Annotated in this window: 34 protein-coding genes and 2 pseudogenes (1 of these 36 running past the window's edge); 31 read left to right on the top strand and 5 right to left on the bottom strand. The window is 33.6% G+C overall.

The annotated features are described in order from the left end of the window. The 23 genes from J2S72_RS07870 to J2S72_RS07760 form a co-directional block, all read left to right on the top strand. Positions 1 to 981, top strand: partial view of a Na/Pi cotransporter family protein gene (locus tag J2S72_RS07870; RefSeq protein ID WP_307495292.1) — the 3' portion only. It extends 624 nt beyond the left edge of the window; 981 of the gene's 1,605 nt are visible here — the last part of the coding sequence; its start codon lies beyond the left edge, outside the window; it ends in the stop codon at positions 979 to 981. Between the two features lie 18 nt (positions 982 to 999). Next, positions 1,000 to 2,304: a histidine--tRNA ligase gene (gene hisS / locus J2S72_RS07865; protein WP_023056131.1), complete on the top strand. Its 1,305-nt coding sequence runs from the start codon at positions 1,000 to 1,002 to the stop codon at positions 2,302 to 2,304. A gap of 1,718 nt (positions 2,305 to 4,022) precedes the next feature. Continuing rightward, a complete protein-coding gene (locus J2S72_RS07860; protein ID WP_307495291.1) occupies positions 4,023 to 4,874 on the top strand; it encodes a mechanosensitive ion channel family protein in 852 nt (283 codons plus the stop codon). Positions 4,875 to 4,966: 92 nt separating this feature from the next. Continuing rightward, the gene (locus tag J2S72_RS07855; protein WP_023055262.1) at positions 4,967 to 5,857 is read left to right on the top strand and encodes a YitT family protein; all 891 of its coding nucleotides are present in this window, start codon (positions 4,967 to 4,969) and stop codon (positions 5,855 to 5,857) included. A gap of 351 nt (positions 5,858 to 6,208) precedes the next feature. Continuing rightward, complete coding sequence (locus tag J2S72_RS07850) at positions 6,209 to 20,587, top strand: SpaA isopeptide-forming pilin-related protein (protein ID WP_307495290.1); 14,379 nt, start codon at positions 6,209 to 6,211, stop codon at positions 20,585 to 20,587. A 264-nt stretch (positions 20,588 to 20,851) separates the two neighbouring features. Next, on the top strand, positions 20,852 to 23,284 hold the full coding sequence (locus J2S72_RS07845; RefSeq protein WP_023055265.1) for a pilin N-terminal domain-containing protein: 2,433 nt from the start codon (positions 20,852 to 20,854) through the stop codon (positions 23,282 to 23,284). Positions 23,285 to 23,350: 66 nt separating this feature from the next. Next, a complete protein-coding gene (locus J2S72_RS07840; RefSeq protein WP_307495289.1) occupies positions 23,351 to 24,556 on the top strand; it encodes an MSCRAMM family protein in 1,206 nt (401 codons plus the stop codon). Positions 24,557 to 24,612: 56 nt separating this feature from the next. Beyond that, positions 24,613 to 25,509, top strand: coding sequence for a class C sortase (locus tag J2S72_RS07835; protein ID WP_307495288.1), 897 nt, complete (start codon positions 24,613 to 24,615; stop codon positions 25,507 to 25,509). Then, the gene (locus J2S72_RS07830; protein ID WP_023055263.1) at positions 25,493 to 26,311 is read left to right on the top strand and encodes a class C sortase; all 819 of its coding nucleotides are present in this window, start codon (positions 25,493 to 25,495) and stop codon (positions 26,309 to 26,311) included. The genes J2S72_RS07835 and J2S72_RS07830 overlap by 17 nt, the downstream gene beginning before the upstream one ends. Further along, positions 26,304 to 27,140 (top strand): class C sortase, encoded by an 837-nt coding sequence (locus tag J2S72_RS07825; protein WP_023055259.1) that lies wholly within the window; start codon positions 26,304 to 26,306, stop codon positions 27,138 to 27,140. The genes J2S72_RS07830 and J2S72_RS07825 overlap by 8 nt, the downstream gene beginning before the upstream one ends. Positions 27,141 to 28,139: 999 nt before the next feature. After that, a complete protein-coding gene (locus J2S72_RS07820) occupies positions 28,140 to 29,336 on the top strand; it encodes a carboxylate--amine ligase (protein ID WP_023055273.1) in 1,197 nt (398 codons plus the stop codon). An 817-nt stretch (positions 29,337 to 30,153) separates the two neighbouring features. Continuing rightward, a complete protein-coding gene (gene rbr, locus J2S72_RS07815; protein ID WP_023055254.1) occupies positions 30,154 to 30,747 on the top strand; it encodes a rubrerythrin in 594 nt (197 codons plus the stop codon). Between the two features lie 175 nt (positions 30,748 to 30,922). Then, a complete protein-coding gene (locus J2S72_RS07810) occupies positions 30,923 to 31,174 on the top strand; it encodes a hypothetical protein (protein WP_023055269.1) in 252 nt (83 codons plus the stop codon). A 125-nt stretch (positions 31,175 to 31,299) separates the two neighbouring features. Next, positions 31,300 to 32,970, top strand: coding sequence for a formate--tetrahydrofolate ligase (locus J2S72_RS07805; protein ID WP_307495287.1), 1,671 nt, complete (start codon positions 31,300 to 31,302; stop codon positions 32,968 to 32,970). Continuing rightward, positions 32,957 to 33,544: a cyclodeaminase/cyclohydrolase family protein gene (locus J2S72_RS07800; protein WP_307495286.1), complete on the top strand. Its 588-nt coding sequence runs from the start codon at positions 32,957 to 32,959 to the stop codon at positions 33,542 to 33,544. The genes J2S72_RS07805 and J2S72_RS07800 overlap by 14 nt, the downstream gene beginning before the upstream one ends. A 290-nt stretch (positions 33,545 to 33,834) precedes the next feature. After that, positions 33,835 to 34,875 (top strand): M20/M25/M40 family metallo-hydrolase, encoded by a 1,041-nt coding sequence (locus J2S72_RS07795; RefSeq protein ID WP_023055272.1) that lies wholly within the window; start codon positions 33,835 to 33,837, stop codon positions 34,873 to 34,875. Positions 34,876 to 34,887: 12 nt separating this feature from the next. Next, positions 34,888 to 36,477, top strand: coding sequence for an ABC transporter substrate-binding protein (locus J2S72_RS07790; protein ID WP_023055260.1), 1,590 nt, complete (start codon positions 34,888 to 34,890; stop codon positions 36,475 to 36,477). Positions 36,478 to 36,492: 15 nt separating this feature from the next. After that, a complete protein-coding gene (locus J2S72_RS07785) occupies positions 36,493 to 37,419 on the top strand; it encodes an ABC transporter permease (protein WP_023055266.1) in 927 nt (308 codons plus the stop codon). Between the two features lie 12 nt (positions 37,420 to 37,431). Further along, a complete protein-coding gene (locus J2S72_RS07780) occupies positions 37,432 to 38,310 on the top strand; it encodes an ABC transporter permease (protein ID WP_023055264.1) in 879 nt (292 codons plus the stop codon). A gap of 26 nt (positions 38,311 to 38,336) precedes the next feature. Next, complete coding sequence (locus J2S72_RS07775; protein ID WP_023055267.1) at positions 38,337 to 39,326, top strand: ABC transporter ATP-binding protein; 990 nt, start codon at positions 38,337 to 38,339, stop codon at positions 39,324 to 39,326. A 4-nt stretch (positions 39,327 to 39,330) separates the two neighbouring features. Next, positions 39,331 to 40,272 carry an ABC transporter ATP-binding protein gene (locus J2S72_RS07770; RefSeq protein ID WP_023055261.1) on the top strand — a complete coding sequence of 314 codons (942 nt, stop codon included), beginning with the start codon at positions 39,331 to 39,333 and terminating at the stop codon, positions 40,270 to 40,272. 70 nt (positions 40,273 to 40,342) lie between these two features. Further along, a complete protein-coding gene (locus J2S72_RS07765) occupies positions 40,343 to 41,539 on the top strand; it encodes a M20 metallopeptidase family protein (RefSeq protein WP_023055258.1) in 1,197 nt (398 codons plus the stop codon). Between the two features lie 1,034 nt (positions 41,540 to 42,573). Beyond that, a complete protein-coding gene (locus J2S72_RS07760; protein ID WP_023055161.1) occupies positions 42,574 to 43,131 on the top strand; it encodes a DUF3793 family protein in 558 nt (185 codons plus the stop codon). A 68-nt stretch (positions 43,132 to 43,199) separates the two neighbouring features. Here J2S72_RS07760 and J2S72_RS07755 read toward each other — a convergent pair whose 3' ends face one another. Then, complete coding sequence (locus J2S72_RS07755; RefSeq protein ID WP_023055168.1) at positions 43,200 to 44,090, bottom strand: fructose bisphosphate aldolase; 891 nt, start codon at positions 44,088 to 44,090, stop codon at positions 43,200 to 43,202. 143 nt (positions 44,091 to 44,233) lie between these two features. On the opposite strand from J2S72_RS07755, the gene J2S72_RS07750 reads away from it, so the two are divergent. The 3 genes from J2S72_RS07750 (at position 44,234) to J2S72_RS07740 (ending at position 49,199) form a co-directional block, all read left to right on the top strand. Continuing rightward, positions 44,234 to 44,431 carry a DUF1858 domain-containing protein gene (locus J2S72_RS07750; protein WP_023055174.1) on the top strand — a complete coding sequence of 66 codons (198 nt, stop codon included), beginning with the start codon at positions 44,234 to 44,236 and terminating at the stop codon, positions 44,429 to 44,431. A 540-nt stretch (positions 44,432 to 44,971) separates the two neighbouring features. Next, complete coding sequence (gene murJ / locus J2S72_RS07745) at positions 44,972 to 46,552, top strand: murein biosynthesis integral membrane protein MurJ (protein WP_307495285.1); 1,581 nt, start codon at positions 44,972 to 44,974, stop codon at positions 46,550 to 46,552. Between the two features lie 196 nt (positions 46,553 to 46,748). Continuing rightward, positions 46,749 to 49,199, top strand: a complete 2,451-nt coding sequence (locus J2S72_RS07740; RefSeq protein ID WP_307495284.1) for an S-layer homology domain-containing protein — start codon at positions 46,749 to 46,751, stop codon at positions 49,197 to 49,199. Positions 49,200 to 49,296: 97 nt separating this feature from the next. On the opposite strand, the pseudogene J2S72_RS07735 reads toward J2S72_RS07740, so the two are convergent. Next, positions 49,297 to 49,539, bottom strand: a pseudogene (locus J2S72_RS07735) (transposase); the annotation flags it as partial. Continuing rightward, a complete protein-coding gene (locus tag J2S72_RS07730) occupies positions 49,515 to 49,739 on the bottom strand; it encodes a helix-turn-helix domain-containing protein (protein ID WP_238318872.1) in 225 nt (74 codons plus the stop codon). The pseudogene J2S72_RS07735 and the gene J2S72_RS07730, both read right to left, overlap by 25 nt. Before the next feature lie 289 nt (positions 49,740 to 50,028). On the opposite strand from J2S72_RS07730, the gene ahpC reads away from it, so the two are divergent. Then, positions 50,029 to 50,598 carry an alkyl hydroperoxide reductase subunit C gene (gene ahpC, locus J2S72_RS07725; RefSeq protein WP_023055172.1) on the top strand — a complete coding sequence of 190 codons (570 nt, stop codon included), beginning with the start codon at positions 50,029 to 50,031 and terminating at the stop codon, positions 50,596 to 50,598. Further along, positions 50,598 to 52,115 (top strand): alkyl hydroperoxide reductase subunit F, encoded by a 1,518-nt coding sequence (gene ahpF / locus J2S72_RS07720; RefSeq protein ID WP_307495282.1) that lies wholly within the window; start codon positions 50,598 to 50,600, stop codon positions 52,113 to 52,115. Before ahpC ends, ahpF begins: the two co-directional genes overlap by 1 nt. Before the next feature lie 271 nt (positions 52,116 to 52,386). On the opposite strand, the pseudogene J2S72_RS07715 reads toward ahpF, so the two are convergent. Beyond that, positions 52,387 to 52,912 (bottom strand): annotated as a pseudogene (locus J2S72_RS07715) (IS30 family transposase); the annotation flags it as partial. A 239-nt stretch (positions 52,913 to 53,151) separates the two neighbouring features. Here J2S72_RS07715 and J2S72_RS07710 point away from each other — a divergent pair. Next, positions 53,152 to 54,021: a tRNA 2-thiocytidine biosynthesis TtcA family protein gene (locus J2S72_RS07710; RefSeq protein ID WP_023055173.1), complete on the top strand. Its 870-nt coding sequence runs from the start codon at positions 53,152 to 53,154 to the stop codon at positions 54,019 to 54,021. Positions 54,022 to 54,070: 49 nt separating this feature from the next. Further along, the gene (locus J2S72_RS07705) at positions 54,071 to 55,279 is read left to right on the top strand and encodes an FprA family A-type flavoprotein (RefSeq protein WP_023055167.1); all 1,209 of its coding nucleotides are present in this window, start codon (positions 54,071 to 54,073) and stop codon (positions 55,277 to 55,279) included. Positions 55,280 to 55,362: 83 nt separating this feature from the next. Here J2S72_RS07705 and J2S72_RS07700 read toward each other — a convergent pair whose 3' ends face one another. Next, a complete protein-coding gene (locus tag J2S72_RS07700; RefSeq protein WP_023055166.1) occupies positions 55,363 to 56,175 on the bottom strand; it encodes a polysaccharide deacetylase family protein in 813 nt (270 codons plus the stop codon). A 96-nt stretch (positions 56,176 to 56,271) separates the two neighbouring features. On the opposite strand from J2S72_RS07700, the gene rlmD reads away from it, so the two are divergent. After that, positions 56,272 to 57,671: 23S rRNA (uracil(1939)-C(5))-methyltransferase RlmD (rlmD, locus tag J2S72_RS07695; RefSeq protein WP_307495281.1), on the top strand; the 1,400-nt coding region annotated here is incomplete at its 3' end.

The raw sequence follows: 57,671 nt of genomic DNA, 5'->3' as shown, positions 1-57,671 counted from the left end.
GGATCCATGTATATTATTTGCGGCTTTAACATAGGAACATGTATAACAAGTGTCCTTTCCTCCATAGGAACATCAAAAAATGCTCAAAGAACAGCAGCAGTCCACGTGCTATTTAACCTTATAGGAACAATTATATTTGTTATCATTGCACAATTTATCCCAATAGATAAATTTATAGAAAGTATATCAAGAGCATTACCAGCAGCCCAAATAGCCAACATGCACACTTTTTTTAACATAATGGCAACAGTAATACTTATTCCCTTTTCAAAATACCTTGCTAAACTTTCAACCTTTATAATCAGAGGAAAAGATAAGGAACAAGAAGAAATGAGTCTTCAATATATAAATCCTAAAAAAACTATGAGAGAAGCAGCAACAGAACTTACAGACATCCGTGCAGAAGCCCATAGAATGATAGACATAGCCATTGCAAACTTTAAAATAAGCATGGACTTAATAAGTAAATTTGAAGAAGAAAAATACGAAACCGTATTTCACAATGAAAAAATTTTGAATTTTCTAAACTCCAACATAACAAGATATATTATTGGCTGCCTATCCATGGAAATGGACGAAAACATGGCAGCAAACTATACAGGCTATATGAGAATAGTAAGAGACGTTGAAAGAATAGGAGATCACGCAAAAAGTATAGCAGAAGGAGCAAAATTAAAAGAAGACAAAAAATTAATCTACACAGAAGAATCCATAAAAGAATTAAACGCAGTGCAAACCTCAATAAGCACAATGTTTAATACAGTTATAACGGAACTTCCATCTCAAGAGAAAAAAGATAGACTTAAATTTTTCTCAAACAGGATAGAAGCCTATGTAGATGATTATAGAAATGAACACATGGATAGAATGAGACTTGGCGTATGTGATCCTGAAAGCGGCCTTGTATTTGAAAAAACTTTAAGTGCCCTGGAAAGAATACAAGCCTATATCTACAACGTAGGAAAATTAATAATCAATTAAAAAAGAAAGGTGAAATTAATGGATAAAGTAAAACCCTCAACCCTTCCGGGCTTTATGGAACTCTTACCGGAGGAACAAATATTATTTAATAAAATGATGGACATAATCAGAAAGCATTACGAAGAAAATGGCTTTCTTCCCATAGACACACCAGTCCTTGAAAAAACCGAAGTCCTCTTAGCAAAAGGAGGAGGAGAAACGGAAAAACAAATTTACAGATTCACAAAAGGGGACACAGACATGAGTATGCGTTTTGACCTAACAGTACCCCTTGCAAGATATACAGTAGAACACTTTTCCGACCTAAACTTTCCCTTTAAAAGATATCAAATATCCAAAGTATATAGGGGCGAAAGAGCCCAAAGAGGAAGATTTAGAGAATTTTACCAATGCGACATAGACGCCATAGGAAATGGAAAACTTTCCCTTGTAAATGACGCCCAAATGCCTGTCATAATCTGTGGAATATTTAAAGACTTAAAACTTGGAAACTTTAAAGTTCACATAAACAACAGAAAAATATTAAAAGGATTTTTTGAAAACTTAGGAGCAAAAAAAGAAGAAGAAATATTAAGAACCATAGACAAACTTGACAAAATAGGCATGGGGAAAATGGTTGAAGAATTAAAAGATCAGGGCTTAAAAGAAGAAGAAATAGAAAAAATATTGGAATTTTTACAAATCCAAGGCAAAAACTCAGAAAAAATCTCAGCATTAAAAAGCTTAAAAATAGAAAACGAAAAATTTAAAGAAGGCATAGAAGAACTAAGTCAAGTTTTGGAATATATAGAAGCCTTTGGAGTATCAGAAGAAAACATAGAAGTAGACTTAAAAATAGCAAGAGGACTGGACTACTACACAGGGACAGTTTACGAAACATTCTTAACCGGCCATGAAGACGTAGGCAGCGTATGTTCAGGAGGAAGATACGATAACCTGGCAGAATACTATACAGACTTAAAACTTCCTGGAGTAGGAATATCCATAGGACTTTCAAGACTCTTCTTTAAACTCATGGAAAAAAACCTAATACAAGCAGAAAATAAATCCCTGGTAGACCTAATAGTAATCCCCATGGAAGGCTTTTTAACAGAAGGAATAAGACTTGTAAAAACCTTAAAAGAAAAGGGCATAAAGGCAATAATTTATTCAGAAGAAGGAAAAATAGGTAAAAAATTTAAATATGCAGACAAATTAAACATACCCTATTCCCTAGCATTGGGAGAAAATGAAATAAAAACAGGACTTTATCCCTTGAAAAACATGAAAACATCAGACCAAGAAGAACTTTCCATAGAAGAGATTTGTCAAAAATTAAAATAAAAAATAAAACAAAAATCCATTGAAATATGAAAAAATCAATGGATTTTTTATTTTGTTTAATTCGAATGATGGCGATCGGACCAATAGCAGATATTTGCAACCAAATCAAAGATTTGGGCAAATAGTTGCATGAGACCTACCACGATTTTTTGCAAAAATCGGGTTAGGTCTTCAAAATTGGTCCCTACATTGGTTTTAATTTTCAATTATTCAACATGGGATTTTGTGAGCTGTAGGGACCGGTTTACCGGTCCGTGTGTATCGTGTGGGAGAACAAAATCAATATTTGATTTAACATTTATTTTAAATTTTTGTTTTCTCGTCTTTTATTTTATTTAATTCGCCTGACGGTGCCGGACCAATAAATTGGTCCCTACATTCATATGCAGAGTTCTACTCTTTTGAAATCTTTACGCAAAAAATTACGCTACATTCCCATGTGGGCCCTTGTGGGCTGTAGGGACCGGTTTACCGGTCCGTGTGTATCGTGTGGGAAAACAAAATCAATATTTGATTTAACATTTATTTTAAATTTTTTCAATTTACCTTTTATTTAAATTTTTGTTTTCTCGTCTTTTATTTTGTTTAATTCGCCTAACGGCGCCGGACCAATAAATTGGTCCCTACATTGGTTGTAATTTTAAAAGATCTATTATTTTATATTTACCTTTTTTCATTGCTTATTTTATTTAATTCGCCTAACGGCGATCGGACCAATAAATTGGTCCCTACATTCTCTTGCGGAGTTCTATTCTTTTGAAATCTTTACGCAAAAAATTACCCTACATTCCCATGTGGGCCCTTGTGGGCTGTAGGGACCGGTTTACCGGTCCGTGTGTGTCGTGTGGGAGAAAAAAATAAATATTTGATTTAACATTTATTTTTAAAATTTTTTATGCCCTACGTGAAGCATTTTCTTTTATGTTTTTTCAATTTACTTTTTATTTAAATTTTTGTTTTCTAGTCTTTTATTTTGTTTAATTCGCCTAACGGCGCCGGACCAATAAATTGGTCCCTACATTGGTTTTAATTTTAAAAGATCTATTATTTTATATTTACCTTTTTTCATTTTTTATTTTATTTAATTCGCCTTACGGCGCCGGACCAATAAATTGGTCCCTACATTGGTTTTAATTTTAAAAGATCTATTATTTTATATTTACCTTTTTTCATTGCTTATTTTATTTAATTCGCCTGATGGCGATCGGACCAATAAATTGGTCCCTACATTCATATGCAGAGTTCTACTCTTTTGAAATCTTTACGCAAAAAATTACCCTACATTCCCATGTGGACCCTTGTGAGCTCTAGGGACCGGTTTACCGGTCCGCCTGTGTCGTGTGGGAGAAAAAAATAAATATTTGATTTAACATTTATTTTAAATTTTTTATGCCCTACGTGAAGCATTTTCTTTTATGTTTTTTCAATTGAAATTTTATTTATATTTTTGTTTTTTCATTTTTTATTTTATTTAATTCGCCTTACGGCGCCGGACCAATAGCAGATATTTGCAACCAAATCAAAGATTTGGGCAAATAGTTGCATGAGACCTACCACGATTTTTTGCAAAAATCGGGTTAGGTCTTCAAAATTGGTCCCTACATTGGTTTTAAATATTAAATAAATTGGTTCCTACATTCCTTGTAAATAACTCTTGTAATTGTAAAAAAACCTAAACTGTTATAAACTAAACCTATAATAAAAAGGAAATTATAAAAATGGGAAACATTATCAAAGAAACACAAGAAAATAAACTTATTTTCATGGTGCTTTCAATAATTTTAACTTTAATAATAGGTTTTTTACTTACAAAAATTGTAGATTATTTATTTAGAAAATTAAAAAAGACCAACAAAATAGGTTTCAAATTTTTAAACACCCTTATAAAGGGCCTTATAGTTGTCTTTATGGTCTTTAAAATAGGGTCAAACTTTAAGGGCTTTAAGGAATTATCCGGCAGCATACTTATGAGTTCATCTCTTATAATTGCAGTCTTGGCCTTTGCCTTTCAAAAATCTTTGGAAGATTTAATAGCAGGCTTTATGATTTCTCTATTTAGACCCTTTGAAGTTGGCGACAGGATAACTTTAATAAACAGCGACATAACAGGCTATGTTGAAGATATAACTTTAAGACATACAATAATTCGCACCTTTACCAATTCAAGGCTTATAATACCAAATGCAGTTATGAATAGGGAAACTCTTGAAAATTCCAATATGATTGAATTAAAAAGTGGTGGCTTTTTAGATGTTATGATTACTTTTGAAAGTGATATAGAAAAAGCCAAGGCTATAATTGTAAATCTGGTTCAAAGCCATGCCAACGTTATAGATCCAAAGAGTCCCTTGGGAAATGACAAAAAGTCCGATTTTGTAAAAGTTTATATAAATAAGCTTACTCTTGATGGGATTAATTTAAGGACTACCATTTGGACCAAGGATGTGGATACAAATTTTGACACTCTATCGGAATTGAGAGAAGAGATAGTAAAGGAATTTAGGAAAAACAAAATTGAAATAGCTTGCAATGCCCATAAAATCAAGGGCAATGTTTCCGTAAAAAATTAAAATATTTTCTTGACGAAAATTTAAATATTGGTAAAATAATAAAACGTGAGTTTTCATGAAATGAAAAATTTATAGATAACATGGGAGGATATATGGATAAGGGATTAAAAACCCTGGAACAAAAAATTTTCAAGCAAACTTTTATTTCTAAATTTTTTGCGGTTTTAATAGGTTGTCTTTTTGTAACAATATCATTTGTATTGGTTTTAAGGCCCAATCACATGATTTCAGGGGGAGTAAACGGAATAAGTGTACTTATAGAATCCGTAACGGGAATAAGACTTTCCCTTTTAGTTCTTGTTTTGAATTTGCCCCTTTTAATAATAGGTTTAATAATGCTTAGCAAAGAATTTATATTTTTTACAATTCTTTCTACACTTTTTACAACCTTTTATGTATATGTGCTTACAGGCATTTTTCCCCACGACTTTGCCATTACAAAAGATCCATTTTTAGCTTGCGTAATTGGAGGAATCTTATCAGGAGTGGGAAATGGAATCACCTTTAGATATGGAACATCTACAGGCGGCTTTGACATTATAGGAGCCATTGCAAAAAAATACTACAATATAAACATAGGAACAGGCCTTCTTGCCTTAAATGGAGCGGTCATAGGAGCATCAGCTTATATATTTTCCATAGACAGAGCCTTATATACCCTTGTAGCCTATATTATAGCCTACAGCCTTGTAGATAAAATTCACTTAGGAGTTGGAAAACAAAAGCAAATTTTAATAATTTCTTCAAAATACGAAGAAATAACAGACATGATCCAACATAAAATTTCAAGAGGAGTAACCTTAATAGATGCAGAAGGAGCCTATAAACACAAAAAATTAAAATTAATCTATTGTATAGCAACACCCCTACAACTGGTAAAAATTAAAAACTTTATAAAAGCTATAGATCCCCATGCCTTTGTAACAGTTTGTGAAACTGTGGAGATACAGGGAAGCGGATTTAAAAAAATAGAAATTCAATAAGATGTATAGATAATAATAAATTTTACAAAAAAAATAAAAAGACAACCAAGATTAATTTTCTTGGTTGTTTTTTGTAAATAAATTTATAAAAAAAGTCAATAAAAATATTTTTTATAAATTTATTTTTAAATTTTAAAATAAAAAGAAAAGCCTATAAACCTTTAAAGATTCAGGGTTTTTAAATAATTAAATTATTAAAGAAATCTTTACTTAAATAATCACTAAATTAGTATTGATAAAAAAATAAATAAGGAATATAATATTTCTAAATAAAATTATTAAATATGAAACTATTAAATTAAACTATTTTAAATATGAAACAAAATATATTATAAATTAGGAGATAAGGAAATGAAACAAGTATCGAAGAGAGTTATAAGCTTTTTGTTGGCAGCATTAATTATCATGGATGTATTTGCCCCCTTAAATGTAAGTGCAAATAATTATGAAATGAATAAAAGACCGGTGTCTAAAGACCTTATAATCGATGAAGAGGGGCAATCTGCGCCTAAAACTCCTGGGAAAAATGATCTTCTAATTTATCAAGAAAATGAAGAAAATCAACAAAATCAAGGAATCGAAGAAAATAAAAACACTAAAGAAAATCAAAGAGGGCCGTCAGCTCCAATTGAAGAAAAAAAGACAATAATTCCTAAAGAAAAGCCTGACCCTGTAAAAAAGGACTACATAGCGTGGAGATTGGTAGATCCAGGCAAAACTATCTACCAAAAAGGCGAAAAACTCGATCTCTCCAATTTATTAGTAGAAGTTACAAACTCAAACGGACAAACTTTCCACTTGGGTTATACAGAACTTATCAAAGACAAAATTATAAGTGTAAAAGAAAATATAAAATCAAAATCTTATCTGGAACCGGGCTCAGGCACACTGACCCTTTCTGCACCTTATCTAAATGATATAAATATCAATATCCAAGTTTTGGATAACAAATCAAATGAATTAAAAGAAAACCCCCAAAATCTTTTAATTGAAGGACAATCTCCTGAAGATAAAAAAGAAGAAATAGAGGATCTTTTAAATAATAACAATGAAACTTCCAAAGAATCGGAAAATTTTTCACAAAATCAAGAAAATAAAATAGAAGAAAATTCTCAAGAACTTACAGCAAAGGAAAAAGCACCAGAGTTAATAGAAAAATTAACGAAAGGGCAAAATGGGGATATAAAATCAAACCTTTTTGATCCAATTCTTGGGAATGAACAAGAAGGCATAGATCCCTTTGGCTTAAATTTGCTTAATCCTCTTAAAGGTTTTGGGAATGAATTTGGACATGAAGATGAGCTTACAATAGAAGAACTTGAAGCAGGACTTACAAAAGTTCAACTTCCTGGAATAAATCAGAAACCAGTAAGCTCAGCCTTATTTAGATCTGCCTTTAGGTCAGCAGGACCATTAGAAGGTTCAAATGAAGGACTTGAAATGTCTGAAGAGTTTTCAAGACAAGCAGTTGGGTCAGAACAATCAGGCTTAAAATTAGAAGGCAAAAAGTTTCATATAATAACACGTTTTGAAACATCAAATAAAGCGGGAGCTATCCAACCGGGACAATTTTTTAAAATTCATTTAGATGACAAGTTAAAAGTAAATGAAGGAACTGTAATAAAGCCTATCATTCATAACAATGAAACTATAGCAACACCTCAATACAATCCACAAGATAATACTATAATTTACACGATAACAAAAGAAATTAACGACAATATCCAAGTACCTTTAGATATACCTGTAGATTACAATCCGACTAAAATTACTTTAGATTCTGACGGAACATTTACAGTAACAAATAAGGTATCAGGCCTCGGAGTAAAAGCACCTAAAGACCTAATCCCTACTAAGGTAAATAAGTATGGTATTGTAACTAATCAAATTATTGAACCTGGTAGAAAAGATGTAGAAAAAATTATAGACCCGGGAACAATAGAAGACTATAAGGTGGATATAGATGGTTGGGCAAGGCCTGTAATCGAAAAAGGAGAATTAGCAGGATATAATTGGACAATTAAAGTTCTATCAAATCAAGATTTGCAAGGCCTTGGTTATAAGGCAAACTTTACAACAGTTAAGGGATCTGGTCTTGGAGAAATTGAGGATAAAAGCAATCTTGGTCTAACAGACCAACTTTCTGATGCCTTTGGAATAGTTGACTCAAAACATCATGAAGTAGCAGCGGGCATAAAAGAAATAACATATAATTTCTACACACCTGTCACAAATAAACAGGCAGCCTACATGATGGATTTTTCTGCAATACTTACAAATAAAAGAGATAAGGCTGGCAAGGTTAAAGTCGGAGCAAAAAGATTTGTAGCAGAAGATGCATATAATCAAAACGCAATTGGACAAGCAACTCCAAATAGAGTAGGTATGAACAACAGAACTACAATTCTTGGAGAATTTGCAAAGGCAGATAAAGCTAAATGGACTGTAACAGATGCAGTATCAACAGGGGATGACGGCAAACTACCACTAGCAAATAGAGAGTTTAGCCAAAATCAAACCATTAATAATTCACAAATGGCAGTTTACGGCTTAGATACAAATGGAAAAATGGTTGTAAAGCAAGGTGTAACGGATCTTAATGGAAACATTCCAGCTGAAGGAACAAACCCTGAAGCACAACAAGATCCCGGTACAATTGCTGTTTATGAATACGACACAGATTTACAAAACCCAAATACGAAAGAGGACTACAATTTAAATGGAGTTTCTATATCCAAGTATAGGGACCTATATGTAACTCAAATTTGGAACCTGCCTGTAGACCAAGCACACCGTAAAATGCCTGCACAAACTATAAAGGCAGTTGCAACTAATGACCCTAATACAACTTTAGGTTCAGTAGACCTTGCAGAAGAAGAACTAAGCAAAGATAAAACTGAGAGATTAGTCACTATTCCAAACGTAAAATATTGGGACATTGATGAAAACGGCAATGCAACTAATATAGACCATAAAATAGAACAAACTCTGCCTACAGGAACTGTTAATATTAATGGAACAAATTATAAATATGTAGAAAATGCCAACTACTATAGACCTGATTATAATGATCAACTAATAAGAAACACTTTAATAACAGCGAAAGAACAAAATCCTGTTACCTTTAAAATTAAAAAAGTCGACAGCAAGACCGGAAAGGGACTAGCAGGTGCAAGATTTAAGTTATGGAAGGCAGATATTGAAGTAACTACAGATGCAAATGGCGAGGCAGTATTTACAAATATAGTGCCAGATGACTATCAACTTATCGAAACAAAAGCACCAGATGGCTATAAATTAGATCAAGCAAACAAGTATGTCAAAATAAGTAATGACGGCAAGATCAGCCTAAGTGGAAGTAATGCTAGCCTTAACTTAGGTTTGGGTAAAACTGAAACAATAGCAGATCCTAATTATCCTGACTACATGAATGCTATGCACTATGGCAAGCTCGATAAAAATGGAAACTTAGAATTTTACATTTACCTAAAGGCCCTTGACCAACAACGCGGTGGTGACACTGACAGAAATACAAGATTAAACATAGACATTCCAGGCGTAACTATTAATGATGTAGCTGTCTTTGATGTTAATGGCAGACAAAGACCATATGTAAGAAATGCAATGGAAAATCAAACTGTAGATGGACAGATACCAAGTCTTGGAAGAAGTGTACTAAACGCAAAACACGATAATATAATCGTAGGTAAAAACTTAACAGCAGCAGATCCTTATACTGGAAAAACAACCGGTTATCAAATTACCTTCCCAAAAGAAAGATTTAAAGATTATTGGGGATTTTTAGTAAGGGTTAAAGCTAAAGTAGGAAGTAATACAGACACAAAAACTGTATCCTATGATTGGCTTACAGAAAAGGACACTGCAACCAATGCGAAAATTAGACAAAATGAAACTCTTAGCTCTAACACTGACCAAAAAGACCTACCAACTATTACCGTAACTAACGAAGAATTCAAAAAGAGCCCAATTGAGGTAACAAAATTTGGCGACGAAGTTACAGAGGTTATGGTAGACGGAAAGAAAACTAAAAAGAGAAATGTACTTGGTGGAGCAGAATTTACCTTAAAAGATAAAGATGGAAACCCAATCGCAACTAAGATTACTGATGATGCTGGTAAGGCTAACTTTGGAGAATATCCAACAGGAACCTATATATTGGAAGAAACTCAAGCCCCTGAAGGCTATGAAAAATCCAAGGTTTACTTTGAAGTAACAGTCAATGAAAAGGGAGAAGTTTCATACAATCCTAAGTATACAACAGGAACTGGAGACCCAATAGCTGGGGAAGATTACGACATTCAAAAAACACTAGACGAGCAAAGCAAGACTAAGGCTACAATTAACAATGTAAGCCAAAGATTTGAAATTGACGAAGACAAGGCAAGCAGCTGGGGTACACAAAAGGGAGTATGGGAAGCCTATAGGTTTGAATCCCTAATGTACCATGCAGACATAACTATTGCCGATGCAAAGCCGGGTCAAATATTTGAAATTCAATTTGACAAGAACCTTGACTTTACACAATATTCAAGTGATTTTCCAAAGATTAAAAACAAAGATGGAATAGATATAGCAGATCCCTACTTTGATTACAAGACAAATCTTTTGACCTATGTATTTAATAGCAATGCACCTAATGCAGATGTTATAGCAAGTCTTGAAATAAAGGGTATAATACCCTCCAAGTTCTATGCCAAAAACTCAGGAGATTATTATTTTACAATTGAAGTTGGTCCCGGAATGGATATTAATACGGGAAATCCCAAAATAGATAATCAAAAAATCACAGCTTACTATGATACCTATGATAGACAAACTCGACCGACACAAGCATATTATTTTAGAGATATCTATAAGCAAGGCGATGATTGGTATATAACAGCCATAGCATACTTTAACCCTGAAGCTAACTATTCAGGCGACGGCAGAACATTGACATTTAACTGGATGTCAACGAGATACAATCCAAGCTATTCTATAGCCTTCCAAGAAGGTATAGGTGTTAAACCGGCCTTCGACTTGATGGATGTCAAGGTATATCGTACTGAGCCAAGAATCAGATATGACAATGGAGCCATTATAAATGATAACATGCCACTTTCCTTCGGTGTAAGACCGGAACAAGACCCGAACAATTATTATTTGGTAAACCATACACCAATAGGTCCAACAGAAATAGATCCTGCAACGGGTAAGAAAAAAATGACAATAAACTCCAGCAATGGTGTGTCATTGACCTATGATCCAAATCAAATAAAAACCACAGGAGGCATCTACGAAAGCAGTCCTCTATCTATAACAATGCCGAGAATCGGAAGATACAGTGAAGGATACTTAGTTGAACAAACTTTTAAAGTTACAGATTTAAATAATTTTATCAACCTATCCAGAGCTTTCTATATGGATAACGGAAGACCAAACTATCAAAGGTCAGCCTTTATAAACAGTGCTAACTTTAACAAAGCAATATCTGACCAAGTAGGACCGGAAATACCAAGCTTATATAGAGAAGATGTCGGCTTAATAAATAAAAAATATATACCTGGTCAATTCAAGATCCTTAAGACTAATGAATTAACAGGCGAAAAGCTAAAGGGTGCATCCTTTGAACTCACAGAAGCAGCAAATACTAATAAGAAAATTATTAGAACTTCTGATACTAATGGCGAAGTTTTATTTAATAACCTTGCCCCAGGCAGATATACCCTTAAGGAAACTACTGCACCGGACAAGTATGTTGCTTCAAATACAGTATGGCAAATCACTGTCTTTAATGATGGAAGTGTAAAAATTGTAGAGACATCTGTTTCAGGTTCAGGTCAAATGCATGAAGGCACTAAAGATATAATTATTACATTGCCAGTAACAAATAGACCTGTAGGCACCAACTTCCAAGTATTTAAAAAAGACGGAGACGGAAAGCCCTTAGGTGGCGCTAAGTTTAAAATTACAAAACAAGTTAAGCCGGGCGAAACAGGATATACTGATGAGAAAACTTCTGACGAAAAAGGTGTTGTAAACTTTGATCCTAATCTTACAGAAGGAACCTATATAATTGAAGAAACTTTAGCACCTGACGGATACAAAAAGTTAGATAAAAAATGGGTTCTTGTAATTGACAAGAAGGGCAATAAAAAAGTTTATAACTATAGAGAACAATCCGGTCAAACAAACACCCTAAATTCAATATTAGAAAAGGATGGAGTTAATTGGGTAGACGTTGCAGGTAGATCTCTTGATGGATGGAACTTATATGACAACAGAAGGACAGGCTGGACAGGCAACTATCCTACACCATTTAAGATGGGTACAAGAATTGTAGCTATCAATAGGACAGAAAAGTATGTAATCCAAAGATATGTACTAAACCCTGAAGGGGCAGATATTAAGGCAACAAGTGCTACAATTCACAGAGAAAAACCAGAATATCCAAACATGGATTGGTTTAATGGAAATGCTCAAGCTAATATAGATTACCAAGTATTTGAATTAGATAAACCTGTAACAGGACAAATCTCTGACATAAGACTTGCAGAATATAATCCTACAAACATTACAAATAGTGTTACGGTTTCAAAAGATGAGTCTCACTATGGCGAAACAAGGATGAAACTAAACCTACCAGCAATGACAAAACCAGTAGTTATTGACATCAAAGTACCTTACACTAGCGAAAACGGTGGAGTAGGTACAGGTATGGACTGGACTGAAAATGGAACAATCTACTGGAAGTCCGACTTCTATGAAAGAGCTGACATTATAAAAGAATCAGGACCTGTAAAAGAACAATCAACAGGTATCCAAGGTTCTTATATATCAGACAATTCCCTTGAAGTAACTAACGATTCTAAGACTTATGACTTTAAAATCAAAAAATATAAAGAAGGGGAACCTGGAACATTAATAGAAGGAGCAATCTTCAAGCTAACTGGTCCCGATGACAGTGGAGAAGCAAGGACCATGACTACCGGATCAGACGGTATGATTTCTTTCGACAAACTAAAACCAGGAACATATAAGCTGACAGAAGAAAAGCCGGCACCTGGTTATAAAAAAGTTGATACAAATTGGATAGTAACAGTTGGAAAAGACGGCAAGACCTTTATAAAAGAAGATAATACTCAAAATGAACCAGGACAGGGTCAACCTGTTCAGGCAAGAGCATCCTTTACAATAGGAAGAGATGGCGATTATGTTTTAAATGAAAGCAATCTTCAACTGTCAGAAATTCTAAAATTTCCTGTGGGAGAAGAAAAATTAAAAGCAGAGTCCGGTTTTAATGAATTATCTTTTAAAGAAAAAGTAGATGCCATATATGGGACAAGCCTTTTTGAAAGAATGTTCCCAAATGGAGTAGTCCTTAGAGAAACAACATCATTAATGGCAAAAAGTGCATCAAGTAATGACGGACTTGAAATAGGAGAAGAAATAGTTCCAGGAGCACAAAGAACAGAAAGCGATTGGGAAGTAGTAGACCATGAGAACAGGTCAAGAAATAGAGCTGGAAAGCTAAGTGCTTCCTACAGTGAAACTAAGATCACTGCAATCAATAAGGTTGACAAAAGGTTTAGACAAGTTTTCTTAATAAAAGACGCTGAATTTTTATATAGAGCGAATGTTCAATTCTATAGAGAACCAGAGAGATACAAATATAACTTAAGGTATAATGACGGGACAATTCTTAGAATTTATAAGGTTGCAAACGGCTCTACTCTTGATAATCCTATTAACAAGAATGATGTAACATCTACTAATAGTCCTGCTAACATAAATGGTTCCAAAAAAATTGAATCAGGACCGGATAAAGGTAAGGATAAACCTGGTAGAATAAGCGCATATTTAGAAAGAACAAAAGATGGATATATTGGACCTTACTATATTGAAATAGAAACATCCTATGACCCAAGTAAGGGAGTAGGAATTGGCTTAGACTATATATATGGTTCTTACAGTGGAGATAGAGATTGGATTAAAGACTCCTACGTCAATGAAAATGACATCAACTACAAGCACCTAATCACAATTAATCCATCAACAGGTGGAAGTGTAACTTCATCAGTTTCTTATGAAGAAAAGGGAAAACAAGTTAACCTAAATATAACACCTGACCCAGGATACCAATGGACAGGCACTACAGTTACCGACAAAGCCGGAAATGTAATTTCCCGAGATCAATTTAGTTTTTTAATGCCGGACAAGGATGTAATAGTAACATCTACATTTGAGCAAACAACACAGGATGTCACAATCTACTTTGACCCAGGCGTAGGTGGCTCAGGAACAATGCCAAGCCAAACAGTGCCAAAAGGTAATTATAAATTGCCGGACTGCACATTCACTCCTCCACAAGGAAAAGAATTTAAGGCTTGGTCATTAGCAGGCGTTGAACACAAACCTGGTGACACAATTAATGTTATTGCAAACATAACACTAACAGCTCTTTGGAAAGATAAAACAGTTGCTCCATCAACAGTTACAATAACATTTGATGGAAATGGTGGACAATGGCACATGGATCCTAAGACTGTGGATAGGGGCTCATTATATGAACTACCGGGATGTTCATTTATAGCACCAGACAAAACAAAAGAATTTGATGCATGGTCAATAAATGGAGTTAGGAAAAATCCGGGAGATAAAATAACAGTTAATGACAATATTATAGTTAAGGCTCTTTGGAAAAATAAAGCTGCTCCACAACCAACAGAATACACAATCACATCCTTTACAGGTACAGGTGGATCCGTAACTGCCGACAAACAAAAAGCAGCTGAAAATGGACAAGTAACATTAACTGTCAACACAAATGCCGGATATACCTTAGAGAGAATTTGGCTTGAAGATAGTGGTGGAACTGAAATACAAGAAGTAAATATTTCAAGTAAGTCCTTTACAATGCCGGCAAAAGATGTAGTAATAAAGGCTACTTTCAAAGAAATTCCTAAAACCCAATTTGATATTACTGTAGAACAAACATCAGGTGGTAATGTTACTATCGATGGCAACAAGACCAAGGCAGTTGAGGGAGAAGAAATTATTGTAAAGGTTACTCCTCAACAAGGCTATGAAGTTGGTCAGGTAACTCTAAATAAGCAACCAATACTTCTACAAAACGGCCAGTATAAATTCAAGATGCCTGCCTATAATGTCAAAATAAGGGCAACCTTTAACCCAATTAGCTACCAAACTTATGCCATAAATATAGATGGAGATAGTACCAAGGGCTCCATAAGTGTAGATGACCCTGCAAATAGAACAGCAAGAGCTGGACAAACGGTTAAATTCACAGTTAAAGCTAACCCAGGCTACAAGGTTAAAACAGTTGAAATTACAAAACCTGGCAGCAGAGATCCATTAAATACCCTAGTATTTAATGGCAAGACTGGTACATTTATCATGCCTGCACAAGCGGTCTATATAAAAGTAACTTATGAAGATTACACACCGCCGGCAGGAACTTATTTAGTAACCATAGGTACTGGAATTAGCGGCGGAACATTTGAAGTTGATCCAAGCGAAGCTAAGGCCGGAGAAAAGATAAGACTTACAGTCCTACCTAAACAAGGCTACAAGGTTAATAGCTACAAGGTAACAACAGCACAAGGTGGAGTTAATGTACCTATAGAATCTGATGACCAAGGCCTATACTTTACAATGCCTAAAGCCGATGTTTCAGTTAACGGAATATTTGACTGGGTTGGAACTAATACAGGGGCATACGATGTTAAACTTTCACCAACAGAACATGGAAGTCTCAGTGCAAACTTCTCAAAGGCAAATGCTGGAGATGAAATTTATATAACTGCTAAGCCGGACAAGGATTATGCCATAGATTCCTTGACAGTAACAAAAGATGACGGGACGACAGTAGAATTAAAGGGCAATAAATTTACAATGCCAGCATCTGCAGTAACTGTTACAGCAAAGTTTAAAGAAGTAGGAGAAGAAATACCTCAAAATGGTTTTGCAGGAATACCTAATAAGCAAATAGGTATTGAACCAAAGATACTAAAGAAAAACCACAAGAACCAACCTCTAGCAGGTGGAGTCTTCACTATTAGAAAAGCTAAAGACAAGACATATAAAACTTTTGATGAAAACTTCGGTACTATTACAGCCCTTTCTAATGAAAAAGGTGAAGTAATATTTAAGGAAAATGGCAAAAACCTAGTTCTACCTAAGGGCTACTACCTACTTGAAGAAATACAAGCACCTTTAGGTTATAAGAAGCCACAAGCACCTTGGCAGATAGAAGTTTATGAAGAAAATGGTCAACTAAAGGCCAGGTACAATGGACCAGATGATACACCTTCTAACTTCATAAAGACTGCCAGCGCAGAAGATAAATCACAAGTCACAACTGTGGAGGGTATTAAATATAAGTCAAGGATGATATATATCAACCCTCAATCAAAGACTTATATCCAAAGAATTTTCATAGATACCAGAAAGGCAAATTCAGATATAGTCAACCTTCAAATAAATCCTGTTGATAAGAGGGAGGAAGTTGACACTGCGGGAGAATTGCCTAGGACAATAACACAAGGTGTTAAGACAGCCTATAGGTCAACTTATAAGATTGCCAATCCAAAGGCAACTTATACAGAGGATGATATAAATGATATCTTGAAACTCTATGACCTATCAAAGCCAGATGTCTCTATGATCAACACTGCAAGGTGGAGACCCTTTGACTGGGGCTTTGATGAAGACCAACTTAACCTTAAAAAGAGCGTCTACTATATAGATGTAGAAGGCTTCTATGATGACAAAATCATCGATGAAAAGAATGGCGAAATTAAAATAAACTTCGACTTCTACAAGGGAGAAAGAAAATTCCAACAAGCAAATAAAGATGGCAACGGTGGAATTAAATGGGAAGATGTATTCCACGGTTCCTACCAACAAGGTAATAAAAACCTTGGATTATCAGGAAAAAATCCAGGCGACAAATATGATAGATCTCTAGGTAAGGAAGGCGGTCGTATAGAACCGGCACTTACTGATGAGAATAAAATCGCTAGAGCCACAACAAATATCAGCATAAAAAATCTTTATTCATCAGATGCAATAAAGCACATCCCTCAAGAGGGTATGACGATTTTAAACGATGAAGAAACTTACAATGTTACCTTCTCAAAACACGGACAAGACGACCCTAAGGAAGGAATAAACAGTGAAGCCGTAACTAAGAGAAGACTTGAAGGTGCAGTATTTAAACTTGAAAAAGCAAGAGGTACAAGCTGGGACGATGTAGACAAGTCCTATGTTGCATCAGCCTTCAACGGTTACTTTGGATTTAGAGGACTGGGTACAGGTCGTTACAGACTAATAGAAGTTAAAGCCCCAGAAGGCTACGCTCCTATTAAAGAGCCACTTCTATACTTTACAATAGAAACTGTAAGTATAACTTCCGGTCAATTGGCAAATCCAAAGACTGGTAGAAATGTGGATATAAATGCTGTCGACTTTATATTTCCTAAAGTTGAAAATGGTCAAGTAACCTTAGAAGATAAGGCCTATAAATTTAAGGAACTTGACATGGTTGTTCCTGAAACCGGAAAAACTATTAAGATTTCAGAAGCCTCTAACATTGACATGACATCTACAGAGGTAGTAAATCCAGTTACTAATGAAAAAGTAAAGTTAAAGGACCTTAGTATAGGTTTCGACAAGAACGCTACTACAGGTAAATATGAATCCATTTACAAGTTAAGTGAAATTCAAATTGTACCTAAGGCAAATGGTTATATATCCCTTGAATATGACAAGGCAAACGGAGTTTACCAATATGTTCCGGAAAAATCTACTAATGAAAAAGACGGAAAGCTAATTGACTTCGTAACATCAGCTACAGCCAAGAACATGGGTAAGATTGTTAATACAAAACCCGGCAAGGGTCAAGTAAAGATCAAAAAAATAGACCAAGCTGGTAATCCAATAGTAGCAACAAAGCTAAAACCAGGTGCTGTATTTAAGGTAACCAACGAAGCGAATACAGTTACTAAAACAGGAACTGTAAATGCAGAAGGTATTGCAGAAATTGATAATTTGCCAATAGGTCACTATACCCTAGAAGAAGTAACATCACCGAACGGTTACATCAATACTAACCAAGTATGGCACTTCACAGTAGGTGGTAAAGATCTTGACCCTTATGAAGGAGACATCCAAGCAACAGGAACAGATATATCAAGTAAGATCAGAGTTGAATCATCAGAATTAAAAGTTCTAAGACCTGATCCGAAAGATGCTGAAAAGTATAAAAATGAAGGGAACTCAGTTATAAGACCTCACACAGGTCAAAGTTTAGAGTTTAGCAACAAGTTTAAACTTGCTGAAAATGCAAAGATCAATCCTGGCGACTATTTCGACTTAAAATTAAGCGACAATATTTCCCTTAACGGTATCTTTGTAGACAGTACAGAGAGTCTGGACCTATTTGCTGACGGCGTAGGAACAATTGCCAAGGCAACATATGATAAAGACAAAAAGACTATAAGATATGTCTTTACAGACTATGCCAAGACTTACACCATGGTTGAATTTACCAACAAGTTGATAGCCTTTATAGACCTATATAAGGTAAAGACATCTCAAAATAATATAAAGGTCGGCTTAGGTACAGGAACTGATACAAGTAAATACAAGAACATTAAGTTAGTTTATGACCTTGCAATTGAAAGTCGAACCCTATATGGAAATAACTTAAACATGACTTCAAAGATAGTAAGTTATGATCCTAACACAGGGGACTTTGTCCACTACTACTATATAAATAGGAATAAGACATCTAATACAGGATGTGACTTCTACTACTATCCAAATCAAGATGTAAAAGACCTTGAAATTAGATATATAAAACTAAAGAACAATGCAGATGTATCAACAGATATGCCTGAGTCCTTTGGTCTAGACGAAACAAGTAACAACTTAGAAATTTCAAGAGTTATGAGATCAAGAACTCTCTTGAGAGTTAATGAAAGAGAAGACTTGAACTTTACAGGCGGTATAGGAAAAGGCGATTCTTATATTATCAAGGTTACTGGTAGAGTAGCAGGAGAAGATAAGACAGCCTACGGAGGAGCCGGTGAGCTTAAGGCAGTTTACTCAGATGGAGGAACTGTAAAAGTAAGCAGGTGGGATAAGGTCTACAGCTTTAAAAACGAAGCTGTAACAAAGGCAGATTTCACAATCTCAGCAGTAAACCCAGACAATATGATTAAGCTTAAGAAGAAAAACCAAGACGACCTTGCCTTAGCAGGTGCACAATTTAAGCTTGAAAAGAAAGACCTAAGTAACAAATGGAATGCTACCGGTGATTTAAGAAACTCTGACGCAACAGGTTTAGTCACATTTAAAAACTTAGACCCTGGAGAATACAGAATTGTAGAAACACTGGCACCTAAGGGATATGAAGCGATAGAAGGACCTCTAGTAGAGTTTAGAGTTGATAAAGACGGCAGAATCTACAGAAAAGTTCCTGTAAGAAATGACAAGGGTGAAATCGTAAAAGAAAACGACGTTATAAAAACTGTAGAAGTAGAAGAACCAGGTATTGTGCCAATAGAAATCGTCAACAAGAAGGGTAACTTAATTAAGTTCAAGAAAGTTGACGGAGTAGACAAAACAGGTCTAGAAGGTGCAGAATTTGAAGTTTACTACAAGGATAAGGACAAGGACAATGAAGGCAAGACAGTCGAATACTCTAACAAAAACATTAAACTTTATGAAAAGAAGAATGCCAACGGCGATGTAGTAGAACGACGAGTTCTAAAAGCTGGTGAAGTACCACCTAAGGGCTTTACTGAAGTACAAGTCTTTACATCTGGTAAAGATGGTGAATTAAGCTTCTATGTATATGACAATGGATTCTATGCCCTAAAAGAAATTAAAGCACCTAAGGGTTATACAAAGATCCCAGGCTTTATTAAAGAATTCAAGTTAGAAAAAGGCGAAATCAAAGTCTTTGACAAGGACTATGTAAAACCGAAGGAATCTAACTTGGTAAAAGGCCTTCAAAGCATGTTGACAAGTGAAACTATAAACGTGGATAAGACAAACAACACTTTCGCACAAAGACTTGTTATAAATCCAAACCACACCAGTTTGACTTTTGACGAATATGATACTCATTTAAGACTTTATGTAGATGACTGGAATTTAGAAGATAGTTATAAGCATATTAAGGTGGCTGTACTTGACAAAGGTAAGACTATTGATAGTTTAAAAGAAACAGATTTTAAGAGTCTTGCACCAAGCAACTATAACTTAAGCACGGATAATAATCCGTTGAGATATCAACTAAAAGCTATGCACAGATCTGATCAAGATTATACAAGACCAAATCCAAAGGGCAGTAACTTGATAACAGATAAGGCCTTAGTTGTAGATATAGTTGGAAAACTAAATAATACTTCTGCGACAACAGCAGATTTAAAGGTAGATGTTTATAATAATGCCGCCGGAAAAATGATTGACCAAGTTACTTGCAAGCTTGACCTTGCAGAAAAACCGCCTACAAAAGGCGACTATGTAACACCAACTACAGATACAACAAAATCAAGTCTAATGGAAATTGAAAACAGGAAGGCGGAATATCCATCCACTGGCGGCATGGGAACTATTGCCTTCACCTTAGGCGGAGTCGTTCTTATGAGTATTGCGGGAATTTTGTACTACAGAAAGAGGAGGATGACTTATGAATAAGTTTGAAAAAGAGCCTCCTCTAAAGGGACAAAAAAAAGAAACCTATTTAAAACAGTTTACTCTCCTTGGGAAAAACATAAAAAGAACAATAATAAAGGGGGGATGCTGATGGCTTACAGGTTCCTCCTATATAAGGGAGTAATATATGTGAAGATAGAATGATTATTTTAATTAGCCATAATTAAAATAAGCGCTCATAAGAGCGTAGAGGTAAAAAAGCTTAATAAAAAAAATATAAATTTTTATTTAAGAATGGAGGATAATATGAAAAAAACAAAAAAACTATTGTCACTATTATTGGCATTAGTAATGATGGTAGGAGTCTTCGCTCCACTAACAGTATTGGCAGACGGCCAACCAACAGCTCACAGCACAAAAGTTAAAATTCATAAAATACTTATGAATGAACAAAATTTTAACGCAAAAAGAGTTACTGTTACAACTACAGATAGTCAAACTAACAAAAGTACATCTGTGTCAAAAGTCATAATATTTAAAGATGGAAAATATTATGATGTTAAAGATCAGTCAACAGCAATAGCTGAAACTGATGACTTTGTAAAAGCCTTTACCGGCACAACGGACTTAGGAAATAATAAAACGGGAAAGGCAGAAGATGTATTTCCAGGATATAAAGGTCTTGACGGAACTGAATTTAGAGGTCAAGAACTTGATATAGTAAAATACTTTGGCAGCGATTCAAAACCAATAGACGGTGTAGCTTTCAGAATTTATGAAGAGTATAAGGGTGCACCTACAAGTGGAGCTCCGGCAGGATATACAAAGGGTTCTGAATTAAAACAAACTGCTAAATTAGCTGAAAATGACCTTGACAATGACACTTATTACAAATTAATTCAAGTTGGCGGCAAAGATTATGTAACAACAGCAAATGGAGGAATAGCAGAAGCTACACTTCCGGACGGAACTTACAGAATAGTAGAAGATAAAACTAATTCGACTTACAAGGGTGAAAAAGGTGAAACTCTTTCAGGAATGAAGGCAGTACCATTTACTTTAACTCTTCCAGTAGCTAAACCAGACGGAACAGGAAACTACAGTGAAACAGAACCACTTAACTTATATCCAAAGAACACTGAAAATCCAGTTAAATTTGATAAGAACTTTGCTATAAAAAATGGATTAGAAGCAATTACTGACCCTAAAGCTAAAAAAGATGTTGGAGCTGTATTTGATAACTACAATGTAGAAAAAGCAAATGCTAAAGGTCAAATAGGAAAAGAAATCAAATACGAAGCAAAGGCATATCTTCCAAAAGGTTCTGTATTTAAAGACTTAGATTTAGCAGACTCTATGGACAAAGGTTTAAAATATGACGATGTTAAAGGTGTTACCGTTACAGTAAGTCCGGCATTAGCGAATGCTCTAGTAGCTGGAACTGATTATACTGTTAAAAAGGTAGCTAATGGATTTACACTTCACTTTGAACAAGCCGGTTTGGATAAATTAAATAAGGCAGGAGAAAAATCTGATTTAGATATTACTTTCACATATTCTGCAACAGTTACAGCAGATGCTGTTAATGACAGACCAATGGACAACCATGCAACATTCACTTACAATCATAAACCACCAAAGCCAACAAGTGATAAAGTAACACCATCTAATAAAGAAATTCCAGTAACTAAGACATGGGCTGACGGAAAAGTTCCAACTGGCGTTAGGGTAAAATATGTTCTATTAGATGCTGAAGGAAATCCTGTTGCAGATGTAACATTTACTGAAGCTCAAAAAGTTGATTATACTGAATTAGGAAATGGAATCACATTTGAAGTTACAGGAGATTTTTCAGGTAAATTTAAGTTTGCAAAAGATGAAGATGCAACTAAACAATATATGATAAAAGAAATTGTTTATGGCTATGAAGGATTTACTGGCGGCTATGAACCAACTTATACAGTTTCAGGTAGTACAGTTACAGTAAAGAATACTAAGGTACCTGAATCTATCACTCCAACTCCACCACAAGTAACAGTTGGCGGAAAGAAATTTGTTAAGACTGACAAAGATGGCAACAGATTAGCTGGTGCTGAATTTATAATTCAAAATAAAAATGAAACTGATACAGTTAATTATGGTAAATATTTAAAGATCACTCCAACTAATAGTCAAGCTTATGTTGATGCAGAAAAAGCATATAGCGATGCTATAGATGCTGTTAATAAAGCCTTAGCAAAGGGTGAAATCTCTGCTACAAACAAGGTAACTATCGGTCAAAAAGAATTTACTACAAAAGATACAGCAATGGCTGAAATTAAATCTTTACAAGAAGCTAGAGATAAAGAATTTGTTAAAGCTAATTTAGCTTATGAATGGGTTGATAAAGGTCAAGCAACTAAATTCTATACTAATGGACAAGGACAATTCCAAGTAACAGGTCTTGCATATGGCAATTACAGAGCAGTGGAAACAAAAGCTCCTGCAGGTGGATATGCTTTACCAACAGGCGAAAATGATTTTATATTTACAGTAAATGATAAATCATTAACTACAGAAGATGTTCAAATTAAGTATGACGCTGAAAAATCAACAGCTAATGATGCTAAACAATTAGTTAACAACAAAGTTACTATCCCACAAACAGGTGGTATGGGTACTGTTATCTTCACTGTTGTCGGAGTTGCTTTAATGGCTGGTGCTGTTATAGCTATGAAAAAGAATAGAGAAGAAGCTTAAGTTTAATTAAATTTTAGAAAAGGGGGCTTTCCCCTTTTCCATACATATTATTAAAAAGAGGTAGATATGAAGAAAAGATTTAAAAATTTAATAATTTTATACATGGTGGTCACTATGATCTTCCTACCTCTTAAAGTTTTAGGAGCATCATCAGTTACCATCAACATAAAAACTAAAGACGATTTGACTGAAGAAGATTTAAGGGGAAGAACCTTGGGGGTTTGGAAAATAAATCCAAACTTTATAGATACCCACATGGACAAGACTAAGATGACCTCTATTTTAGATACTTTTACTGAAGAAGATTTGGATAAGCAGTTGGAGGATCCTTCTTATAAGTGGATTTTATATCCCAAGGCTGAAGATGATTATAAGGTTAAGCTTTTAAATCTTAAAGAGGGTTTTTATTATGTAAGGGAGCTTAACAATAAGGACAGACTTTCTTTTATTGAATCGGCAGTTTTTTCTCCTGAAGAAGCAGACCTTATAAATTTAAAGTGGGGAAGAAGGCCGCCAATGCCGCCGCCACCTCCACCGCCACCACCACCAAAGGAAACACCTCCGGGAAGAGTTGAGCTTATAAAGGTTGACGGAGAGGGAAATCTTTTAAAGGGGGCAAAGTTTACTCTTCACGATTCTTCTGGAGAAATTGTAAAGACTAAAAATAACAGGTATGATCCTGAGGGCAAGGAGGAAATTTTTGAAACTGATAAGGATGGCAAGATTGTTGTAGATAATCTTAGTCCGGGACTTTATTTCTTCAAAGAGGTGTCCGCTCCCTTTGGCTACAAGATACTTGTTGAAGATTCTTATTTTAAAATTTTTAAGGATGAGTCTTGCAGGATCCGAGTAGAGAATGAGAAAAAAAGAGGATCTTATAACTTTTTTAAAACAGATGAGACTAAAGTCAAACCTTTAAGCGGGGCAGAGTTTGCAATTACCCAAATTGTTGATGGAAAGCACCTAAGGCTTAAGGATAAAAATGGAAAAGATTTAATTTTAAAATCAGGAGAGAATGGAAAGTTTTCAGTTTCAAATCTCGATTATGGAACTTATTATATTTGGGAAATAAAAGCTCCTAAAGATTATACTTTGCTTGAGGGCAGTTTGAAGTTTGAAATTGATGATGATTCTTTTGAAAAAGTTCTTATAATTGAAAACAGCAAAAGACCGCCTATACCTAAGACAGGGGATATTACACTTATTGTTCTAGTGGTTGCCGGTGCTATTATGGTAGGTTTGGGCAAGTATTTAATTAGAGAAAAAAATTAATATAGGGGGCTGAAAAGCCTCTTTTATTTTGTAAGTATTTTGCAGATGGAGAAAAAATGGCAAGAAGAAATAAAAAATCCAATATTATTTTTATATTTATTTTTATACTGGGTCTGGGGATAATGTCTTACCCTATGATTTCCAATTGGTATTATAAGATTGAAGCCAACAATCAAGTTCAGGATTTTAAGGAGGCTCGTGATGAGTTGTCTCCTGAAGAAATTGCTGAAAGATTAAAACTTGCGCAAATTTATAATGACAATTTGGCAAATGTAATAAGGGCCGATCCTTATTCTGAAGAGGAAAAAAAGAGGGCTATTTCCAATTATGCAAGGATGCTTGAGCTGAGGGAGAAGATCGGCTCCATTCAAATTCCTTCTATAAATGTGGAGATACCTATTTATGCTGGAACTAATGAAGAAATTCTTCAAAAGGGTGCAGGCCACTTGGAGGGGACTTCTCTTCCTATTGGTGGTGTTCCTTCTCATACTGTTATTACTGCCCATTCAGGCCTACCCAGTGCAAGACTTTTTACGGATTTAATAAAAGTAAAGCTTGATGAAAAATTTTATATTAATTATGTTGGAGGCGTTTTAGCCTATCAAGTGGATCATATTGATGTTATTGATCCTTCTGATTTTTCACAACTTTTAGTTGTTGAAGGAAAGGACTATGCAACCCTTCTTACCTGCACGCCTATTATGATCAATACTCACAGACTTATTGTTCGTGGCCACAGGGTTCCTTATGTGCCGGAAGTTGATGAAAAAGTTATGGAAGATACAGGCAAAAATTTAGGCATAGATAAAAGACTTATTATTCTTTTAATTTTTGTTATAATAATTTTAATCCGATTTTTAATTTCTAGACACAAAAAGAAAAAGGAAAGAGAAAAAAGAGCGGAAGAAAATATGTTAAGGTTTAGGGAAAAAAAGGATGTTAAGAAAAATTAAAAAAAATTGGAAAATTATAGGCATGTTTATTTTAGGGCTTTTAATAGCCGTCTATCCTATAATTTCCAATTATTATTACACTATAAAAAATAACAACCGCATAGAAGTTTTTGAAGAAGCAAAGACGGAGCTTTCTCAAGAAGAAATTAATAAAAGAATAGACCTTGCCAAGGCTTATAACGAAACTTTAGATCCTTCAAGACTGGCAGACCCTTACACTGAAAGGGAAAAAGAGGGTGTTGCAAACTATGCCAGAATGTTGGAATTAAAAGAGCAAATAGGTTTTATAAATATTCCAAAGATTGAACAAAGAATTCCCGTGTATGCCGGCACTTCTGAAGATGTTTTACAGAGAGCCTGCGGCCACTTGGAGGGGACATCTCTTCCTATTGGAGGACAAGATACTCATGCAGTTATTACAGCTCACAGAGGCCTTCCTCAAGTTAAACTTTTTAGGGAACTGGATAAGCTCAAATTGGGAGATGTCTTTTACTTTACAAACATTAAAGAAACCTTAGCCTATAAGGTGGACCAAATTTTAACAGTGGAGCCTTGGGACTTTGAACCGGTTTTAGTTGTAGAGGGAAAAGATCTTATGACCCTTCTTACCTGCACGCCCTACATGATAAATTCTCACAGACTTTTAGTTCGTGGACATAGGATACCTTATGTGGAACCTGATGAGCCTATACAGGCAATGAAATTTAATTTTAAAGATGTAATTTGGCCTGCTCTCACTCTTATTATAGTTCTGTTAATAATCTTTATTTATAAAAAATTTAGGAGAAGGCGCTATGAATAAAAAATTAAGAGTAATTATAGGATATTTATTTGTTCTTGTGGGCATTCTTATGCCCCTTATAGCTTTTACTTCAATTTCTTATAGGGAAATATCTGCTGATGGAAAATATAAAATTTTTCAAAATGAAAAACCTCACATGAATCCATCTATAGAATCTTACAATGAAAAGGTGGAAAAAAATGAAGGAAATATAATAGATCCCTTTCAAAATGAAGATTATAAGGCCTTTTACAACATTGACGGCTTAAAAGAAGATGATATTTTTGCCTACATTATAATTCCTAAATTAGATTTAAAAAAACCAATCTATCTTGATGCAAGTTTTAAACATTTAAAAATGGGAGTTGCACAGGTAGAAGGAACAAGTCTACCTATAGGAGGAAAATCCACCAGATCCGTTATAGCTGGTCACAGAGGAGGCTGGGGAGACCTTTTCTTTTATAACATAGATGACTTAAATCCTGGGGATGAAATTTTTATAGATAGCCCTCTGGGACTTTTAAAATATGCAGTGTCTGACAAGGAAATAATAGGGCCGGGAGATTGGGAAAAAATCCTGCCCATAAAGGATCAGGATATGATAAGTCTTCTTACCTGCCATCCAAAAAGACCGCCGAGGCCAAAAAGATTATTAGTAAATGCAAAAAGAGTTTATGAAGAAAAGACTATAGAAGAAACAAAAGACCAAAAAGAAAGTTCTGTTTCCTATTTAAAATATGGAATATACGCCATAACAATTATAGGCTGGATAAGCCTTTTGATAGTATTCATAAATATGTGCAAATATATAGTAAGAGGTAAAAAACCGAGAAGAAAAAAATTAAAATAAAAATGTAAATAAAATCCATTGGAAATAGAACCAATGGATTTTTTATTGGAAATTACAAATAATATTCATTAAAAAAATTTTATAAAAATATTAAATTTGTTTTCTCACCAAACGTACACGGACCGGTAAACCGGTCCCTACAGCTCACAAAAGATTTGCAAATATCTGCTATTGGTCCGGCGACTTAAGGCGAATAAAATAAAATAAAATAAAAAAAACGATAAAATGTAAATTAAAATAAAATTTTTATTGAATATAAAATCCAATGTGGGGTAATTTTATGAGAAGAGGTTTCACAAAAGAAAACCCATGCAACAGAATGTAGGGACCAATTTATTGGTCCGGCGGCGTCAGCCGAATAAAATAAAATAAAAAATGAAAAAAGATAAATATAAAAATAATATTCATTAAAAAAATTTTATAAAAATATTGAATTTGTTTTCTCACCAAACGCACACGGACCGGTAAACCGGTCCCTACAGCTCACAAAAACCCACATGGGAATGTAGAGTTTATTTATGCGGAAAGGTTTAACAAGATTAAATCTCCGAAACAGAATGTAGGGACCAATTTATTGGTCCGGCGGCGAAGGCGAACAAAATAAAATAAAATAAAAAAACGATAAAATGTAAATTAAAATAAAATTTTTATTGAATATAAAATCCAATGTGGGGTAATTTTATGAGAAGAGGTTTCACAAAAGAAAACCCATGCAACCGAATGTAGGGACCAATTTATTGGTCCGGCGGCGTCAGCCGAATAAAATAAAAAATGAAAAAAGATAAATATAAAAATAATATTCATTAAAAAAATTTTATAAAAATATTGAATTTGTTTTCTCACCAAACGCACACGGACCGGTAAACCGGTCCCTACAGCTCACAAAAGATTTGCAAATATCTGCTATTGGTCCGGCGGCGAAGGCGAATAAAATAAAATAAAATCCAATCCAAGCAATTGTGCTATACTTGTAATATAAAAATAAAAGATGGAGGAAATATGTTTACACCTGTAATCTTAGGAACCGATGCCAATGCCTACGGAGTCGCCCGTTCCTTTCATAAGGAATATGGTAAAAAATCCTATTGCTTCGGAATAAAACCCTTAATATATACAAGAAATTCAAAAATTATAGAAGTAAAAACAAACCCAGACTTTGAAAAAGAAGAAGTCTTTTTAAAAACTTTAATAGACTTTGCCAAAACAAGACAAGGAGAAAAACTTATTTTAATCTCCTGTTCTGACGGCTACACCTCTTTAATCACAAAAAATAATCAAATATTAAAAGACTATTATGAATTTAACTATGTAACCTTGGACCAACAAAAGCTTCTTGAAAATAAAAAAGATTTTTATGAAATTTGCCAAAAAGAAAATTTGCCCTATCCAAAAACATACCTTATAGATAAAAAAATGTATGACAATGGAGAGGTTGAAATCCCATTCTCCTATCCAATTGCCCTAAAAGCCAATGACTCCATAGAATTTGTTCACCTACATTTTGAAGGCAAAAAAAAGGCCTATAAAATTCACGACAAAGAAGAACTTAACATGGAGCTTAAAAGAATTTATAAAGCAGGCTATAAAGGACTTATGATTGCCCAAGAATTTATAGAAGGTGGCCCTGAAAAAATGGCAGTCTTAAACGCCTATGTAAATAAAAAAGGAAAAGTTAAAATGATGTGCCTGGGCAGGTGTCTATTAGACGCAGTCCTTCCACAAGAAATTGGAAACTATGACTTTTTATATACAGACAGTGACGTGGACCTATATAAAACCTATGAAAAATTTTTGGAATCCATAAATTATCATGGCTTTGCAAACTTTGACTTAAAATATGACGACAGGTCAAAAACTTATAAGGTCTTTGAAATCAACATAAGACAAGGCAGGTCCTCCTATTATATGACCGCAGGAGGCTGCAACTTTGTAAAATTTTTAGTAGATGATTTGGTTTTTAATAAAGATTTAGAAACCTATTACCACGAAGGATGTCAAAAAGCCTGGCTTTATGTAGACCCCCTTGTAGCAAAAAAATATGTAGCAGGGGACAAAAAAGAATTGGTAAAATCCCTCTTGAAAAGGGGATATGAATTTACCCAGTGGTATGAAAAAGACAAAAATTTAAAAAGATTCCTAGCCTATATGCGAGCAAGGCTTTCAAGTATAAAGACCTATATAAAATATAAAAAATAGAAAACAAAACAAAATCCATTGGCAAAACCAGTGGATTTTTTATTGTAAATAAAACCAAATGTAGGGACCAATTTATTGAATATTTAAAAATCATTGTAGGGACCAATTTATTGGTCCGTCGCCGTAAGGCGAATAAAACAAAAAAAATGAAAAAGAAAAAATATAAATAAAAAGTTTATTGAACACATAAAACAAAAATGCTTTATGTAGAGCATAAAAAAATATTTATAAAAAAAGTTGAGTTTGTTCTCCCACGTGACATAGGCGGACCGGTAAACCGGTCCCTACAACCCACAAAACACACGCATAAATGTGACAATTTTATCCGTACAGGATCCATAAAAGTAAAGCTCAGCAACCCAATGTAGGGACCAATTTATTGGTCCGGCGCCGTAAGGCGAATAAAACAAAAAAAGAAATGAAAAAGAAAAAATATAAATAAAAAGTTTATTGAACACATAAAACAAAAATGCTTTATGTAGAGCATAAAAAAATATTTATAAAAAAAGTTGAGTTTGTTCTCCCACGTGACATAGGCGGACCGGTAAACCGGTCCCTACAACCCACAAAACACACGCATAAATGTAGGGTAATTTTATCCGTACAGGGTCCATAAGATTAAAGCTCTGCAAATATCTGCTATTGGTCCATCGCCGTAAGGCGAATAAAAAAATCAAAAAATTTTTAATTTTTTTGATAATAGGATAATCAAATGTTGGAAATGGATTAAAAAGTTTGTTTATAAAAAATTAAAGGGTATATATGAGATATGGTTAAGATAATCGTATAAATTATACGAAAATATGGGAGGATTATTATGAAAAAATCATTAAAAGGAAGTAAAACATTAGTTAATCTTATGAAATCTTTTGCTGGAGAATCTCAAGCATCAATGAGATATAAATATTATGCAAAACAAGCAGAAAAAGAAAAATATATTCAAATAAGAGATATTTTCCTTGAAACATCAAGAAACGAAGACGAACACGCAAAGAGATTTTACAGATTTTTAAACAAACAAAGTGATGCAGAAGCTGTTGAAATTACAGATTCATTCCCTGTACATTTTGATGAAAAAGACACTTATACAAACTTAATTGCAGCAGCAGAAGGAGAACATCATGAAACTTCTTCCATGTATCCTGAATTTGAAAAAATTGCAAGAGAAGAAGGATATGATGAAATAGCTGATGTATTTAAAGAAGTTGGAGAAGTTGAAGAAGCTCACGAAAAGAGATACAGAAAACTTGCTGAAAATATTAAGAAAGGCACAGTATTTAAAAAAGACCATGTAGTTCTTTGGAAATGCTTAAACTGCGGCTATGTTCATGAAGGCAAGGAAGCGCCGGAAGTTTGCCCAGCATGTGCTCATCCTCAAGGATATTTCCAAGTATTTAAAGAAGAATATTAATAGATAAAAGCCAATATTATTTTAAAAGGGTCAACCTGATTTTATTAAAGTCAGGTTGATTTTTTTAACTTGTTAAAAATGGCTGAAAAAAACTTTTTGAATTTTATAAATTTAACAAAACTTTGTAAGTTGGCCTAAATTTTGTTAAAATGAAATTGAAAAGAAAGGAGTTTCTATGAGAAGTTCATATATTTTTGTTTTAATTGGTGGTATTTTACTTATATTTGCAACACTTTTCAATATTTATAGATCATATAAAACTAATGGGAATTTTTCTGGTCCGGAAGTAAAAAAAGATTTTTACATATTGATATTAATATTGGTGGCTCTTTTTGCTATTTATAAAAAACAAAAGTGGCTTTCAATTCTTTGCCTTTTAGGTATAAGTTTTTTAAATATGGTAAGTCAGAATAGGCATAAAGAATAAAGTTATAAGCATCCATTGAAAATAATCAATGGATTTTTTATTGCCAAAAATTAAATCAACAATTTGACACAGCTTTTTTATGATAAAATTACTGGTATAAGATATTAAGAAAAAGGAGGATTAAGATGAAAAGTGATATTGAAATAGCAAGAGAAGCTAAGCTTATAGATATTTACGAAATTGGGGAAAAACTGGGAATTAACAAGGAATACATAGAACCCTACGGAAATTATAAGGGAAAAATAAAGGAAGAATTTTATAAAAAAGTTCAAAATAATAAAAAGGGTAAATTAATTTTGGTAACTGCCATTACTCCCACTCCTGCAGGGGAAGGAAAGTCCACTGTTACTATAGGTCTTACTGAAGGCATGAATAGGATTGGTCTTAAGACTGCCTGTGCTTTAAGGGAGCCTTCCTTGGGACCGGTTTTCGGAATAAAGGGTGGAGCTGCTGGGGGAGGATATTCTCAGGTTCTGCCTATGGAAGAAATAAATTTACATTTTACAGGAGATCTTCATGCTATAACTGCTGCCAATAATTTGCTCTGTGCTCTTGTGGATAATCATATTGAAAAGGGAAACGACCTTGAAATTGATGAGAGGGAGATTTTTGTAAGAAGGGTTTTGGATATTAACGACAGGACTTTAAGAAATGTGGTTGTTGGCCTTGGCGGTAAAAACATGGGTTATCCCAGAGAAGACCACTTTATGATTACTGTTGCCAGTGAAGTAATGGCGATTTTTTGCCTAAGCAAAGATTTAGCTGATTTGAAAAAAAGATTGGGAGAAATAATATTTGCAAAGAAGAAGGATGGCAGCCCTCTTTATGTTAAGGATTTAGGGGCTCAAGGAGCTATGACTGTCCTTTTAAAAGATGCTATAAAACCCAATTTAGTTCAGACTCTTGAAAATAATCCTGCAATAATTCACGGGGGACCTTTTGCAAATATTGCCCATGGTTGCAATTCCATAAGGGCGACAAAACTTGGCCTGAGTTTAAATGATTACCTTGTAACGGAGGCAGGTTTCGGTGCTGATTTAGGTGGAGAAAAATTTATGGACATAAAATGTAGGATAGGGGATCTTCATCCTGATCTTAGTGTCCTTGTAATCACCCTAAGGGCCCTTAAGATGCATGGAAACATTCAAAAGGACAAATTGTCTGAGAAAAACATTGAGGCTCTTAGAGAGGGCTTTAAGAACGCTAAAAGGCATATGGAAAATATGCTTAAATTTAAGGTGCCTCTTATTTGTGCTATAAATGTTTTTGAAGGTGATACTGAGGAAGAAATCAATGAATTAATAAATTTGTGTAAAGAAGAAGGAATAGAGGCAAGAAAGACCACAGGCTTTATGGAAGGTGGCAAGGGAGCTGAAGATTTGGCGATTCTCGTAAAGGAAACTTTGGAAAGGGAAGAGTCTCACTATAGTCCTCTTTATGATGTGAATTTAGAAATTGAAGAAAAAATTCAAAAGATTGCCGAGGAAATTTACAGGGCAAGGGGTGTAAATTATACTGCCAAGGCGAAAAAAGAGATAAAGTATTTAAAAGATCACAATTTAGACAAATATCCTATTTGTATGGCTAAGACTCAATACTCTTTTTCAGATAACCCTAAACTTTTAAATGCACCTGAAAATTTTGAGATTACAGTAAAGGATGTAAGGATTTCTAATGGGGCAGGTTTTATAGTTTGTGAAACGGGAGATATAATGGTCATGCCTGGTCTTTCAAAGCATCCTGCTGCTCTTGATATGGATATTGATGAAAATGGAAGGATAAGTGGACTTTTTTAAGATGATGGATTTAAGTATTAGAGAATTTATAGAAAAACTTTCCTCAAAAAGCCCAACACCTGGTGGTGGTGCAGTGGCAGCTTTAAATGCTCTTTTTGGAGTGTCTCTTTTGATGATGGTTACAAATATTACCATTGCCAATAAAAATTATGAGGATGTAAGGGAAGAGGCTCAAGGAATTTTAAAAGATTTAAGTGAAATTCAAGGAAATTTATTTCAAGGACCTAAAAAAGATGCCCAGAGTTTTGATCAAGTAATAAGGGCTTTTAAGTTAAAAAAGGACACTGAAGCTGAAAAAATTTATAGAAGTGAAAAAATTCAAGAGGGCTATAAAATTGCAGCTAAGGCTCCATATGATTTTGCATTAGAAGTTGAAAAACTTTTCCCCTATTGCAAGAGGATAGAGGAAATAGGGGTAAAATCAGCTCTTTCAGATGTGAAACTTGCAAGAAAAGAGATAATAAGTGCTATAGAGGGTTCTATTGAAAATATAGAAATTAATTTAAAGTCTATAAAGGACCAAGATTTTGTTTCTGACATGAGAGAAAAAATAAAAAGAATAAAAATTTCATAGACCATTAAAAAATATATTATTTATTTTTATTTAAAATCACTTCATTTTGTGGGGTGATTTTTTTATAGAATTTTTTAGTGAAAAATATTTTATAAAAAATTTGTAAAATTTTGTTTCATGAGCTAAAGTGAAATTAATTTTAAAAATGATAATTCAAAAATCGGAAAGAATGGGGATATTGCTTATATTTATAAAAACGATGTCCTTGACAAAATGGCTTATTTTGTTTAACCTAAAAAGGTAAGCTCTAGGAGTTTATAGAATAATCTACATAAAAGGAGGTGATTTGGATGGATATAAAAATAGACGAATCATATTTATTAAATACTATGAGAGAACTTATTGAAACTCCAAGTCCTGTAGGTTATACGGACGAATGTGAAGCGTTACTTGAAAAATATTTTTCTGATTTTAATTTAAAACCGGAATATGACAACAGAAGGACTGCTTATGTAAAGCTAAAGGGAAAAGATAGTTCAAGGACTATTTGTGTAGGTTCTCACGTAGATACTATAGGTTTGGTTGTTCATCATATTGAAAAGGACGGCTCCATTAAAGTAAAAAGCTTGGGAGGCAATAACTTTTCGAGCTTAGAGCATGAAAAAATGTACCTTATTACACTTGACGGTAAAAAATACACTGGTTATTTAACTTGTGTTTCTCATTCTGTTCATGTTTTTGAAGATGCTAAAACTCTTCAAAGAGATGAAAATACTATGAGATTTTTGCTTGATGAAGATGTAAATTCTGATGAAGACGTTAAAAAACTAGGTATAAGACATGGAGATGTCATTGCCTATGAACCAAGATTTGATTATATGAAAAACGGCAGAATCAGAAGCAGATTTATTGATGATAAGGGTGCAGTTGCAGCAACTCTCAGCGCTATAAAGTATTTAACTGAAAATAATTTACAACCTGAGTATGACACTGTTTTTGCTTTCCCCTATTATGAAGAGCTTGGCTTCGGTGGTTCTTATGTACCTTTAGATATTGATGAGTACATAGCACTTGATATTGGTGTTATAGGACCGGAGCATAGCGGCACCGAAAAAGATGTTTCTATTGTCTCAAAGGATTTTAAAGGTCCCTATAGCAGAAGAATAACTAAAAAATTAGTGGATCTTGCCGAAAAAATTCAGATACCCTATTCTGTTGAAGTTTTTAACAGATATAGTACTGATTCCATGGCAGCTTTTGCTGCGGGAAATGATATTGAAGCGGCAGCATTCGGAATGACCGTTTATACATCTCATGGTGTAGAAAGAACTTTTATAGAGTCTATAATAAATACGGCAAAACTTACTATTGCTTATGTTTTGGCCAAATAGAGAGGTAATATTATGAAAAAATTTAAGAAGACATTATGCGTTGTTTTATCTTTAGTTATGCTTTTAAGCCTTACAGCTTGTGGTGGAAACAAAGAAAAAGCTGATGGCGGAAAAGACGGCGGAAAAGACGAAGGAAAGGCTAATGGAGTTATAGTTATAGGTGTTAAGGGAGATGTAACTTCTTTAGACCCTCATAAGGAAAATGATTCAACTTCAGCTCAAGCCGTAAGATCTATTTATGAAACTTTAGTTAAGCTGGACAATGATACAAATGAATTTGTACCTTATTTAGCAAAATCATTTGAATATGTTGAAGGAAGCGGAAATAAAGACCTTAAGTTCACTTTGAACGAAGGAATCAAATTCCACAACGGTAATCCTTTAACTGCAGAAGACGTTAAGTTTTCTTTAGAAAGACAAAAGAGCTCAGGAAACGTAGGACACTTAGTTGCTCTTATTGACAATGTAGAAGTTCTTGATGATTACAATTTCATTATTCATCTAACTGAACCTACATCAACAATTTTATCTTCACTATCTCACATGGGTTGTTCAATTTTGGATAAAGAAACTGTAGAACCTATGGACAAAGAAGGAAAGAGCTTAGACGAAAATCCTATAGGAACAGGACCTTTCAAATTTAAAGAATGGGTACTAGGAAGCAAATGGTCTTTAACAAAGAACGAAGATTATTGGAACGACAAATACAAGGCACAATGTGACGGTCTTGAATGGAAAGTTATCCCTGAAGAAACAGGAAGAACAGTTGCTCTTCAAAACGGAGAAATCGACTTATTAATGGACGTTCCAAACGTTGATATTAAAAATATTAAAGCAGATGATAAATTAGACGTATTACAATATGAATCAACTGCACTTGAATTTTTAGCATTAAACTGCAGCAAGCCACCATTTGACAACAAGGCTTTAAGAGAAGCTGTTGCTTATTGTGTAAACAGACCTGACATCATTCAAGTTCAATTTAACGGCGAAGCTACTCCTTGCGAAACTTGTATAGGACCTGCAGCTATTGGATATACAGATGATGTTGTTAAGAGAGAATATAGTATTGAAAAAGCTAAAGAAAAATTAGCTGAAGCAGGAATGCCTGATGGATTTAGTTTTACAATTTCAACCCTTGGCGATGCAAGACCAAGAGCTGCTCAAGTAATTCAAGCTGCTTGTAAAGAAGCTGGCATTACAGTAGACATTGAAGTTTTAGAAGCATCTGCATACTATGACAAGACAGGAAAAGCTCAACACGAAGCTGGATACAGTGGATGGATTGCTAATGCTGAACCTGATAATACTTTCAGACCTCTATTTAGCAGTGCAACTATAGGAGTTGGTGGATCTAACACTTCTTGTTTCAAGAGCGACAAAATTGATGCACTTTTAGACAAGGGATCAAAGAGCATGGATCCAAAAGAAAAATTGGAAGCTTATCAAGGAATTGCAAAAATCGTATCTGAAGAATGTGCACAAATTCCAACTTGTTCAGAAATCGGTTATATTGCAAAATCTAAGAAAATTGATGGTATGATAATTTCTCCAATCCGTATGCATGATTTTTACGGTTTACACTTTGTAGAAGGCAAATAATTAAGGAGATAGAAGATGTACAAATATGTATTAAAAAGGCTTGGGATGATGATTCCCGTAATATTGGGAGTTACCGTGATAATATTCTTAATATTATCCTACTCCCCGGGAGATCCGGCTAGATTAGTACTTGGTGAAATGGCATCTGAAGAATCTGTTGAAATGTGGAGAGAGGAACATGGTCTTAACGACCCTGTTTCTCTTCGCTATGTTAAATACATGGGAAATATTGCCAAGGGAGATTTCGGAACATCATATAAAACGGGAAGACCCGTTTCAACTGAAATCTTCCAAAGATTTCCTATAACCTTCAGACTTGCTACCATAGGAATGATTGTAGCTTTATTAATAGCCCTACCTCTCGGTATAGTCTCAGCAGTTAAGCAGTACTCTTTAATAGATGGGGTGGCAACTATTTTCGGTATGCTTGGAATAGCAATGCCTTCATTTTGGGTTGCCCTAATGATGATTTTAATTTTCTCATTAAAATTAGGTTGGCTTCCTTCAAACGGAATTGAAGGTTGGAAGAGCTTGATTATGCCTGCTATTTCAGTTGGATTCGGTTGTTGTGCAAATATTATGAGAATCACAAGATCATCAATGCTTGAAGTTATAAGAACCGACTATATAAGAACTGCAAAGGCAAAGGGAGTAAAAAACAAAGATATTATAGGAAAACATGCTTTAAAGAATGTTTTAATCCCAGTTATAACTGTTGCAGGTTTACAATTCGGAGCTATGATGGGTGGAGCTGTAATAGCTGAAACCGTATTTTCATGGCCGGGAATCGGAACATATATGATCACAAGTATTAAAGCAAAGGATACTCCTGCAGTAATGGGTTCAATAATATGCTTTTGCGTTGCATTCAGTTTAGTAAATTTAGTTGTCGATTTGATTTATGGATATATAGATCCAAGAATCAAGGCAAATTACAAGTAGGTCGGTGATATTATGGATAATAAAGTTGAAAACAGATATAAAAAGAAAAGTTTGTGGGCGGAAACTTGGCATAGACTTAAAAAAAGTAAACTTGCCATGTTTGGTCTTATAATTTTAGTTATTTTAATTTTACTAGCCCTATGCGCTGATTTTATATATGATTACGACCAACAAGCTATAAAAGTTGATTATGCAAAAGCTCTTCAATGGCCTTCAGCTGAACATTGGCTGGGAACTGATGCCATGGGAAGAGATGTTTTGGCAAGACTTGTTTTCGGATCGAGAATATCTTTAAAGGTTTCCATATCAGCTATAATAGTTTCTTTAGCAATAGGCGGAACCTTAGGAGCTATATCCGGATATTACGGCGGCAAAGTAGATAATATTATAATGAGAATTATGGATGTCTTTTTAGCAATACCGAATATGCTTTTGGCAATTGCAGTAGTTGCTTCCTTAGGACCCAGTATGGTCAATTTGATGATAGCAATTGCTATTTCAGACGTGCCTATATTTGCAAGAATTGTAAGAGCGTCCATACTTGGAGTTAAAGACCAGGAATTTGTAGAAGCTGCAAGAGCCTGCGGTGCTAAAAACTCGAGAATTATTATTAGAGAAGTTTTACCAAATTGTATGGCACCTATAATTGTTCAAGGTTCCATAGCAATTGCAGCAGCAATTTTAGTAATAGCTTCATTAAGTTTCGTAGGTTTGGGAGTAGCACCTCCTGCACCAGAATGGGGCTCAATGTTATCTGAAGGAAGAACATATATAAGAGATAACAATTATCTTACTGTTTTTCCAGGAATAGCAATTGCAATAACATCCTTATCAATAAACCTTTTAGGTGATGGACTTAGAGATGCATTAGATCCAAAATTGAAACGCTAATTACTAATGTACAATTAGGAGGAAAAATGTCTGAAGAAAATATTTTGGAAATAAAAGGGCTTGAGATAACTTATGAAGTAGAAGAAGGCACTGTTAGAGCTGTAAACAATATAGATATAAGTTTAGGTAAAGGAAAAACTTTAGGCTTAGTAGGAGAAACGGGAGCGGGAAAAACCACAACTGCCCTTGCTGTATTAAGATTGGTTCCGGATCCACCGGGAGTAATTAAAAACGGCGAGATTTTCTTGGAAGGTAAAAATATTTTTAACTATACAGAAAAAGATATGGAACTTATCAGAGGAGATCAAGTTTCAATGATCTTCCAAGATCCTATGACTTCTTTGAACCCCGTTTTAACAGTTGGAGATCAAATAGCAGAAGTTATTATGATCCATGAAAACTTAAATAAAAAACAAGCTTATGAAAAAGCGAAAGATATGCTTGAACTTGTAGGAATTCCAGGAGATAGAGCAGGAGAATATCCTCATCAATTTTCAGGTGGAATGAAACAAAGAGTTGTAATTGCCATAGCACTGGCATGTAACCCTAAAGTTTTAATAGCAGATGAACCTACAACAGCTTTAGACGTAACAATTCAAGCACAAGTCCTTGAATTAATGAAAAATTTAAGAGATAAATACGGCACATCAATGATACTCATTACTCACGATTTAGGAGTAGTTGCAGAAATTTGCGATGAAGTTTCAATAATGTATGCCGGAAAAATAATAGAACATGGAAATTTAGTCGATATTTTTGACAATCATAAACATCCATATACGGAAGGATTATTTAATTCTCTACCGAATATAGAAGACAAGGGAGAACCACTAAAACCTATACCAGGTTTAGTTCCAGACCCTTCAAATCTTCCAAGCGGATGTACTTTTCACCCAAGATGTCCCTATGCAAAAGATATCTGCAAAGACCAAGTTCCTGAAAAGATATGCATAAATGATACGCATACAGTATCCTGTTTAATGTATGCAGAAAAAACAAAAAATTATTGGGAGTAGAAGAATGAGTTTATTAGAAGTAAAAGATTTAAAAAAATATTTCTCAGTAAAAAATGGAACTCTGCATGCAGTAGACGGTTTGACCTTTAATATAGAAGAAGGAAAAACTTTAGGAATGGTTGGGGAGTCAGGTTGTGGCAAATCAACTTGCGGTAGAGCAATTTTAAGACTTCACGAACCAACTTCAGGAGAGATATTTTTTGAAGGTAAAAATATTGTAACTTTAAATAAAAATGAAATGAGACAAATGAGACAGGAAATGCAAATAATTTTCCAAGACCCATTTGCTTCACTTAATCCAAGAAGAACAGTAAGTGAAATAATAGCTGATCCTATTAATCTTCATAAACTATACAAAACAAAAAAAGAAGTGGATGACAAAGTTAAAGAACTTATGGATACAGTAGGACTTGCAGAAAGACTTGTCAATGCATATCCTCACGAATTAGACGGAGGAAGAAGACAAAGAATCGGTATAGCAAGAGCCCTGGCACTAAATCCTAAGTTTATAGTTTGTGACGAACCAGTATCAGCCTTAGACGTTTCAATACAAGCTCAAATATTAAACTTGTTGGAAAGATTACAAAAAGAAAGAAAATTAACTTATATTTTTATAACACACGATTTGTCAGTTGTTCATTATTTCGCACATGATATATTGGTAATGTACATGGGCAAGATGGTAGAAAAAGCGGAAGCTGTGGAACTTTTCAGAAACACCCTGCATCCCTATACAAAAGCGCTACTATCAGCAGTTCCCGTGCCTAACATACACAATAAAAAGAAAAGAATACTCTTAAAAGGAGAAATAACATCTCCTATAAATCCTAAACCAGGATGCAGATTTGCACCAAGATGTCCTATAGCGACAAAAGAATGCTTTGAAGTATCACCGGAATTTAGAGAAGTGGGAAATGAACACTTTGTTGCTTGTCATCATGTGTAAATAGAGAAACTATTGATAATTAAATCAATAGTTTTTTTATTTTATAAAAATTAAAATAGAAGGTAAAAAATTGAATATATTAGAAGAAGCAAAACAAAATTTAGAAGAAATAATAAAAGACAGAAGAGAACTTCATAAAATTCCCGAACTTCAACTGAATCTTCCAAAAACAGTTGATTACGTAAAAAAAAGATTGGAAGAAATGGGAATAAAATACAAACTTCTCGTAAATGGAAATGCAATCATAGCACAAATAGGCGAAAAAGAAGGAAAATGCCTAGCCATAAGAGCCGACATGGACGCCCTTCCCATAGAAGAAGAAACAAACCTTCCCTTTGCATCAAACCACAAAGGCTGTATGCACGCCTGCGGTCATGACGGACACACTGCAATGGCATTGGCAGCCGCAAAAATTTTAAAAAACAGAGAAAAAGAATTAAAGGGCATAGTAAAAATATTTTTTCAACCAGGAGAAGAAATACCAGGGGGAGCAGAACCCATGATAAAAGAAGGTTGCATGGAGAATCCACATGTAGATAGAGTGATAGGTTTACATGAAGGAGGAATCTTCGGAAACTATGAAAAAGGAACAATAGGCTATAAAAAAGGACCCCTAATGGCAAGTATGGACGCCTTTATCTTAAAAGTAGAAGGAAAAGGAGGCCATGGAGCAAGACCTAAAGAATTTATAGACCCCATACAAATCATATCAGAAATAAATATGGGACTAGAAAAAATAATAAGTAGAGAAATAGACCCATGTGAATCAAGTCTTATATCCATATGCCAAATACACGGAGGAACCTGTCAAAATATAATACCCGACCAAGTGTGGGAAGAAGGAACCGTAAGAAATTTAAATGAAGAAGTCCAAGACTTTGTAGAAGAAAGAATGAAAGAAATTACAGAAAACCTAGCAAAAGCCTACAGAGGAAAAGGATACTTAGACTACAAAAGATATTACCCTGCCCTAATAAACGATGAAGAATTTACAGAATTTGCAAAAGAAACAGCAGTAGATCTATTAGGACCTGAAAAAGTCATAGAAATAGAAAAACCCACCATGGGAGGAGAAGACTTTGCCTTTTACTTAAAAAAAGCAAAAGGAACATTCCTAGCCCTAAACAACCTAAGACCAGCAGAAGACGGCAAAAAATATCCTCACCACAGTTCAAAATTCGACATAGAAGAAGACACTCTTTATATAGGAGCAGGAGTTTTAGGAGAAATAGCCTACAGATATTTAAATAAAGAAAAATCAAAATAAAAAACAATAGAAAAAAACCTTAACAAAAAAAGTTAAGGTTTTTTTGTTTTATAAAAAAGCCTTGCAAATGAATGTAGGAACCAATTTATTGAAAATTTAAAACTCAATGTAGGGACCAATTTGAAGACCTAACCCGATTTTTGAAAAAAATCGTGGTAGGTCTCATGCAACTATTTGCCCAAATCTTTGATTTGGTTGCAAATATCTGCTATTGGTCCGACGGCGAAGCCGAATTAAATAAAATCAACAATGAAAAAAGGTAAACACAAATAAAATTTCAATTGAAAATTTTTAAAAACAAAATGCTTCACGTAAAGCGAAAAAAAATAATTTAAAATAAATTTTAAATCAAATATTTATTTTTTTCTCTCACCCAATTCACGCGGACCGGTAAACCGGTCCCTACAGCCCACAAAAGCCCAAGCATAAATTTATTGTAATTAGGATCCAACCCACACGTGAATGTGGGGCTTATTTATGCGAAAATGATTAACAAAATAAAACCCCTGCAAGGGAATGTAGGGACCAATTTATTGAAAATTTAAAACTCAATGTAGGGACCAATTTATTGGTCCGACGGCGAAGCCGAATTAAATAAAATCAACAATGAAAAAAGGTAAACACAAATAAAATTTCAATTGAAAATTTTTAAAAACAAAATGCTTTATGTAGAGCATTAAAAATATTTATAAAAATATTGAGTTTGTTCTCCCACCCGACACAGGCGGACCGGTAAACAGGTCCCTACAGAATTCATTTTTAATAATTTTTCTAGGGACCAATTTGAAGACCTAACCCGATTTTTGAAAAAAATCGTGGTAGGTCTCATGCAATTATTTGCCCAAATCTTTGATTTGGTTGCAAATATCTGCTATTGGTCCGACGGCGAAGGCGAATTATAAAATAAAAAACAATGAAAAAGGATAAATAAAAATAAAAAATTACCAAAAAAATTTTAATATAAATATCTATTGACCTAAAAAAACTTTTTTCGTATTATGTATATGATAAACAATATCAAAGAGGTAAAAAATATGGAAGAATTTTTAATAACTTGTTGCGCGCCAACCTTGGCAGGCAAAAAAGTTGGAAATATTTTCAACCTGAAAAAAACTTGTGTTACAAACTTTGAAATAAAAAAATGGGCTTTGCTCTTAAAAAGGTTTAAAATAGAAGTCCGCATAATAAAAGAAACCAAGGATGCATATTTAATATATGTTTATCGTGAAAATCTTTTAAAAAATATTTTAGCCCAAGAGCAAATCAAAGACTTTTTACATAATTACGGCTACATAAGCCCAAAAACCGAAGACATGATAAAATGCTTAACTCTGCGCCTTAAAGAAAAGGACGAATTTCCTCATGAAATAGGAATCTTTTTAGGATATCCTCTCATAGATGTTATAGGTTTTATAAAAAATAAAGGTAAGTGCTATAAAAAGTGCGACCTTTGGAAAGTTTATGGAGATGAATTTAAATGTAATGAGCTTTTCAAAGAGTATCGCAAGTGTAAATATTGTTTTCAAAAAATGTATGAAGAAGGCTTTAAAACAAGCGAAATAATTGAAAAATACGCCGAATCATATCAATAGATTTCAAAACACCCTTTGTTCGTAAAAAAAAGAATCCACCTGAAAAATAGGTGGATTTTTTTAATGTCTTATTTATTTACAGAAGCATCATAAATAGCATCAATACTATTTTCAATAAGAGAATTAAACTCTTCATCAGATAAACTTTCCTTTAAACCTTCAGAAAGAGCCCTTGAAAAAGAAGCAACCATTTTTTTATTTTTTCTTAAAAGATCGTTGGCCATCTCTCTTGAATATCCGCCGGAAAGAGCAACAATTCTAAGAGTATTTTCAAAATCATAAAGATCGAGATAAGTATTTTCACGACTTGGGATAGTGAGTTTAAAAATAACGAAAGAATTCTTATCAAGTTTTTCCATATGTTTTTTAAGCTCTTTGTGTAAAAATTCCTCAATTTTTTCCTTATCAGAAGAATTTATATCAACTTCAGGCTCAATAATAGGAACAAAACCTTTTGCAATAATCTTTTTAGCATAGTCAAATTGTTGTTCAACAACAGCTTTAATACCAGACTCATTATATTCCTTAATAAGAGAACGCATTTTAGTTCCAAAAATATTTCTTTCCTTTGCATTAATGAGAAGCTCATCTAAGCTTTTCATTTCCTTCATAAGTTGAACGCCATCCTTAAGCTCAGCCAAGCCCTCATCGACCTTTAAAATAGGAACAATACCCTTTTCATCCCAAAGATAATCAGAAGTATATTTACCATCAATTTTTGAGTTCATAGTAATCTTAAAAAGAATAGCAGCCAAAATTTTTTGAGAATTAAAAGCGGGACTTTTAATTATTCTCTTTCTCATTTCGTGAACAAGATTAAACATCTCTTCATCATTAGAGTATCTGTCTTCATTAACACCATATAATCTAAGAGCCTTTGGAGTAGAACCGCCGCTTTGATCAAGAGCAGCAATAAAACCGTCGGCATTTTTCATTCTTTCAAATTGTTTTTGGTTCATATTTTCCCCCTTTTAAAATAGTATATCATATTTTATAAAAGCTAAGTAAAAGTCTTTTTAAATGGAAAAGAAAATCAAAATAATTTACAAAAAATAATTTACGTGATAATATACAAAGAGCAAAATAAATAAGGAGGTGCTCTATGGAAATCACAAAAGACACTCTGATTGGAGAAATAATTCAACAAAACCCGGAAGCAATAACAACACTTATGAGTTTCGGATTAGGCTGTGTAATGTGTCCTTCAAGCCAAATGGAATCCCTTGAAGAAGCAAGCTTAGTACATGGAATGGATGTAAATGTACTTGTATCTGCCCTTAACAGTGCAATAAAAAAATAAATAAAAAAACAAAAAGGCGGTCTATATATTGGTTCTTACACCAATAGAATAAGATGCGTCTTTTTTTATTGTGAAAAAGTTGATTAAAAAATATTTATAAAAAAATTTAAAATAAATTTTAAATCAAATGCGAGGTTTGTTCTCCTACCCAAAACACACGGACCGGTAAACCGGTCCCTACAGCCCACAAAAGCCCACGCAGAAATGTGGGGTTGATTTATTCGAACAGGTTTAACAAGATTAAATCTCCGAAACCGAATGTAGGGACCAATTTGAAGCCCTAACCCGATTTTTGAAAAAAATCGTGGTAGGTCTCATGCAACTATTTGCCCAAATCTTTGATTTGGCTGCAAATATCTGCTATTGGTCCGGTCGCCGTAAGGCGAATGAAATAAGATAAGAAATGAAAAAACAAAATTATAAATAGAATCATAAAAATAAAGAAAAAAATCTTGCTCACTCTAATTTCTTTAAGTAAAATAGATAAGTTGACATTAAATTCAATTGATTTTATACTTGTTTTGAAACTTAGGAGGAAATATGAACAAAAAAAATACAATCGCTCAGTCTACTTTGGCTATTATAATTTTTTCTTTAATAGGCAAGGTTATGGGTTTTGCTCGTGAAACCATGCAGGCTGCAATTTTTGGCGCAACCCATGAAGCAAGTGCCTTTGTTCTTGCTCAAGGGGCAACCAGTATGATTTCCACTTTAATTACCACTGCAATTGCCACCACCTTCATTCCTGTTATGCAAAAAGTTGAGAGGGAACTGGGGGATGATCATAGACTTTCATATACAAACAATCTTATTTGGATTTCTCTAATCATAACAACTTTTGTTACGGTTTTAGGAATTTTTTTCAGTCCATATATTGCAAAGCTTACTGCAGCTCAAGCCAGACCGGAAACATATAAACTTGTTGTTCAGTTAGTTGAAGTAGGTATGCCCGTTGTTATTTTTTCAGCTATGGTGGGAGTTTTTACGGGATTTTTGCAATATGGAGGCAAATTTGCCGCAGCAGGCGCCATTGCCATTCCATTAAATCTCGTTTATATTATTTATCTTGCTTGTTTTTCAAAGACTTTCGGAGTTTTAGGTTTAACTGTGGCTTCAGTCATTGCAGTTTTTGTCCAAATTATTTTCTTAATGCCAAGTTCTTTTAAAATAGGTTTTAGACCAAAATTCATTGTGAATTTTAAGGATAGATATGTAAGAGAAGCTGTTATTTTATCTTTGCCAGTCTTAGTTTCCACTTCAGTAAATGATATTAATGTCTTTGTTAACAGAAACCTGGCATCAGGAATGAGTGACAGTGCTCCTGCCATTTTAAATGTTTCAAACAAGATGAATACCTTAATCTTAGGCATTTTTATCACTGCAGTTACGGCTATTATTTTTCCTATTTTAGCTCGTTCTTTTTCTGATGGAGATGTCTTAAAGGGCAAAAAGGTTATGAATGCATCTATTAAAAGTGTGCTTTTTTTAACCATTCCTGCAACTGTAGGTATGTTTATTTTGGCAAGACCTATTATTGACATTGCCTTCGTTCATGGAAAATTTACTCCTGCAGACGGCATGGAAGCAACTTCAACATTAAGGTGCTACTCCTTGGCATTGATTTCAATTTCTCTTTCCAATGTTTTAAATCGTGTTTACTATTCTCTTGAAGATACAAAAACTCCTTTTTACATTGGAGTTATAAATGTTGCAATTAATGTGGGTCTTAATCTTTTAGTTGCCCATAAGTTTGGAACTCAAGGTTTGGCTGCTTCAGTTTCTATTGCAACAACTATTGCAGTTTTAATTTCTTTTTACTTGCTTCACAAAAAGATTGGAAATTTAGGAACCAAATCCTATATTAAAGCAATTATAAAGACAGGTCTATCAAGTTTTCTTATGGGTCTTGTTGCTTTTATCTATTTTCCCATGGAAAATATTGTTTGTAGAGCCTTTTCATCCAATGCGGCTTTAACTGTGACTAAACTTATTTGCCTTATGATTGTTGTAGGCCTTGCCCTTATTGTTTATTTAGTCTCCATGTATCTTTTAGGAGTTCGTGAGATTCGTGACATTACAAAGATTATTAAAAAGAAAATTAAAAATAAATTTGCAAAATAAATTTAAAATTTTTTCGGTGGGTAACCACCGATTTTTTTATTTTAAGAAAAATTGGGTATAAAAATAAAGATAAGTGATTTATTAATATAAAAGGCAAATATTAAAAAAATCTAAAGATTCTTTATACTCAATTGTATTAGCAAAATAATAGGGTATAATGAAACTATGTAAGAAATTTTAATTAGGAGGAGATTATATGAATAAGAAAAAGATATTGTCACTTGTACTTAGTTTTTTGATGATCGTGACAGTACTTCCCTTTAATGTATTTGCAGCAGAAACTTACACTGTTACACCTACTAAAACTGAATTTGTAAGTGGAAAGGCAGACACAGCAACAATAACTGTTAAAAAGACAGTAGATAATGGCACGCCAACTGAGGTAGATAAAGAAAACATTCAACTTGCAGTAACAGGCGATGAACTTTCAGCAAAGGGAAATATTGTTACCTATAATGGAAACGCAGTTACTGAAGATAAAACTGTCACTGTAACTGTAAAACTTAAAGATGATTCGGCATTTTCAGATCAAATAACTTTTAAAATTAAGGCACCTGAAAAAACATTTAAAGTTACCTTTGATGCAAATGGAGGAAAATCTACACCTGCAGAACAAACAGTTAAAGAAAACGAAATGGCAAAAGAACCAGCAGAAAAACCAACAAAAACAGGCTATAAATTTACAGAATGGCAAAAAGATGGAAAAAAATTTGAGTTTACTACAACACCTATAACTGCAGATACAGAATTAAAAGCAGCTTGGGAGGCAAAAGATGTAACAATTAAATTTGATACTAATGGTGGAAGTTCTGCACCTGCAGAACAAACTGTAAAATTCGGTAAAACAGCTACAGCTCCTACACCACCAACAAAGAGTGGATATACATTTGACGGTTGGTACAAGGGAGACACAAAATTTGATTTTAATGCACCTATAAATGAAGAAGGAACTATAACCCTAACAGCAAAATGGAATCCTATTGAAACTTTAAAAATATCAGATGTAAGAGCATATTATGACTATGTAACAGGCTATGTTACTTTAAACGGCAGCCTAGTAAAAAATGCCAAAGTTAATTTAGGTGGCTTGCCAGCCGTTTATACAGATAGCGATGGATTTTTTGCAATTTATGTTGGAGATAAAGAAGGCAACTACGGAAAATATGATTATGGCTACTATGATAGCGTAAATGATAATAAGTATGTAAGATACAATCTTCCTGCAAACACCTATGTTGAAGCAAGAGATTCTTCAGGATACAGACTTGATTACGGCACAAGCGATTCATCAGGATATATAAACTTATCTTGGTCAGGTTCACAAAAAGCCTATATCTATATTGATGCCTACGGATATAATTACAATGGAAAATATCATAGAGGATATTACTATGATTATCTTTCTCATGATTGGTCCACAGGAAAAACAATTTATGCATATTATGATGCAAAGACAGCAAGTTATACAATTTCAAAATCCAATCAAGTAGATAAATTTTATAATGGCAGTGGATATTATCCAGGAACAAATTATGGAAAGACAATTTATCCTACAAGCATAGATGTTTCTTATGATGGATATACAATAACAGGTTATACTGAAAGCAATATTTATCTTTCAGCTTACTATCATGGAAGATATGTAGGCTCTGCATATTCAAACAGCAATGGATATTTCAGTATTTCATCAAATGAAAAAATTTATGACAAATATTATTTAAGCTTTAAGACAGGAAAAGATGGTAAACTTGCCCTTGCTCCAACTGTTACAAGTGCTGAAGCAGGAAGCACAAGTATTAAAGGTACTGCTACAAACGGTGCAACTGTAAAAGCTTATGATTCAAAGGGTAACTATCTTGGCCAAGCTTATGCTGACAGATACAACAAATTCTCCATGACTTTAAATCGTAAATTAGTTGCAGGAGAAAAAATAAAACTTGTAAGTTATGAAATAGGCTACAAAGAAAACAGTATTGAATATACAGTTAAGGGACAAGTAGCAGATCTTTATAGAATGGCATATATTGCAGGATATCCTGATGGAAAATTCCACCCCAACTATAAAGTAACAAGAGCTGAAGCAGCTTCAATGTTTGCAAGACTTATTAACGGTTCAAATTCTTTCGGACTTTCTCAAGTTACTAAGTTTAATGATGCAAGCAACGCTTGGTATTCTCAAGCAATAAATTATATTACTGCAAAGGGATTGATTTCAGGCTACAATGATGGAAGTTTCAGACCTGATACCAACATCACAAGAGCTGAATTTGCTCAAATGATAAGTGGATTTATAAATGCAGGTTATCCAGGAAGTGCAAGTGCCAACTTAAAAGATATTAAGGGACACTGGGCTCAAGATGCCATAGACAAAGTTTTCGGTAAAAAAGTTGTTCAAGGTTATCCAGACGGTTCATTTAAACCAGATAACGAACTTACAAGAGCTGAAGCTGTTACAATTTTAAATGCAGTATTTGGAAGAACAACAACTTACAGCAGTATCAATACAGTTTCAAACAGAACTCAACTTAAAGAATTCTTAGACGTAAGCTCAAGTGATTGGTTCTATTATCAAGTATTAGATGCATCAAACGCTCACGCTTCTTATGACACAGGATATGGTTATGAAGCTTGGACTTTGATTAGATAATTTATTTTTACAATTTTATAAAAATAATAAGACAAAAAAGAGGAGATGCAAATCTTCTCTTTTTTTATTTGATGAATTGCAAATAATATTGCGACACTTAGAGCAAACTAATTTCGTGCATAAATACATCAAATGGAGTTTGATAATTTAGACATTTTATAGGTCTGTTATTAAGCTCCATTAAATTTTTTATTAACTCTTCAATTTCAATATCAGCCAAATCCGTTTTCTTTGGATAATATTCTCTTAATAATCCATTTGAATTTTCGTTACTTCCTCTTTGCCATCCTGAATATGGATCAGCAAAGTAGAAATCTATTCCCATTTCTTCAATTTCTCTATTATTTTATCCTTGATTTCATCATTAGCCTTAGTTTTTCTTCCCTTTCGTGATGACTTTATATATTTGTCTTTACTTACTTTAATAGCTGAATATTCGTTGTTACATCTTTTCAATTCTCTATAAGTAGTTGAGTGATGAAAGCCAAGTATTTTCGCTATTCTTCTATAAGAATAGCCCTCTTGTTTTAATACTTCTATCTTATTTCTATAATTTAGGGTAATATGAGTTTTGTTTAGTGTCGCATTTAATTTTACAACTTATCAAATAATAAAAATGAGATGTATATTTTAAAAGAAAAGATTATGCAAAAGATTTAATTAATATATTGATGAAGTTTTTTTAAAAGCTCAAAAAGTAAAAGATAAATATTTATAAAAATATATTTAAAAAGTTTATATTAAAATTTAAGTTGGTAAAAAATTTATTTTGGGTATAAATTGAATGATAGCGAGTATCAATAAATTTTAAATAAAAAGGAGGACATAAATGTCACAAGTAGGAAAGAAAATACCGGAGTTTAACACTAATGGCTATAACCCAAAAAAAGAAGAGTTCGTAACAATATCAAATAAGGATTTTGAAGGTAAGTGGAATGTTCTTATGTTCTACCCAGCAGACTTCACATTTGTTTGCCCAACAGAACTTGAAGATATGCAAGAACAATATGAAAAATTACAATCACTTGGAGTAGAAGTTTATTCTATGTCTTGCGATACACATTTCGTGCATAAAGCATGGCACGACCATTCAGAAGCTATTGGCAAATTAGAATATACAATGTTAGCTGATCCTCACAAATCAATTGCTAGAGATTTTTCTGTTTTAGATGAAGAAGCAGGACTTGCTCAACGTGCAACTTTTATAATAGATCCAGATGGAATAATTCAAACTGTAGAAGTTAATGCAGATGGAATTGGAAGAGATGCAAGCCAAGTTTATGACAAAGTTCGTGCTGCTCAATTCGTTCGTGAAAATCCTGGACAAGTTTGCCCTGCAAAATGGAAAGAATCAGGCAAAACATTGACACCTGGTCTTGACTTAGTTGGTAAAATCTAATGTTAGATCAAAATTTAAAAAATCAGCTAAAAGAGTATTTGAAACTTCTAGAAGGTGAAGTTGTATTTACTCTCAGCTTGGATGATTCTGAAAAGTCAAAAGAAGTTAAAAACTTTGTAGAAGAGATTGTTTCATTATCAGATCTTTTAAAAATTGAAGAAAAAAAATTAGACCTAAGCCCATGTTTTAGTCTTTCATCAAATGGAAGATCTGGAATAAGCTTTGCAGGACTTCCACTGGGTCATGAGTTTGAATCTTTTGTATTGGCACTTTTACAAATCAGCGGTCGTCCACCAAAAATTGATGAAAATCAAGTAAAGAGGATTAAATCAATAGATAAAGAACTATCATTTGAAACAGTAGTTAGCCTAAGTTGCCACAACTGCCCGGAAGTAGTTCAAGCTCTAAACATTATGGCGGTTTTAAATCCCAAAATCAGCCACCGTATGGTAGATGGAGCAAGCTTCCAAGAATATGTTGACGGACTTGGAGTTATGGCAGTTCCAGCAAGTTTTTTGAATGGTAAAAGTTTTTATAATGGAAAAATTAACTTGAACAAAATCCTTGATGTGGTTACCGGAGAAAAAGATAGACCATCACTAAAAGATAAGCCTGTTTATGATCTTCTTGTTATTGGCGGTGGACCGGCTGGCGCTACTGCGGCAATTTATGGAGCAAGAAAGGGAATCAAAACAGGACTTATAGCAAAAGATTTTGGAGGTCAGGTAAAAGAAACTTTAGCCATTGAAAATATTACAGGTTTAACCTATACAGAAGGTCCAAAATTTATGGAAGCTGTAAAGGAACATGTTTTAAAATACAAGGTTGATATTATAGATGAAGTTGAAGTTTTATCTATACAAGAAGCTGATCCGATAATAATCAAAACAGATTCAGGTGAGCTTCAAGCTAAATCTTTAGTTATAGCGACAGGAGCTAAGTGGCGTTTGATAGGAATTCCTGGAGAAATTGAATTTAGAAATAAGGGAGTTGCCTACTGTACTCACTGCGATGGGCCACTTTTCAAAGATAAAAAAGTTACTGTCATTGGTGGAGGCAATTCAGGAATAGAGGCTGCAATTGACCTTGCTGGACTGGCAAAAGAAGTTTTAGTCTTGGAATTTTTACCAGAATTAAAAGCGGATTCAGTCCTTCAAGAAAAATTAAAAACTTTGAGAAATGTTCGTGTAGTTACTAATGCAGAAACAAAAGCCCTAGAAGGTAAAGAAAAACTTGAAAGCATTATTTATCAAGACCGCATAGGTGGAGAAACTCATCAAGAAGCAACAGATGGATGCTTCATTCAAGTTGGATTAGTGCCTGTAACAGAATGGATTGACGGAATCGAAAAAAATCAAAGAGGCGAGATAATAGTAGACCAAGTTGGAGCAACAAGTATGCCTGGAGTTTTTGCTGCGGGAGATTGCACTAACAGCGCCTTTAAACAGATAGTAATCGCACAAGGAAGCGGTGCAACAGCTGCCATAGGCAGTTACCAATATTTGATGCGAAAATAAAAATCAAGAATGGACTCTCAATGGGTCCATTTTTTTTAGAATTTAATTTTATTTAATAAAGTATAATTTGGGAAAATATATAGTACAGTAGTTTGTATAAGAAAGAGGTGCTATGATGGCGAAAATTGCATTAGGGACCTAAAAAGAGCAGATTTTATAAATCTTTTAAATAAAAAACTCACAGCCTGCACATTAAATATAGATAAAGGATCGCGAAGCTCCTTTTTTTATGCCTTTAATTTATGATGAATTGCAAATAATATTGCGACACTTAGAGCAAACTAAGTTCGTGCATAAATACATCAAATGGAGTTTGATAATTTAGACATTTTATAGGTCTGTTATTAAGCTCCATTAAATTTTTTATTAACTCTTCAATTTCAATATCAGCCAAATCCGTTTTCTTTAGATAATATTCTCTTAATAATCCATTTGAATTTTCGTTACTTCCTCTTTGCCATCCTGAATATGGATCAGCAAAGTAGAAATCTATTCCCATTTCTTCAATTTCTTTGTAACATGCAAATTCCTTACCTCTATCTGATGTAAAGCTTTTTAAAGAAAACTTTGGTAAAGGCTTTATCAACTTTTTCATAGCTTCTAACATAGAGTCTTTACTTCTATCTTTCATAGGTAAAGCTACGTAGAATCGAGATTTCATTTTGACAAAGGTTGCTAAACATCATTTGCTTTTTCCTCTTGATGATACAACCGTATCTAATTCCCAATGACCAAATTCACTCTTTTTTTTACTTTTTTGGTCTTTTTCTTATAGAAGTTCCAATATTAAATTTCCCTCATAAGAATAAAAATGTAAAATAAATTGTATAAAAAATTTTGCGTTTGTTCTCCCACAAAAAAACGCAGACTAATAAATTGGTCCCTACAGGATTTTTAAAGGTTATGGCAAAAAAATGATTGTTTAAAATGAAGGGATTAAATAAAAAAATTATTATTTAATACAAAGTTAAAGTAATAAATCTATTTTCAAAAGATTTATAATTATTGTGTTATAATAAATATGATTGGAGCGAGTATGGTAAAAACTATAGAAGAAATTGAAAGAGCTATAATAAAAACATATAAAAAAGATATCTGGGTGAAATTTGTCCGGGCAATAAATGATTTTGACATGATAAAAGATGGGGATAAAATTGCCGTTGCAATTTCAGGAGGCAAGGATTCTTTAACTCTTGCCAAACTTTTCCAAGAACTTAAACGTCATGGAAAAATGAAATTTGAATTGGAATTTATTGCTATGAATCCCGGATATGTTGATGAAAATATAGAAAGACTTGAGTATAATTGCAAGGCCTTAGGAATTCCTGTAAAAATGTATGATTCAGATATTTTTCAAGTTGCTGAAAAAATTGCCGGAGAAAATCCCTGCTATATGTGTGCGAGAATGAGAAGGGGAAATCTCTATGCAAAAGCTCAAAGCTTAGGCTGTAATAAACTTGCTTTGGGTCATCATTTTAATGATGTTATTGAAACTGTTATGTTAAATATCATTTACAGTGGAAATTTTAAGACTATGATGCCCAAGCTTCATTCCGACAATTTTGAAAATATGGAGATTATTCGTCCCATGTATTATGTTGAAGAGGAAGCTATAAAAAGATTTATGAGATTTACAGGCCTTCGTCCTCTTGATTGTGCTTGTGCGGTCACTAAAAGGCGCTCAGGCAACAGAAGATTTTGGATTAAGGATTTAATATCAGAAATTAAAAAAGTCCATCCACAGGCTGATATAAACATTTTGAGAAGCACTGAAAATGTAAATATGGGTGCCATTGTGGGATATAAGATTAGGGATGAAAAACACAGCTTTCTTGAAACTTATGAAAAAAATTCTTCGGGCTATGAGGATAAGGATGAGAATAATTGCGATAATTGCCAAATTTAATTTGAGCTTTTTGCAATTTTATAAAAATAATTTAAAATAAGGAGGTTTTATGGAAAACTTATTAAGCCGTAAAATAGGCGATAAACTTTACTACATAGGGGTAAACGATAGAGAAACCGCGCTTTTTGAAAATATGTGGCCTCTTCCTGATGGAGTTGCTTACAATTCTTATGTAATAAAGGGTTCAAAAAATATTTTAATTGATTCAGTTAAGTCAAATACTGTTGAAGAATGTCTTGCAAAATTAAGAGAAGTTATTGGGGATGAGGACCTTCACTATATTATTGTTGACCATATGGAACCGGACCATTCTTCAGGTCTTTTGGAACTTATTAATTCCTATCCTGATGTAAAACTTGTGGCTAACAAGAGAGCTTTTCCCATGCTTAAATCTTATTACAACATTCCAGAAGATAGGGTTATTGAAGTTAAAGATGGTGAAAAACTGGAAATGGGAGATACCAGTCTTACTTTTTATATGACTCCAATGGTTCACTGGCCTGAATCTATGGTTGCCTTTGAAGAAGATACGGGAATTTTATTTTCTCAAGATATTTTTGGAGCTTTTGGAACTTTAAGTGGTGGAATTTTTGACGATCAAGTTGAATTTGACAAGTATTACATGGAAGAAATGGCAAGATATTTTATAAATATTGTTGGAAAATATGCAGGTCAGGCTTTAAAAGCTTTAGAAAAACTTGGTTCTCTTGATATAAAAATGATTTGCCCAGACCATGGTCCTATTTGGAGAAAAAATCCACAAAAAGTTATTGATATATATAAGGATCTTTCTTCTCAAAAAACTGAAGATGGAGTTTTAATAGTATTTGGTTCAATTTATGGAAATACGGAAAGAATGGCCGAAATTTTAGCAAGAGGTGTTGCTGAAGAAGGCATAACAAATATAAGAGTAAGAGATGTTGCCCACACAAGTCAATCCTATCTTCTTAGAGATTGTTGGAGATATAAGGGAATAATTTTAGTTTCTTGTTCTTATGATAGATCTATTTTCCCACCTATGGGCTTTTTGCTTAAGGAATTAGATCACCAAAGAATGAAAAATAATGTTTGGGGCATTGCTGGCACCTATTCATGGAACGGCGGAGCTATGAAAGAATTAAAAGATTTTGTAGAAAGAAACAAATTAAATGTTTTGGAACTTCAACCGGAAATTCAAGGTGCAGGAAATGATGAAGACTACAGAAATCTTTTAGAACTTGGAAAACAAATTGCAAGAGCAGTAAAAGAAGACAAATAAATATAAAATTTTAAAAACGGGATTTGTTTCCCGTTTTTTTATTATAAAAATCCAATAAAAATAGTCTTATAAATTTTATAAGACTATTTATTGTACTCAATTTTATTTACAAATTTTTCAATATCAGTGGCATTTTTAATGTGAAATCTTCTTATTTCGTAAGGATTTAAATTTTTGATGTTTGAAGCTCTTTTATTAGCTCCCACAAAAGCTATTTTTATGCCAGCATCCTTTAATATTTTCCGCACACTGTCATTTGAAGCTGCACCGGGATAAGCAAGAGCCAGGGGATATTTTGAAGTGTGCTGATAAATAAGCCAGTTATTCCAGATTAAATCGTCCTTTATTCTTTTTAAATATTCTTCCTCACTTTCATTTTCATATCTTGAGGAAAATTTTGTTTTATCCTTATTTTTTCCTTCCTCTATCTTTGCATGTTGATCAAAAGTGTGATTTTGAAAATCCATTAAATTTATATAAGACATTTCAGAAACCATATCCCACGTTAAATATCCGGGTTTATCAACTAAGGAGCCTATTAAAAAAATACTAGCCTTGGCTCCATAACTTTTTAAAATTGGAAAAGCATTTGTATAATTATCTTCATAACCATCATCAAAAGTTATCAAAACAGGCTTTAAAGGAAGCTTTTTTCTGCCCTGTATTATCTTACTTAAATCATCCACTGTTAAAAAAGTAAAATCTCTTCGAGAAAGCTCATCAATCATTTTTTTGAAATTTTCAGGAGAAACTGAAAAAGTTCCCTCCTCATCAGAAATTTTATGATAAGTCAAAACAGGAATATCACCAGCTTTTAACTTACTTGCTGGCAAAATTAAAAACAGAGCAGGCACTATTATTAAAAGACCTATAATTATTTGAATTAATTTTTTCATAGTCTAATTATACAGATATATCTTAAGATATTCAAATTACAAAAAAGTTAAAGCTATTTTTAAAACAAACATGATAAAATAAAATCGGTGATAAAAATGAGAAAAAAAGAAATTGAAGTATATATAGAGGAACAGGGCTTTCCCAACAAATCAAAAATTCTTGTAGAAGGGAAAAATATGAAATTAAAAGGGGGAATAAAAGGACAAAAAATTTTAGCGAGAAAAATTACAAGATCAAAAGCTCAATTAATTGAAGTTTTGGAAAAATCCCCCTTGGAAAAAGAAGAAAATTGTAAATATCAAAAAGTTTGCGGCGGATGTACCTATCAAAATTTTTCCTATGAAGAAGAAATAAAATACAAAGAAGAACTTTTAAGAAAACTTTTTTTAGAAAATAAAATTTTAAAAGAAAAAGACCAGTTTATCTTAGAAAAAAGTCCCCACTATGAAGGATACAGAAATAAAATGGAATACACCTTTGGCGATCAAGAAAAGGGAGGTCCTCTTGCCTTGGGACTTCATAAAAAAAATAGATTTCACGAAGTAGTGGACATGGAAAGATGCATAATCGTTCACCAGGACTTTGACATAATAAGAAAATTTGTAAGAGATTTTTTTAAAAAAGAAAGCTTCTTTAACAGAAAGACTCATCAAGGATTTTTAAGGCATCTCGCCATTAGAAGAACAAGGTTTGGAGAGATACTTATAAACCTGGTAAGCTCATCTCAAGGACAAATAGAAAAAGAAAAATTTATAAAAGAACTTTTAAACTTAAAATTGGAAGGAAAAATTGTAGGCATAGTACACACAACAAATGACTCTTGGGGTGATGCAATAATAGGAGAAAAAGTAGAACTTTTATACGGAAGACCCTACGCCATAGAAGAACTTTGTGGTTTAAAATACAAAATTGGACCCTTTTCATTTTTTCAAACCAACACCTACTCAGCAGAAATATTGTACAAAATGGCAAAAGACACCCTGGGAAATATAGAAGATAAAAAATTGTTGGACCTTTATTCAGGCACTGGCACCATAACGACAATACTGGGAAAAGAAGCAAAATCAGCAACAGGAATTGAAATAGTAGAAGAAGCCGTAAAAGGTGCAAGAGAAAACGCTGAGGACAACAATTTAAAAAATATAAAATTTTATCAAGGAGACGTATTTCAAGTATTAAAAAAAGAAAAAATACAAGCAGACGTCATAGTAGTTGACCCGCCAAGAGAAGGAATAGGAAAAGAAGCAGTAGAAAAAATCTCAGAATTTCAAACAGATCAAATCCTTTATATCTCTTGCAATCCACTAACCTTAGTAAAAGACTTAGAAGACTTTACAAATTTCGGATATAAAATAAAAGAATTAAGAGCCTTAGATCAATTTCCAAGGACATTTCACGTTGAGACGGTAGCACTTTTGTCCAAACTCGATGTCGATAAGCATATAAATATTGAAATTGAGCTGGATGAGCTTGATTTGACAAGTGCTGAAAGTAA

Origin of the sequence: Peptoniphilus koenoeneniae, from assembly GCF_030812875.1 — a bacterium.
Taxonomy (GTDB): domain Bacteria; phylum Bacillota; class Clostridia; order Tissierellales; family Peptoniphilaceae; genus Peptoniphilus_B; species Peptoniphilus_B koenoeneniae.
The sequence above is the reverse complement of the archived record's forward strand: the minus strand, read 5'-3'. Positions and strand labels throughout refer to the sequence as shown.

Bases quoted from the DNA above. Each gene is read 5' to 3' on its own strand.
- J2S72_RS07855 (WP_023055262.1), top strand. From the start codon at position 4,967: ATGGATAAGGGATTAAAAACCCTGGAACAAAAAATTTTCAAGCAAACT.
- J2S72_RS07795 (WP_023055272.1), top strand. From the start codon at position 33,835: ATGGATATAAAAATAGACGAATCATATTTATTAAATACTATGAGAGAA.
- J2S72_RS07780 (WP_023055264.1), top strand. From the start codon at position 37,432: ATGGATAATAAAGTTGAAAACAGATATAAAAAGAAAAGTTTGTGGGCG.
- rbr (WP_023055254.1), top strand. From the start codon at position 30,154: ATGAAAAAATCATTAAAAGGAAGTAAAACATTAGTTAATCTTATGAAA.
- J2S72_RS07750 (WP_023055174.1), top strand. From the start codon at position 44,234: ATGGAAATCACAAAAGACACTCTGATTGGAGAAATAATTCAACAAAAC.
- murJ (WP_307495285.1), top strand. From the start codon at position 44,972: ATGAACAAAAAAAATACAATCGCTCAGTCTACTTTGGCTATTATAATT.
- J2S72_RS07770 (WP_023055261.1), top strand. From the start codon at position 39,331: ATGAGTTTATTAGAAGTAAAAGATTTAAAAAAATATTTCTCAGTAAAA.
- J2S72_RS07840 (WP_307495289.1), top strand. From the start codon at position 23,351: ATGAAGAAAAGATTTAAAAATTTAATAATTTTATACATGGTGGTCACT.
- J2S72_RS07810 (WP_023055269.1), top strand. From the start codon at position 30,923: ATGAGAAGTTCATATATTTTTGTTTTAATTGGTGGTATTTTACTTATA.
- J2S72_RS07775 (WP_023055267.1), top strand. From the start codon at position 38,337: ATGTCTGAAGAAAATATTTTGGAAATAAAAGGGCTTGAGATAACTTAT.
- J2S72_RS07825 (WP_023055259.1), top strand. From the start codon at position 26,304: ATGAATAAAAAATTAAGAGTAATTATAGGATATTTATTTGTTCTTGTG.
- hisS (WP_023056131.1), top strand. From the start codon at position 1,000: ATGGATAAAGTAAAACCCTCAACCCTTCCGGGCTTTATGGAACTCTTA.
- ahpC (WP_023055172.1), top strand. From the start codon at position 50,029: ATGTCACAAGTAGGAAAGAAAATACCGGAGTTTAACACTAATGGCTAT.
- J2S72_RS07845 (WP_023055265.1), top strand. From the start codon at position 20,852: ATGAAAAAAACAAAAAAACTATTGTCACTATTATTGGCATTAGTAATG.
- J2S72_RS07740 (WP_307495284.1), top strand. From the start codon at position 46,749: ATGAATAAGAAAAAGATATTGTCACTTGTACTTAGTTTTTTGATGATC.
- J2S72_RS07820 (WP_023055273.1), top strand. From the start codon at position 28,140: ATGTTTACACCTGTAATCTTAGGAACCGATGCCAATGCCTACGGAGTC.
- ahpF (WP_307495282.1), top strand. From the start codon at position 50,598: ATGTTAGATCAAAATTTAAAAAATCAGCTAAAAGAGTATTTGAAACTT.
- J2S72_RS07700 (WP_023055166.1), bottom strand. From the start codon at position 56,175: ATGAAAAAATTAATTCAAATAATTATAGGTCTTTTAATAATAGTGCCT.
- J2S72_RS07755 (WP_023055168.1), bottom strand. From the start codon at position 44,090: ATGAACCAAAAACAATTTGAAAGAATGAAAAATGCCGACGGTTTTATT.
- J2S72_RS07850 (WP_307495290.1), top strand. From the start codon at position 6,209: ATGAAACAAGTATCGAAGAGAGTTATAAGCTTTTTGTTGGCAGCATTA.
- J2S72_RS07860 (WP_307495291.1), top strand. From the start codon at position 4,023: ATGGGAAACATTATCAAAGAAACACAAGAAAATAAACTTATTTTCATG.
- J2S72_RS07785 (WP_023055266.1), top strand. From the start codon at position 36,493: ATGTACAAATATGTATTAAAAAGGCTTGGGATGATGATTCCCGTAATA.
- J2S72_RS07760 (WP_023055161.1), top strand. From the start codon at position 42,574: ATGGAAGAATTTTTAATAACTTGTTGCGCGCCAACCTTGGCAGGCAAA.
- J2S72_RS07705 (WP_023055167.1), top strand. From the start codon at position 54,071: ATGGAAAACTTATTAAGCCGTAAAATAGGCGATAAACTTTACTACATA.
- J2S72_RS07835 (WP_307495288.1), top strand. From the start codon at position 24,613: ATGGCAAGAAGAAATAAAAAATCCAATATTATTTTTATATTTATTTTT.
- J2S72_RS07805 (WP_307495287.1), top strand. From the start codon at position 31,300: ATGAAAAGTGATATTGAAATAGCAAGAGAAGCTAAGCTTATAGATATT.
- J2S72_RS07790 (WP_023055260.1), top strand. From the start codon at position 34,888: ATGAAAAAATTTAAGAAGACATTATGCGTTGTTTTATCTTTAGTTATG.
- J2S72_RS07710 (WP_023055173.1), top strand. From the start codon at position 53,152: ATGGTAAAAACTATAGAAGAAATTGAAAGAGCTATAATAAAAACATAT.
- J2S72_RS07830 (WP_023055263.1), top strand. From the start codon at position 25,493: ATGTTAAGAAAAATTAAAAAAAATTGGAAAATTATAGGCATGTTTATT.